This is a genomic window from Amycolatopsis sp. NPDC051045 (assembly GCF_040682955.1).
Taxonomy (GTDB): domain Bacteria; phylum Actinomycetota; class Actinomycetes; order Mycobacteriales; family Pseudonocardiaceae; genus Amycolatopsis.
In genome coordinates this window covers 179,719-234,844 of sequence record NZ_JBFBCC010000010.1, presented here as the reverse complement: position 1 = coordinate 234,844, position 55,126 = coordinate 179,719, and the positions used below count along the sequence as shown (strand labels likewise).

Sequence of the window (55,126 nt, the reverse complement as noted above, 5' to 3'; positions counted from 1 at the left end):
CCCGGGCCGCGGTCGAACGGCGGCGGGAGGACGCCGGGGGCGAACTCGAACCGCAGGGACTCCGCTTGGCTCGGGGCGGTTTCGCGGTACCGGCGCGAGTGCGCGGCCTGCCGGATGGTGGTGGGGTCCAGGCCCCACTGCGCGGGCGCCACCTCCACCACCGGTGCGCCGCCGAACGCGCGGTATCTCAGCTCGCCGAAGCGGACGAGCCACGCCTGATGGTCACCCAGCATGATCGATCCCTCCCTCAGCGTGACATCGTAGCCTGGCGGGATGGAGCAGCTGGACGCATTGCGGAAGTTGTGCCTGGCCTTGCCGGAGACGAGCGAGCGGCTCAGCCACGGCGAGCCGACGTGGTTCGTCCGCGGCAAGAAGACGTTCGTCATGTTCGCCGACCACCACCACGACGACGTGCTCGCCTTCTGGTGCCCGGCACCGCCCGGGGTGCAGGAGGAGCTGGCGCGCACCGAGCCCGGGCGGTTCTTCCGGCCGCCGTACGTCGGGCACCGCGGCTGGCTGGGCGTGCGGCTGGACGTCGACGTGGACTGGGCGGAGGTCGACCGCATCGTGCGCGAGGCCTACCGGCTGGTGGCGCCGAAGACGCTCGCCGCGCTGGTGGACTAGCGCCCCAAGGTGACCTTGAGGCGGTCGGGACTAGCCGCGCTGGGAGCGGACCCCGAGCAGCACGTCCTCCCAGGACGGCACGATCGGGTGGTTCTTCTTCGCCTTCGGCCGTGGTTCGGGCACCGCGGCGTCCTCTTCCGGGTCCGCCGGGACGCGGGGGATCTCGCGGGTGTCGTCGTCCGGGTCCGGCTCGGCCGACGGCAGCTCGGCGCGCTCCGGCGACACCGAGTCCAGCGTCGGCTGGAACTCCGCATCGCGGGCCGGGTCGAGGGCGCGGACCGTGCGCGGCGCGCGGTAGGCGCTCGGGTCCAGCAGGACTTCGGCGTTCTCGTCCAGCGCCGTGACCGTGCCGCCGTGCGCACCCGGCGCGAACGCCCAGTGCGCGCGGTTGTCCGACCGCCCGGCCTTCCACTGGAGCACGACGACCCAGCGGCCGTCGTCGCCCTTCCACGAGTCCCAGGTGGCCCGCGAGTAGTCGTGGCCGCGGACGCCGAAGCCGTGCGCGACGACCTCGCCGAGCGTCTGCACGTCGGGGCCGTCCTCCCGGACCGGGTGGGCGCTCTGCGCCAGCTCGGCCGTGCGGGACCGCTCGAGCAGGACGGGGTAGGCGTAGCGCTCGACGCGCTGCGCCGAGACACCGGCGCTCGCGGCGACCTGCTCGACGGACTCGCCGGCCCGGATGCGCTGCTGGATCTCGCGTGGCCGCATCTGGCTCTCCAACTCGATTTCGATCTGGCCGAGGCGGGTGATGTCACCCCGCGCCGCCGCGCGCAGTCGCTCATCAGCCGGGAGCAGGAAACGAGTACGGCTCGCCGGGTCTTCGAGCACGATGGACTTCCCGTCCTCGTGCAGTCCGACCACTCGCAGCGCCCGCATTGTTCTCGCCTCCCCGATCTTCTTCACCGTTGTGGGTGCCCACGTTAGAACGGCGCGTCGGCTTGACGTGCGAGGCGCGCCGAGTCCGCAATGAACTGCCCACTGTTCATTTTGCGTTCCGGCATCATCACCCGCCCAGGTCGGCGGCAAAGGGGTGACACGCCGACCACGCAAAGTCACGATCGAGTGGATCAGGAAGCCGGGAGGCGGACCGTCACGGTCAGGCCGCCACGCCGGCCGGGCTGGGCTTCGGCACTTCCGCCGTGGGCCTGCGCCACCGAGCGGACGATCGACAACCCCAGCCCCGCGTTGCGCGTGTCGCCGGTCCGCTCGGCCCCGCCGACCCGGCGGAACGGCTCGAACAGCGTCGGGACCGCTTCCGGCGGCACCACCGGCCCCGAGTTCCGCACCTCCAGCGCCGGATCCCCGCGCACCTCGACGTAGACCCAGCCACCCGAGGCGTTGTACGTGATCGCGTTGACCACCAGGTTCGTCACCAGCCGTTCGACCAGCACCGGGTCGCCCGCCACCACCCGCGGCCGCAGCCGCGTCTCGACCCTCACCCCGGCCGCGGCCGCCGAAGCCGCCGTCGCGCGGACCACCGACGCGGCCACCTCGTCGAGCCGCACCGGGGCCCGCGCGTGCAGGCCCCGGTCGCTGCGGGCGAGGATCAGCAGGCCTTCGATCATCCGTTCGCTGCGCTCGTTGGTGTGCAGCAGGTGCGTGCCGAGTTTCCGCACCTCGGGCGCCACTTCGGGGTCGGCCATCGCGACCTCGATCAGCGTCCGCTGCACCGCGAGCGGCGTCCGCAGCTCGTGGGACGCGTTCGCGACGAACCGCTTCTGGCTGTCGAACGACTCCGCCAGCCGGTCGAGCATGCCGTCGAAGGTGTCCGCCAGCTCCTTCAGCTCGTCGGGCGGGCCTTCGAGGTTGATCCGCCGGTCGAGCTTGCCCGCTTCCAGCCGCCGCGCGGCCGAGGTGATGTCGTGCAGCGGCCGCAGCGCCCGGCCCGCCATCAGCCAGCCGAACAGCACGGCCAGCGCCGCCGTCGCCACCAGCGCGATCGCCGAGCCGACGACCAGGGTGGACAGCGTCGAGGAGCGGTACTCGTCCAGCGACCCGCTGACCAGTTGCACCGCCGGAGCGGGGGAGAAGGTGTCCAGCCGCTGCGCGGCCCCGTACTCCGCGTCGCCGGCGACCGCCGTCGAGGCGAACCGGACCGGGTCCGGCAGCGTGCTCTGCACCAGCAGGTAGTTGATGACGACCAGGATCAGCCCGGCGAGCAGGAACAGCGCGCCGTACCAGGCGGTGAGCTTCGTCCGGACGGAGAAGCCGTTCACGGGGTGCCGAACCGGTAGCCGGTGCCCGGAACGGTCTGGATCACCGGCGGGTCGCCGAGTTTGCGCCGGAGTGTCATCACCGCGACGCGCACCGCGTTCGTGAACGGGTCGGCGTGCTCGTCCCACGCCTTTTCCAGCAGGTCCTCCGCGCTGACCACGGTGCCTTCCGCCCGCATCAGCACCTCCAGCACGGCGAACTCCTTCGGCGAGAGCAGCAGGAACCGGCCGTCACGCGCGGCCTGGTGCCGCGGCAGGTCGAGCACGACACCGTCACGTTCCAGCACCGGCGGCAGCGCGGGCCGCGCGCGCCGCGACAGCGCCTGGACCCGGGCGACCAGCTCGGCGAACGCGAACGGCTTCGTCAGGTAGTCGTCGGCGCCGATGCCGAGGCCGGCGACCCGGTCGGTGACGTCGGCGGCCGCGGTCAGCATCAGCACCCGCGCTTCGCCGCCGGAGCGGACCACGGCGGCGCAGACGTCGTCGCCGTGCACCTTCGGCAGGTCGCGGTCGAGGACCACGACGTCGTAGCCGTGCACGCCGACGCGTTCGAGGGCCTGCTCGCCGTCGTAGCAGACGTCGACGGCCATCGAGAACCGCCGCAGCCCCTCCGCGACCGAGTCGGCCAGCAGCCGTTCGTCCTCCACCACCAGCACCCGCACCCGCACAGTCTGCGCAGGCGGGCCATAAGGACCGCATAAGCGACGTCGCTTAACGCGCCCGAATTCCCCCGCCCGTAGACCTGGCACCCATCCGGACGAAAGGAATCGAGCCATGCGGACACGGATCGCCGTCGCGGCACTCGGGGCGGCCCTGCTGCTCGGGGGCTGCGGCGCGAAGACCGACGACGGGTCGAAGGTCGCCTCGCTCTCGACGCCGTCGAAGACGGGCGGCCCCGCCGCCGCCGACAACAGCGGCAAGAGCGACGAGGACAAGATGCGGGACTTCGCCAAGTGCATGCGCGAGCACGGCGTCGACATGCCCGACCCGAAACCCGCGGGTGACGGAAAGGGCATGTCGATCGCGATTCAGGGCGCCGACGGCGCCGATCACGGGAAGCTCGACGCCGCGCAGAACGCGTGCAAGCACCTGATGCCCAACGGCGGCGAGATGAAGCCGCCGAGCGCCGAGGAACTCGACAAGATGCGCAAGGAAGCCAAGTGCATGCGGGAGCACGGCGTCGACATGCCGGATCCCGATCCGAGCGGCAAGGGCGCCACGCGGATCGGCGGGCCGGGCGACGACCCGAAGAAGTTCGAAGACGCCGCGAAGGCGTGCGGGCTCGGCATGAGCGTCCACTCCGAGGCCGCCAAGTGAACGACGTGACCGAACTCAGGCCACCCCGCCGTCGCGGCCGCGCCCGCTGGCTGATCGCCGCCGCGGTCGTCGTCGTGGTGCTGGGCACCGGCTCCGTCGTGGTCCTGACCCGGGTGTCGAGCGCGACGCCCGTCAAGGAAGCGGCGCCGCCCGCGGTCGAGACGGCCGAGGTGGTCAAGACCGACCTGAGCGAAGAAGAAGAGGCCGACGGCACCCTCGGCTACGGCGACGAGTCGGTCGTCCAGGGCCGCAAGCCCGGCACGATCACGTCGCTGCCTGCCGCCGGTGCCACCCTGACCCGCTGCAAGCCGGTGTACGGAGTGGACGCGAAGCCGGTGCCGCTGTTCTACGGCACGTTGCCGTTCTACCGCGACCTCGCCACGGGTGCGGACGACGGCGCGGACGTCAAGCAGCTGGAGGAGAACCTCAAGGCGTGCGGCTTCGGCGGGTTCGGCACGCCGGACAAGAAGTTCACCGCGGCGACGGCGGCCGCGCTCAAGAAGTGGCAGAAGGCCATGGGGCTGGACCAGACCGGCGCGTTCGGCCAGGGCGACGTCGTGCTGGCCGCGGGTGAACTCCGGATCTCGGCGGTGACGGCCAAGCCCGGTTCGCCCGCGCAGGGCGAGGTGCTCAAGACGACCGGCACCGTCCGGTCGGTGCAGGTGAAGCTCGACGCGGCCAAGCAAGGCCTCGCCCAGCAGGGCGCGAAGGCGTCCGTGACGATCAACGGGAAGACGACGCGGGGCACGATCACCGACGTCGGACGGACCGCTGTCGAAGGCAAGGACCCGGCGGGCCAGGACGACGGCAAGCCCAAGATCACCGTGACCGTCGGGCTCGACGACCCGGCCGCAGGCGGCAGCCTCGACTCGGCTCCGGCCACCGTCCGGTTCACGAAGGACGTCCACCAGGGCGTGCTCGCGGTCCCGGTCGGCGCACTGCTCGCCCTCGCCGAAGGCGGGTACGCGGTGGAGATCGACGAGAACGGCCAACGCCGGCTCATCGCGGTGAAAACGGGACTGTTCAGCGGCGGCAAGGTCGAGGTCACCGGCACCGGCCTGGCCGCGGGCATGCGGGTGGTGACGACGTCGTGACGCCCGTGCTGCGCGTGCACGAGGTCACGCGCACCTACCCCGGCGGGGTCGCCGCGCTCGACGGCGTCTCGCTTTCGCTGGAGGACGGCGAGATGGTGGCGATCGTCGGGCCGTCCGGGTCCGGCAAGTCCACCTTGCTGCACCTGATGGGCACGCTCGACCGGCCGTCGTCGGGCCGGGTGGAGCTGCGCGGCCACGACGTCGCCGCGCTGCCCGACCGCAAGGTCTCGGCGCTGCGCTCGCGCTGGATCGGGTTCGTGTTCCAGCAGTTCTTCCTCGACGAAGGGATGAGTGCGGTGGACAACGTGTGCACCGGCCTGCTCTACGCCGGGGTGCCGCGGCGACGGCGGCGCGCGCGGGCCTTGGCGGCGCTCGACCGGGTCAAGCTCGGGCACCGGGCGTGGCACCGTCCCGGCGAGCTCTCCGGCGGCGAACGCCAGCGCGTCGCGATCGCCAGGGCGGTGGTCAACGACCCGGCGATCCTGCTCGCCGACGAGCCGACCGGCAACCTCGACACCGGCACCGGCGCCTCCGTGCTCGCGCTGCTCGGCGAGCTGTCCACCGGTGGCACCACGATCGTCGTGATCACCCACGACCGGGAGATCGCGGCGGGCATGCCCCGCCGGATCGAACTGCTCGACGGGCGCCTGCGGCTGGACACCGGCCTGGTGGGTGCGTGGTGACCGCGCCGGTGAAGGTCGCGCTGCCGGAACCCGCCCGGCTCGCGCCGCCGGACGTCGTCGCGCTCGGCGCCCACGGCATGCGCACCCGGCCGGTGCGCGCGGTGCTTTCCGCGCTGGGCATCGCGATCGGTGTCGCCGCGATGGTGGCGGTGCTGGCGATCCCGGCGTCCGGCGCGCAGGCCCTGCACGACCGGCTGGCCGCGCTGGGCCCCAACCTGCTCACCGCCGGGCCGGGGCAGACGCTGTTCGGCGACGACGCGACGCTGCCGGACGACGCGGTCGCGATGGCGCGGCGGATCGGTCCGGTGCGGGCGGCCGCCGGCACCGGGACGACGTCGGCGAGCGTCCGCCGCAGCGACAAGATCGCACCGGACGACACGTCCGGGCTCACCGTGTACGCGGCGCGGCCGGATCTGCTCGGCGTGCTGGGCGGCAAGGTGCGGACCGGCAGTTTCCTCGCACGGGGCAACCAGGACTACCCGGTGACGGTGCTCGGTTCCCAGGCCGCGGCCCGGCTCGGCATCGACCACTGTGACATCCGGGGCTTCGCCCCGGGCCCGGGGCTCGGCCACCCGGACCCCCCGAAGAGCAACTGTGACCCGGCCCGCCCGCCGCAGGTGCTGATCGGGACGCAGTGGTTCACCGTGGTGGGCATCCTCGCGCCGATGCCGCTCGCCCCGGAGGTCGAGCGCTCGGCGCTGGTCGGGTGGGACGTCGCGAAGCGGTTGCTCGGCTTCGACGGCCATCCGTCCACTGTGTACGTCCGCGCCGAAGAGTCCCAAGTGGACGGAGTGCGGTCGGTGCTGGCCGGGACGCTGAACCCGCAGGCGCCGAACGAGGTCCAGGTGCGCCGCCCGTCGGACGCCCTCGCGGCGCAGAAGCTGACGGACACCACCTACAGCGCGCTGTTCCTCGGCCTCGGTGGCGTCGCGCTGCTCGTCGGCGGCGTCGGGGTGGCGAACACGATGGTGATCTCGGTACTGGAGCGGCGGCGCGAGATCGGCCTGCGCCGTGCGCTCGGGGCGACGAAGCGGCAGATCCGCGGCCAGTTCCTGGCCGAGTCGGTGCTGCTGTCCGGGCTCGGCGGGCTGGCGGGGGTGCTGGCCGGGGTGCTGGTGACGGCGGGGTACGCGCTGAGCCAGGGGTGGCCCGCGGTGCTGCCGACGGCGGCGCTCGCCGGCGGGGTGGGCGTCGCGGCGCTGGTCGGGGCGGTGGCGGGGGCCTACCCGGCGGTGCGGGCGGCTCGGCTGGCGCCCACGCAGGCGCTGGCCTGAAAGTGCACGGGATGCCGGGTGGCGAATTACTCGTCACCCGGCATTCAGCACATTGGAAGATTTCTCACTCGCTCGGTGGGGTGTTGGATTGACCGGAGGGAGCCGATCGAAAGGCGGGCCGCGGTGCTGCGAGTCGAGGCGAACCGGCGCGAGTTCCTGCGGTGGCTGACGACGGCGGGAGCGGGCCTGGCCGCCGCCGGGATCGCTCCCGCGGTCTTCGCGCAGGAGGCCGCGGCCGCCGGCACCGACGTGGTGGTGGTGACCGGGGCGACCGTCGTCGACGGCACCGACGGCCCGGCCCGCCCGCACTCCGCCGTCGTGCTGGTCGGGGACCGGATCGCCTGGGTCGGCCCGGCCGCCGAGGTGCCGCGCTGCGGGAGCGCCCGGGTCGTCGACGGGCGCGGCCGCTACCTCGTCCCGGGCCTGTGGGACATGCACGCCCACGGCATCGACTACGAACAGCTGTGGCCGCCGCTGTTCCTGGCCAACGGCGTCACCGGCATCCGCGAGATGCAGGGGTACGACGAGAACCGCGTCACCCGCGACAAGATCGCCCGCGGTGAGCTGCTGGGCCCGCGGGTCGTGCTGGCCAGCGCGATCATCGACGGCCCGGTGTCCCTGCTCGGCCCGCCGGTCACCAAGGTCGCGAACGCCGCGGAGGCACGGGCCGCGGTCCGGACCGCCATCGCTCAGCGCTCGGACTTCGTCAAGGTGTACTTCTACCTGCCGAAGGACGCGTTCGCCGCGATCGCCGACGAATGCCACCGCCACGGCCTGCCCTTCGCCGGGCACTGGCCCTACCGGCTCCGCCAGCTCGACGCCGCCCGGGCCGGGCAGCGCAGCTTCGAACACCTCTTCGGGCTGCCGATCGCGACGTCGAGCCGCCGGGACGAGTTCCTCGCCCGCCTCGACGCGACGCCGTTCGACCCGAACGCCCCGCGCGGCTTCTTCAACCTGGCCCGCGAACTCGACCGGCAGGCCGCGCAGGCCTACGACCCCGCCACGGCCGCCCGCCACTTCGCGGGCCTCGACGCCTACGACAGCTGGCTGAGCCCGACCTTCACGGTCAACCGGGTCATTTCGCGGCCGGCCGACGCGTTCGCGCACGACCCCCGGCTCAAGTACGTCTCGCAGGACATCCGCGACCTCTGGGCCGACCGGCTGCCGTTGTTCACCCCGGTCACCCCCGAGCAGATCGCCCAGCAGGAGGCCTACTTCCAGGCGCAGCTGCGGCTCGTCGGGGAGGCGCACCGCGCCGGCGTCGGGATTCTCGGCGGGACCGACTGCCAGAACCCGTACGTCTTCCCTGGGTTCAGCCTGCACGACGAGCTCGACTTCCTGGTCGAGGCCGGGCTCGGCCCGCGGCGGGCGCTGCAGGCGGTGACCCGCGACGCGGCCGCGTTCCTCGGCCGGGCGGACAGCGCCGGCACGATCGCCCCGGGCAAGGTCGCCGACCTGGTGCTGCTCGACGCCGACCCGCTCGCCGACATCCGCGCGGTCCGGCGGATCAACACCGTCGTCACCGCGGGCCGCGTCCTCGACCGCGCCGCGCTCGACCGGATGCTGGCCGACGCCGAGGCCGCCGCGAACCGGCCGATGGATGCGGCGAACGCCAGGTCAGTGCGGTTGCCGGTGCACGGCTGCTGCTGACGGCCCGGTAATCTCGGCCGGTCTGAGACCTGGTTCGAGGGGGATGCGTGCTCACTGGGCTTTTCCGGGGGCTTGGGGCGAAGCCTTGGTCACAGTCAGCGCGGAAGCTGGCGTGGTCGCTCGCCGTGCTCGAGGTCGCCGCCGTCGCCCTGGTTCTCGTGCTGAAGCGGTTCGACGGCCTCGACCTGGAGGTCTACCTGGGCGGCGCGAAGGCGCTGGCCGAGCACGGCTCGCCGTACGACGCCTGGGTGCCGACCACGCACCGGATTCTGCTGCCGTTCACGTACACGCCGTTCGCCGCGGCGGTGTTCCTGCCCGGCACGCTGCTGCCGTTCGCCGTGACGATGAAGCTGGTCAGCGTCGCGTCGATCCTCGCGACCGGCGTCGTCGCCTACCTCTACGTCGCGACGCTCAACGGTTCTCTCACCGACGCTTCGAAGGTCCACGGCCGCGCCGTGGCCGCGTTGGTCGCCATCGGCGCGCAGCTCGCCGGCGCTCTGCTCGAGCCGGTGCGCTCGACGCTGGGTTTCGGGCAGATCAACGCGCTGCTCATGGTGCTGGTGGTGCTCGACGTCCTGCTGCCCGGCGAGCGCAAGCGGACGAAGGGGCTGCTGATCGGCGTGGCCGCGGCGATCAAGCTGACCCCGGCCGTCTTCGTCGTGTACTTCCTGTTCCGCCGCGACTTCCGCTCGGCCGCACGCGTGGTGGGCGGGTTCGTGGCGGCCGGGGCGTTGCTGTGGCTGATCCGGCCGTCGGCGTCGGTCACGTACTGGACCAAGCTCGTCTTCGACGCGGGCCGCATCGGCGGCGTCGACTACGTCGGCAACCAGTCGCTGAAGGGGCTGGTGACGCGGACCGGGCTGGCGGAGACCGCGGGCAACATCGGGTGGCTGCTGGCCGCCGTCGCCGTGATGGCCGTGGTGGCGGTGGTCATCGTGCGGGCCGCGGAACCCGTGCTCGCGCTCACCGCGTGCGCGCTCGGCGGGCTGCTGGTGTCGCCGATCTCGTGGACCCACCACTGGACGTGGTGCGTGCCGTTCCTGGTGCTGGCCGGGTACTACGGCTTCCGAGCCTGGCGAAGCGACCGCCTCGTGGCCTGGTGGTCCGGGGCCGTCGTGGTGACGGGCCTGGTGCTGTTCATCGTCGGCCCGATGTGGTTCGCCCCGCGTCCGGCGCCGTCCGTGGGCTGGTGGCTGGCGACGGAGTCCTACGAGCTGTACGGCTTCGCGCTGCTGCTCCTCGCCGCCTTCGCCGCCCCTCGCCTGAAAGCCGTGAATGCCACCTTGAGGGACGTAAAGACCCTCAAGGTGGCATTCACGGACTTGTGATCAGGACAGGCGGTCGACGACGTACTCGATGGCCTGGGTGAGCTTCGAGACGTCGTCCGGGTCGATCGCCGGGAACAGGCCGACGCGCAGCTGGTTGCGGCCCAGCTTGCGGTACGGCTCGGTGTCGACGATCCCGTTGGCGCGCAGCACCTTCGCGACCGCGGCGGCGTCGACCTCGTCGCTGAAGTCGACCGTGCCGACGACCTGCGAGCGCAGGTCCGGGTCCTTCACGAACGGCGTCGTGTAGCTCGTCTTCTCGGCCCATTCGTACAGCCGCGACGAGGAGTCCTTCGTCCGCGCGGTCGTCCACTCGAGGCCGCCCTGGCCGTTCATCCACTCGATCTGCTCGGCGAGCAGGAACAGCGTGGCGACGGCCGGGGTGTTGTACGTCTGGTCCTTGCGGGAGTTGTCCAGCGCGGTGGTCAGCGACAGGAACTCGGGGATCCAGCGGTCGCCGCCGCCGATCTCGCCGATCCGCTCGACCGCGGCGGGCGAGGCGAGGGCGATCCACAGCCCGCCGTCCGCGGCGAAGGACTTCTGCGGCGCGAAGTAGTAGACGTCGAAGTCCTCGGCCTTGACCGGGAGGCCGCCGGCGCCGGAGGTGGCGTCGATCGCGACCAGAGCGCCTTCGCTGCCTTCGGGGCGGCGGACCGGCACGGCGACCCCGGTGGACGTCTCGTTGTGCGCCCAGCCGACCAGGTCGGCGCCGGCTTCGTAGGCGATGTCCGGCGCGCTGCCCGGCTCGGCCTTGACGACGATCGGGTCGGCCAGGAACGGCGCACCCTTGGTCACGGTGGCGAACTTCGAGGAGAACTCGCCGTAGGTGAAGTGCTGCGCGCGCTCGCGGACCAGGCCGAACGCGGCCGCGTCCCAGAACGCCGTGGTGCCGCCGTTGCCGAGGATCACCTCGTAGCCCTCGGGCAGGGAGAACAGCTCGGACAGGCCCGCACGGACGCGCCCGACGAGGGACTTGACCGGCTTCTGCCGGTGCGACGTGCCGAGGTAGGTGGAGCCGGACTCCGCCAGCGCACTCAGCTGCTCGGCGCGGACCTTCGACGGGCCGCAGCCGAAGCGGCCGTCGGCCGGCTTGAGGTCGGCGGGGATGGTCAACTCAGCGTCGGTCATGTGGCCAGTCTCTCAGGTCGGGATGTGGCTGGTAACAGAGGTGGGGCGGTGTCCGACATGTGGAACCGATGACCGATCGACCTCGCTGGCGCTTCTTCGCGTGGTTCGCCGTGGTGGCCGCGGCGCACCTCGCGATCGAAGGCTGGACGGGTACGACCGCGATCGGGCTGCCAGTCGGGTTCGCGGTGACGCTGGCGCTGGTCTTCGTCCGCCGCGTGCCGTGGTGGGCGACCGGCGAGGCGGGCCCGGGCGGCCGTCGCGGCGTGAAGGTGGTCGCCTTCGTGGTGCTGTGGCTCCTGGTGGCCGCCGCGATCGTGGCCGGGCTCGTCGAACACCCGCCCCACGGCCGTGACGTCTGGTACGCCGCGCTGTTCGTCGCGATCTTCCTCGGCGCGACGCTGTTCGGGCTGGTCCGGCTCCGGCCGAAGCGGCCGGCGACGCGGCGAGCGGCCCTGTGGCGACGGCTCGCGTTCGCCACCGCGACGGTGTGGGTGGCCGGCGTGCTCTTCCTCGGCATCGAGGTCGCGACCATCCTCGTCACCGGCGGCTGGCTGCCCTGGGTCTTGCCGATCCCGGCGGTGCTGGTCGTGCTCGGCCTGGCCGGGTGGCGGTCCGACCTGGCCGGCCCGGCGCGGTGCCTGGCGAGCGGTGCCTGGACGCCGGTCGCGGCCGCGGCGCTCGACGTGCGGCCGGGCGAGCCGGTCGACGGCTGGGCGGTGCTGCCGGGGGACGTGCGGATCAAGTTCCACCTGCCCGCGGCGCCTGCCGACGTCGCCGCCGAGCTGGTGGACCGGCGCCGGCTGTGGCTCGCCGGGTGGCCTTCGGACGAGCTGGTCGTCGGCCTCCCGGACGGCGACAGCTACGCCGTCGGGCTCATCGGCGTCCACCGCGGTGGGGGTAAAACACGGTTACCGGCACGTCGGGCCGCCGGTAGTGTCCCGGCCGTGACAACTGTGCAACAGACCTTCCCGGTGCCGCCCCAAGTGCTCTGGAACGCGCTCCCGGCCGGGGTCGCGGCGATCCGCGGGAAGCAGCCGGTCTACGACGGGCCCCGCGGGTTCGCCACCTGCCGCACCGGGATTTCCCTCCTGAGCTGGGGGCAGCACGTCAACGTGACGGTGTCGCCGGTCAACGGAGGCTCGACGCTGACGATCATGACGGTGCTCAAGCTCGGCGTCTTCGACTGGGGCGAGGGCAAGCGCCTCGCCCGCCGCTACGCCGCCGCCGTCGCGCACGCGGTGGGCACCGCCGCTCTGACCTGAGGGGTCCCGCTCACCACCCTGGGGGTGTGAGCGGGGCCCGTCATCTCACCGCCAGTTCTCCACACCGCCCGGCACCGGCGCGGCCGGGTCGTACGGCGTGCGGGTGAAGATGAACGTCGCCAGGTCGAGGTGGGTGGCGACGCCTTCGGCGTTGCGGCCCACGCGGAGCGTCTCGCCGGCGTAGTAGCCGTCGAGACCGAGGTAGGTGTCCTTGTCGGCCGGGCGGAAGCGCGAGCTGCGGCCGGCGCCCTCGACCGGCGCGAGCAGCAGCAGCCCGTCGCCCTGGATGCGCAGGTGGTACGGCGTCGGGCCCCAGTGCCAGAGGCCGGTCAGCGCGAGCAGGGCGGGGTCGACGGCGGACGGCAGCCACTCGGTGGGCAGCCGCGGCTCGAGCTCGTCGGTCATGGTGATGAGGTCGAGGCAGAGCTGGGTGATGCCGACGCCGGACGTCGAGTTGGTGAGCACCAGCGCGCCGGTCTGCGCGGCCGGGTCGACCAGCGTCACGGCGAGGAACCCCGGCATCGAGCCGGTGTGCCCGGCGAACCGGCGGCCCCGGTAGCGCACCAGCATCAGGCCGAGCCCGAACCCGGTCGTCCAGACGTCGGTGTCGTCGACGGTGACCATGGTCCGCATTTCGCCGACCGTTTCCGGGGCGAGCACGCCGCCGGTTTCGCCCCCGAGGAACGCGGTCCAGCGGCCGAGGTCCTGCGCTGTGGACCACAGCTGCCCGGCCGGAGCCATCGCCCCCGCGTCCGGGCTCGGCTCCGGCAGCAGGACGTCGGCGAACGGGTGCACGGCGAAGCCCTCGGCGTGCGCGCCGGCCGGGTGCGGCGTGGTCCGGGTCATCCCGAGCGGGCCGAGGATCTCCTCGTCGAGCACGGAGAGCCAGCCCTTGCCGCGGTGCCGCGCGATGAGTTCGCCGAGAACGCCGTAGCCGACGTTCGAATAGTGGAACCGCGCGCCCGGCCGGTGCTTGGTCGCGCCCTCGGCGAGGCTGCCGACCAGCGCGTCCCAGTCGGCGCCGGGGGTCCGCTCCCACCAGAGGCCGGGCGATTCGGACGTCAGGCCGGCGGTGTGGGACAGCAGCTGGGCGACGGTGGCGGTGCCGAACGGCGTGCCGGGGACGTGCTTTTCGAGCGGGTCGTTGAGGTCGAGGAGGCCTTCGTCGCGCAGCCGCATGACGGCGGTGGCGACGAGGGTCTTGGTGATCGAGCCCAGCCGGTACTGGGTGTCGGTGCCGGGCGTGTCGCCGCCGACGCGTCCCCGGCCACCGGACCAGACGATCTCCCCGTCCCGCACGACGGCGGCCACCAGCGACGGAGCCCGGCAGGCGGCCTGCTCGTGGGCGATCCGGCGGAGCAGCGCGTGTTCGGTCGACTCAAGCATGGAGGCATTCTGCCGCGCGGCGGCGGGCGAAGCAGGTCCTGGGGCTCAGGTGAGCAGGTTGCGGGCCATGGCCGTGGTCACCGCGGCCGTGCGGTCCGAGACGCCGAGTTTGCCGAAGACCCGCAGCAGGTGGGTTTTCACCGTCGCTTCGCTGATGTGCAGGGCGCGGCCGATGTCGGCGTTGGTGCCGCCCGTGGCGACCAGCCGGAGCACCTCCACTTCGCGGGCCGACAGCGGCTGCGGTTCGGGGTTGCGGACCCGGTTGACCAGCTTCCCCGCCACCGACGGCGCGAGCACCGTCTCCCCGCGCGCCGCCGCGCGGATCGCGTTCGCGAGCTCCGCGCGGGACGCGTCCTTCAGCAGGTAGCCCGACGCGCCGGCTTCCACCGCGCGCAGGATGTCGGCGTCCGTTTCGTACGTCGTGAGCACGACGATCCGCCGTCCGGGCTGTTCGCGCAGGATCCGCTTGGTGGCGCCGACGCCGTCGAGGCCGGGCATCCGCAGGTCCATCAGCACGACGTCCGGTCCGGCGACCCGGTCGAGCGCGACGGCTTCGTCGCCGGAGCCCGCTTCGCCGACGACCGTGAGGTCCGGTTCCGCTTCGAGCATGCCGCGGAGGCCTTCACGGACGACGGGGTGGTCGTCGACGAGCATGACGCGGATCACGCCGGCACCTCCAGGGTGAGTTCGGTGCCGTGGGGGCCACTCCGGACGCTCAGTGTGCCACCGACCTGCTCGGCCCGTGACCGCATCCCGCGCAGCCCGAAACCCGGGGCGTGGTCCGGGTCGAAGCCGGCGCCGTCGTCCCGCACCGCCAGCCGCACCGAACTGTCCACAGCGGACAAGCGCACCGACACCGCCGACGCGCCCGCGTGCCGCCGGACGTTGTTCAGCGCTTCCTGCGCTCCCCGTAGCAGAACCACTTCACCCGCCATGCCGATCGCCGGGAGTGCACCGTCCACTTCGTACTGAACGGGCACACCGGTCTCGTCGGCGAGCCGATCGGCCAGCCGCCGGACGGCGTCGACCAGCGAGCCGGCCGCGAGGTCCGCCGGGGCCAGCGCGGCGACCATTGCGCGGGCCTCCGCGAGGTTGTCCCGCGCGGTGCGGGCGGCCAGCTCCGCGTGCCGCCGCGCCGCGGCCGGGTCGCTGTCCAATTCGGACTCGATGGCCTGGGCGAGCGTGACGATGCTGGTGAACCCCTGCGCGAGGGTGTCGTGGATTTCCCGCGCGAGCCGTTCGCGCTCGGCCGCGGTGCCCGCCTCCCGGGAGAGCCGGGCGACTTCCGCCTGGCTCTCCTCGAGCCGGGCGATCAGGTCCGCCCGGCCCCGGCTCTCGTCAATGACGTGCATGATGAACTTCCCCGACAGGATGCCGAACACGACGAGGATCGCGGTCATCGGCAGCAGGATGTGCAGCGACGGCCCGCGCAGCCCCTCGTTCACGATCGACGACACCGGGCTGAGCAGGATCGCCGCCGTGGTGAGCACCGCGGCGGGGCGGAAGTCGAGCGTCGAGAACAGCAACGGGCACACCATGAACAGGATGAAGCTGGCCGTGGTGTTGGCGAACATCGCCACCGCGACCATGCCCAGGACGAGCAGGGCCAAGGTCCACCGCTGGGGCAGGTGCCCGTCGTCGCGCACCACCCGGCGGCCCCACACCAGGTAGGTCAGCGCCAGCGCGGTCAGCGCCCCGACCGCGACCGCGGTGCGCACCGGATCGGCCTCGTCCAGCACCACCAGCACGGTCGTGGCCAGGTAAGCCACCGCGAAGAGGATCTCCCAGAGCCAGTTGAACCGGTCCCAGGCGTCGGTCACTTCGCGTCGGTCCACCGGAAGGTCAGCCGCGCCAGCACCGCCCCCGCCACGCACCAGACCCCCAGCACCAGCGCCACCCGCGGCAGCTCCCATGTCCCGGCCATCTCCATCCTCACGGCGCCGTCCGGCAGGAAGACCGACCGGAACCCCTGGCAGATCCACTTCAGCGGGAAGAACGACGCGATGTCCACCATAACTTTCGGCAGGTTCGTGATGGGCGAGACGAACACGCCGGAGATGAACTGCAGCACCAGGTACAGCATCTGGACGATGGCAACCGCGCCGTTGGTGGACTTCGCGAGCGAGCTGACCGCGATCCCGAGGAGGGTGCACGACACGATGCCGAGCGCGAACACCCACAGCAGCGTCAGCCACTTCGCCGGGTCGGACGGCAGTTCCAGCCCGAACAGCAGCACGGCGACCCCGGCCATCAGCACCGTCTGGGCGAGGCTCGACACCGCGACCAGCACCATCTTGCCGATGAAGTACGACGCCGGCGGCATCGGCGTGCCGCGCAGGCGCTTGAGTGCCCCGGTTTCGCGGTCTCCCGAAACGCCGGTCGCGATGCTGTTGAACGACGTCGACACGATGCCGGAGCCGATCATCCCGGCCGCCAGCAGCTGGCCGGAGGTGACGCCGCCGAGCGCGGTCGGTCCGTCCAGGATGGACCCGAGCAGGACCATCAGCACCGCGGGCAGGGAAAAGGTGAAGACCACCTGTTCCCAGTGCCGGAAGAACTGCCGCAGCTCGGTGCCGCCGCGGGCCAGCCCGAGGGACAGCGGGCCGGGCAGGGGCACAGTTGGCTTTTGGGGGTTCAGGGTGGGCGAAGCCCCGGATGCCGCGGTGGTCATGCCTTGTCTCCGATCAGGTCGAGGTAGATGTCCTCCAGGCTCGGCCTGGTCACGGTCAGCCCGGCGAGCTCCCTACCCCCAGTAGAGAGCTCGGTGACGAGCTTGGTCGGGTACGCGGTGCGCTCGACGTGCTCACCGCGTTCGTCGACCCAGCGCACGGTGGCCTCGGCGGCGGCCCGGCCGCCCAGGTTCCGCGGGGTGTCCTGGGCGACGATCTCGCCGCGCGCGATGACCGCGACGCGGTCGGCGAGCGCTTCGGCCTCGTCCAGGTAGTGCGTGGTCAGCAGGATGGTGGTGCCCTCGGCGGCGAGGTCGCTGATCAGCGTCCAGAACTGCCGCCGCGCCTCGGGGTCGAAGCCGGTGGTCGGCTCGTCGAGGAAGAGCAGTTCGGGGCGGCCGATGATGCCGAGCGCGACGTCGACGCGGCGGCGCTGCCCGCCGGAGAGCGACTTCACCCGGGCGTCGGCCTTCTCGGTGAGCCCGACCTTGTCGATCACCTCGTCGGGATCGCGCGGGTCGGGGTAGTACTTCGCGAAGTGCCGGACGGTCTCGGCGACGCTCAGTTCGGCGGCGTCGTTCGCCGTCTGCAGGACGATGCCGAGGCGGCCCCGCCAGGCGCGGCCGGCCTTGGCCGGGTCCTCGCCGAGCACCGTGACCTCGCCGGCCGTCCGCTGCCGGTGGCCCTCGAGGATCTCGACCGTCGTGGTCTTGCCGGCGCCGTTCGGGCCGAGCAGCGAGAAGACCTCGCCCTGCGCGATCTCCAGGTCCAGCCCGGCCACCGCGAGGTGGCCGGGGTACTGCTTGCGCAGGCCGCGCACGCTCACTGCTGTGGTCATGGGTTCAGCCTGGTCGCTCGCGGCGGCGAAGCCGACCAACGGCCAGCTGAATCGGCTGTCCACCGTTCGGTGGACACCGGGCGCGTGGTTTCCCGTGGAACCACGAAAACGCTGTCATACAAGCAAAAATCTGAACATTCCCGCCACGGGAACCGCCGCGCGGGTGAATGCGACTGTTGACAAGTTGTCTAACATGACAGAATGTCTCACAAGTGGGTGACCGCCAGCGACGGTGTCCGTCTTTCCGTCACCATCGGCGGCCGGAGCGACGGACCCACGGTCGTGCTCGTGCACGGCTACCCGGACAACAGCTCGATGTGGGGTGGGGTAGCCGCCGAGCTGGGCGCGAAACACCGGGTCGTCACCTACGACGTCCGCGGCGCCGGACAGTCGGGCAAGCCGCCGGGACGCGCGTCCTACCGGCTGGACCAGCTGGCCGACGACCTGCGCGCCGTCGTCGACGAGGTGCAGCCGACCGGCCGGGTGCACCTGGTCGCCCACGATTGGGGCTCGATCCAGACCTGGCACGCCGTCACCGGGGACGCCCTGCGCGGACGGATCGCCTCCTACACGTCCCTCTCGGGCCCGAGCCTCGACCACGCCGGCGCGTGGTTCCGCGCCCAGCTGAGCCGTCCGACGCCGAAACGGCTCAAGAACGCGCTGAGCCAGTTCCTGCACTCGTGGTACATCCTCGCGTTCCAGGTGCCGTTCGTCCCGGACCTGCTGTGGCGCACCGGTCTGCTGGGCCGGCAGATCCGGCGCATGGAACCGGATGCGGCGCTCCCGGAGAAGGCCGACGGACTGCACGGCCTCGAGCTGTACCGCGCCAACATGTTCACCCGGCTGTCGCGGCCCGCACCCCGCCCCGCCGACATCCCGGTGCAGGTGCTGGCCCCCACCGGCGACGCCTACGTCACCACGCCGCTGCAGACCGAGGTCGTCCGCTGGGTGCCCGACCTGCGCATCCGCCGGATCGTCGGAACGCATTGGGTGACCAGGGCCAAGCCGGCGGTGGTGGCCGCCGCGGCCGCCGAGCTGATCGAATACGCCGAAACCGGCACCGAAAGCCGCGCGCTGCGCCGGGCCCGGCCCGGTATGGGGCCGTTCGCGCACAAACTCGTCGTCGTCACCGGGGCGGGCAGCGGCATCGGCCGCGCCACCGCACTGGCTTTCGCCGGCCGGGGCGCCGACGTCATCATCACCGACGTCGACCGAGCGAGTGCCGCCGAAACCCTGAAGCAGCTGGGAGAACGCGGGGTCGCCGAGTACACAGTGGACTCTTCGGACGGCGAAGCTGTGCACCGCTTCGCCGAGCGGGTCCGCGCCGAGCACGGTGTCCCGGACATCGTGGTCAACAACGCCGGTGTCGAGCTGTCCGGCTCGTTCCTCGGCACGTCCGCCGAAGACTGGGAACGCGTCGTCGACGTCGGCTTCCGGGGCGTGATCCACGGTTGCCGCGCGTTCGCGCCGATGCTCGTCGAGCGCGCCGAAGGCGGCCACATCGTCAACCTCGCTCCGGCGGCCGCGCTGTCGCTGAGCGCACGCCTGCGCGCCGAGCTGACGGCGGACCACATCGGCGTCACGGCGGTGGGCCCGGACCGGCGCGGGCTCGGTCCCGAGGGCGTCGCCCGGGAGGTTCTCCGTGCCGTGGAACCGACGCCTTGACCGACCGCCGGCCGCGGCGGATGTCGCCGCAGGCCCGCCGCGACGACCTGATCCGCGCCGCGCTCGACCTGTTCGGCTCGCGGGCGCCGGAACTGGTCACCGTGGACGACATCGTCGCGCGCGCCGAGGTGTCGCGGCCGTTGTTCTACCGGTACTTCTCGAGCCTGCGCGACCTGCAGGTGGAGGCCCTGCGCACGGTCACCGACGGGCTGATCGACGGCTTGGCCGGGCTCGACGAGGGCCCGCCGGAGGTGCGGCTGCGCGCGGCCGTCCGCGGCCTGATCGACGTCGCCGGCCACTACCGGGCGGGGTACATCGCCCTGCTGCGCAGCGGTTCGGTGATCGCGACGTCCGAAACCGACGCGGCGATCGACGAGGTCCGCAACCGGGCGGTGGCGCTGATCCTGGACGCCCTCGGCGTCGAGAACCCTTCGCCACTGCTTTCGCTGACCCTGCGCTGCTGGACCGCGGTGGTCGAGGGCGCCCTTCTCAGCTGGCTCCAGGAAGGCACGGTTCCCCGCGAATCGCTGGACACCTGGCTGGTCGACCAGCTCACAGCGATGCTTGACACCACGGCCGCCCACGACCGAAGCGGCACTTTCACGTGAAAGTGCCGCCTCCGGCGTGCGTCAGTGCTTGGTGACCAGTTCCCAGCCCTCGACGTCCTCGGGGCTGCGCGGCGCCGGGCCGACGTACTTGGCCGACGGCCGCACCAGGCGTCCGGTCCGCTTCTGCTCCAGGATGTGCGCGGCCCAGCCGGCGGTGCGGGCCGAACTGAACATCGCGGGCATCATGTGCGGCGGGACCTGCGCGAAGTCCAGGATGACCGCGGCCCAGAACTCGACGTTGGTCTCGATCGGGTGATCCGGACGCCGCTCCCGGAGCTCCTTCAGCGCCGCCTGCTCCAGCGCGGCGGCCGCCTCGAAGCGGGTCGCGCCGAGCTCCTGGCAGGTCCGGCGCAGCACGCGCGCCCGCGGGTCCTCGGCGCGGTAGACGCGGTGGCCGAAGCCCATCAGGCGTTCCTTGCGGTCGAGGATCCCCTTGACCAGGGCCTCGGGGTCGCCGGTGCGTTCGACCTCTTCGATCATCGGGAGCACGCGGGCCGGCGCGCCGCCGTGCAGCGGGCCCGACATCGCGCCGATGGCGCCCGACATGGCCGCCGCGACGTCGGCGCCGGTGGACGCGATGACCCGGGCGGTGAAGGTCGACGCGTTGAGGCCGTGCTCGGCGGCCGACACCCAGTACGCGTCCAGGGCCCTGACGTGCGTCGGGTCCGGCTCGCCGCGCCAGCGGACGAGGAACCGCTCGGTGATCGAGTGGGCTTCGTCGACGCGGGTCTGCGGCACCGCGGGCTGGCCGATGCCCCGGGCCGACTGGGCGACGTAGGACAGCGCCATCACCGAGGCGCGGGCCAGCTGCTCGCGGGCCTCTTCGTCGGTGATGTCGAGCAGCGGGCGGTACCCCCAGATCGGGGCGAGCATGGCCAGCGCGGCCTGGACGTCCACCCGGACGTCGCCGGTGTGCACCGGCAGCGGGAACGGCTCGGCGGGCGGGAGGCCGTGACCGAAGCGGCCGTCCACGAGAAGGCCCCATACGTCGCCGAAGGTCACCTTGCCGGCGAGGTCCTCGATGTCGACGCCGCGGTAGCGCAGGGCACCGCCGTCCCGGTCGGGTTCGGCGATTTCGGTGTGGAAGGCGACGACGCCCTCCAGACCCGGTCGGAAGCCGTCGTCGGGTTGGCCGGACGGCTGTGGCTTGCTGATCGTGGAGGTAGTCACTGTTTCGCGGAACCTTTCGGTGCGCTTTTTTCCCCGTCTTGGTGGTGGTGCTCGCGCGGACGGAATAGCGCACGGAAAGCGCGCACCATCGCACGGATGGATAGACCTTGCTCCCTCGATGGCCGGGGGGCAATCGAAAGATGCGGTGGTTTCGGTCACGATTACGAGAACGATTCAGTCACCGAGGCCGACAAGCAGGAGAATTTTCACCACTCAGTGTCACGAAGCCCAGGTTAAAGGTATGTTTCCGAACCAGGCGGAGCCGTGGCCCGGGTGATAGACCTGAGCGATGCACCTCAGCCCGCAGGAGCGCGACAAGCTGCTCATCCACGTGGCGGCGGACGTCGCGCGGAAGCGGCTGGACCGCGGCGTCCGGCTCAACTACCCGGAAGCGGTCGCGCTGATCACCGACCACGTCCTCGAAGGGGCCCGCGACGGGCGCACGGTCAGCGAGCTGGTGGCCAGCGGGCGGAGCGTGCTCTCCCGCGCGCAGGTCCTCGACGGCGTGCCCGAAATGGTCGACTCCGTGCAGGTCGAGGCCACGTTTCCGGACGGCACCAAGCTCGTCACCGTGCACGACCCGATCGTGTGAGAGGTAGCGGTATGCACCCTGGCGAGATCATTCCCGGCGACGAGCCGGTCGAGCTGAACCCCGGCCGCGCGCGCGTCCGGCTCCTGGTCCGCAACCTCGGCGACCGGCCGGTGCAGGTCGGCTCGCACTACCACTTCGCGGCCGTGAACCCCGGCCTCGAGTTCGACCGCGACGCCGCTCGCGGCCACCGGCTGGACGTCCCGGCCGGCACGTCGGTGCGGTTCGAGCCGGGCGTCGAACGCGAAGTCGATCTCGTGCCGCTCGCCGGAGCGCGCCGCGTGCCGGGGCTGCGGTCCGGGTTCGCCGGGTCCTTCGAGGTCCTCCCGCCCGCCGAGAAGGCATAGGAGCCGTCCGAGATGCCGCAGATCGACCGCGAGCGCTACGCCGAGCTGTTCGGCCCCACCACCGGCGACCGGATCCGGCTCGCCGACACCGACCTGCTGATCGAGGTCACCGAGGACCGCTCGATGGGCCCCGGCGGCTCCGGCGACGAGGTGCTCTTCGGCGGCGGCAAGGTCATCCGCGAGTCCATGGGCCAGGGCATGGCGACCCGGGCCGAGGGCGCCCCCGACCTGGTCATCACCGGCGCGGTGATCCTCGACCACTGGGGCGTCGTCAAGGCCGACGTCGGCGTGCGCGACGGCCGGATCGTCGGCATCGGCAAGGCGGGCAACCCGGACACGATGGACGGCGTCGATCCGGCGCTGGTCATCGGGCCGTCCACCGAGGTGCTGTCCGGCAACGGCAAGATCCTCACCGCGGGCGGCATCGACTGCCACGTCCACTTCATCTGCCCGCAGCTCGTGGACACGGCGCTGGCCGCCGGGCTGACCACTCTGGTCGGCGGCGGCACCGGCCCCAACGAGGGCACGAAGGCGACCACGGTCACGCCCGGCGCGTGGAACCTCGGCCGGATGCTGTCCGCCATGGACGGTTACCCGGTCAACGTCCTGTTTCTGGGCAAGGGGAACACCGTCCGGCACGAGGCGCTGCGCGAGCAGCTCGCGGCCGGCGCGGGCGGCTTCAAGCTCCACGAGGACTGGGGCACCACACCGGCCGCCATCGACGCGTGCCTGACCGTGGCCGACGAAGCCGGCGTCCAGGTGGCCATCCACACGGACACCCTGAACGAAGCGGGCTTTCTGGAGTCCACTGTGGACGCGATCGGCGGGCGCTCGATCAACGCGTACCACACCGAAGGCGCCGGTGGCGGGCACGCGCCGGACATCATCCAGGTCGTCTCGCTGCCGAACGTGCTGCCGTCGTCGACCAACCCGACCCGCCCGCACACCGTCAACACCCTCGACGAGCACCTCGACATGCTGGTGGTCTGCCACCACCTCAACCCGTCGGTGCCCGAGGACCTCGCCTTCGCCGAGAGCCGGATCCGGCCGACCACGATCGCCGCCGAGGACGTCCTGCACGACATGGGCGCGATCTCGATGATGAGCTCCGACTCGCAGGCGATGGGCCGGATCGGCGAGGTGATCATCCGGACCTGGCAGACCGCGCACGTGATGAAACGCCGCCGCGGCGCGCTGCCCGGCGACGGCGCGGCCGACAACCTGCGCGCGCGTCGCTATGTCGCCAAATACACGATCAACCCGGCCATCGCGCACGGCATGGAGACCGAAATCGGTTCGGTGGAGGTCGGCAAGCTCGCCGACCTGGTGCTGTGGGAGCCGAAGTTCTTCGGCGTCCGCCCGCACGTGGTGCTGAAGGGCGGCTTCCCGGCGTGGGCCGCGATGGGCGACGCGAACGCGTCCATCCCGACACCGCAGCCGGTCATGGCCCGGCCGATGTTCGGCGCTTCGATCGGGGCCGCGCTGAGCCTGCACTTCGTCGCCCCTTCGGCGTTGGACAGCGGTCTGCGCGAGACGTTCGGCATCACCCGGCCGCTGGTCGCGGTGTCGGACATGCGCGCGCGGACCAAGGCGGACATGGTGCTCAACGACGCCACGCCGGACGTCCGCGTCGAGCCGGACAGCTTCGCGGTGCACGTCGACGGCGAGCTCATCGAACCGCAGCCGGTGACGGAACTGCCGATGGCGCAACGGTACTTTCTCTTCTGATGGACCTTTCGGCGCTGATCCTCGCGGACTCCCGCTTCCCCGGCGGCGGTCACGTCCACAGTGGCGGGTTGGAGGAAGTCGTCTCGCGGAAGCTGGTGACGTCCGTGCGCGATCTGCCGGGATTCCTTTCCGGACGGTTGCGGACCGCGGGCTTCCTGGCCGCCGTTTTCGCTGCTGCTTCGGCGCACGCGGCGGCTCGGTCGGTCTCCGGTGGACACTGGACCCGCTTGGACCTCGAACTCGATGCGCGCACCCCGTCGCTCGCTCAGCGTGCGGCTTCACGGGCCCAGGGCCGTGGGACCGCGCGGGCCGGGCGGATCGCGTGGCCTTCTCCCGTCTTGGACTCGTTGCTGGCCGAGACTCCGCGGCCCCACCACCCGATCGTCCTGGGCGCGTTGGCCGGCGTCGCGGGTGGTTCGCCGTACGACGCGGCGATGGCGGCCGCGTACCTGTCGGTCAGCGGCCCGGCGAGTGCCGCGGTACGGCTGCTCGGCCTGGACCCCTTTGCCGTGAACGCCGTGGTCGCACGGCTTGACCTGCGTTCGGTGTGCACGGACGCGGCCGCGGTGGCGGGCGACGACCCGGCGGCACTGCCGTCACCGGGGTCGCCCGCGTTGGATCTGTTCGCCGAGGCCCACGCCCGGCACCATCAGGAAGAGGTGCGTCTCTTTGCCAGCTGAGCACGGTCATGGTCATTTCCACGAGGTCAGCTTCGACCCGACGGCCAGTGAACCCGACCACTACGACGCCGCGCCGACGGCCGGGCGCGCGTACCGGATCGGCATCGGCGGTCCGGTCGGCTCGGGCAAGACGGCGCTGACCGCGGCGCTGTGCCGCGCGCTCGGCGACGAGATCCGGCTGGCCGTGGTCACGAACGACATCTACACAACGGAAGACGCGGACTTCTTGCGGCGCGCGGGCGTGCTCGACCCGGAACGGATCGAGGCGGTGCAGACCGGCGCCTGCCCGCACACGGCTATCCGCGACGACATCACCGCGAACCTGGACGCCGTCGAACGGCTGGAGGAGAAGTTCCCCGGCCTGGACCTGGTGATCATCGAGAGCGGCGGCGACAACCTGACGGCGGTGTTCAGCCGCGGCCTGGCGGACAGCCAAATCTTCGTGGTGGACGTCGCGGGCGGCGACAAGGTCCCGCGCAAGGGCGGCCCCGGCGTCACGACGGCGGACCTGCTGGTGATCAACAAGATCGACCTCGCCCACCTGGTCGGCGCGGACATGGACGTGATGACGTCGGACGCGCACCGGATGCGGGGCTCGCTGCCGGTGATCACGCAGTCCCTGGTGGACACCCCCGACGCGCCGGCGGTCGCCGACTGGGTCCGTTCCCTGCTGTGAAGGCCCACGCGCGCCTGACCGCGTGCTTCGACGGTTCGCGCACGGTGCTGCGGGAGCTGAGCTCGATGGCACCGCTGACGTTGTTCCCGCGACGGCGTTCCGGTGCGACGGCGGTGGTGCACCTGGTCAACTCGGCGACGTCCCCGTTGGGCGGGGACGACCTGACGCTGTCGATCCACGTCGGACCGGGGGCGTCCCTCCGGCTCTCCGGCGTGGCGGCGACCCTGGCGCTGCCCGGGCTGCACGGCGAGTCTTCCTTGTCTACTGTGGATATCGAGGTTTCGGAAGGCGGCTCGCTGGAGTACCTGCCGGAGCCGACGGTGATCACCGCACGGGCGCGGCACACCGCGGTTCTCCGGGCTTCGCTGGCGCCGGACGCGTACTTGCACACGCGGGAGGTGCTGGTGCTGGGCCGGGCCGGGGAAAGCCCGGGGTCGATGACGACTTCGCTGTCGGTCACCCGCGGTGCGGTACCGGTGCTGCGTCAGACGCTGTCAGTCGGGGATTCCACTTTGGACGGGAGTCTGGCGGTGCTGGCCGGCCGCCGGGTGCTGGCCACGGACCTGGAGGTCGGCGGCCCGGAACTTCCGGCGGCCTCGGGCGAGTGGTGGTCCCGCAGCCCCCTCGCTGCGGGCGGCACCCTCACGACCTCCCTGGCCCCCGACGCCGTCACGGCCCTGCGTCCCTTTGGCGAAGGGGGAGGGGGCAGCCCGCAGCGGGGTTAGAAGTGGGTGCCCAGCCAGGTCATCGCCGCCGGGCCGCCGATCGAGACCCCGCCGATGTGTTCCAGCAGCGGGAACTCCTGCCACGTCACCGCCGCGCCGAGGGACTTCCAGCGGTCACGCAGCGCCGTGCCGACGCTGAACGGGATCAGTTCGTCGAGCGTCCCGTGGTACAGGTAGACGGGTGCCTTCGGTGCCGTCGTGCCCAGGTAGTTCGAAGCCAGCCGGGCCTGCCAGCTCGGCTCGTGGATCGGGTCCGGCACCGTCACGAAGTCCTGCAGGTGCGCGAACGGCGCCGCCGCGCCCAGTTCGACCGTGCACGCCTTCGACACGCGCGCCACCGCCTCGCGGCCGCGGTCGTTCAAGATGGACGCGAACGGCACGTCGGGGTACGCCGCCGCGAACCCCGTGGCCGCGCCGAGGACCAGGCCGAACGCCGCGCCGCCGTCGTTGGACGCGAACACCGCGTTCAGGTCCGCCGGCACCCCGCCGGCCGCTACGCCGACGACGTTCAGCGAAGGCGCGTACGTGGCCTGCAGCTCGGCCGCCCACGCTGCGGCCTGGCCGCCCTGCGAGTAGCCGAACACGCCCACCGGGCCGGACGGGGACAGCCCGGCGCCGGTCACCCCGGAAGCGGCGCGGGCCGCGTCGAGCACCGCCCGGCCTTCGGACTGCCCGACCGCGTACGTGTGCGTCCCCGGGGTGCCCAGCCCTTCGTAGTCGGTGACGACGACGGCCCAGCCCTGCGACAAGGCCTGCGCCAGCAGCGCGCTTTCGTTCTCGATGCCGTGGGCCAGCAGGTTCGAGGGCGCGCACTGGTCGCCGAGGCCGTGCGTACCCACCGCGTACGTGATCAGCGGGCGCGCGCCGCCGCGCAGCCACGGCGTCGGCGGCACCAGCAGCGTGCCGGAGACCGCGTTCGGTGCCCCGGTCGCCGACGTCGAGCGGTACCGGAGGTGCCAGGCCTTGACGGGGGCCGGGAACGGACCGACGAACACCGTCGTCGGGCGCTGTTCCAGCAGGACCCCCGGGTCGGCGTGCGCAGTGGGGGCGGCTGTCGCGAACAGGAGCGCGACGGCGACCAGTAACCGACGAAGCATCGTTGCCTCCGGCTGTTTGGTAATCGAGGTTTTCACAATTTACCAGCCCGGTAGGATCCGGCAATCCCTCAGAAGGAGGAGACACACCGGTGGCTCGCACGTACGGCGGCGTCGCACCCGAGCAGCGCCGCGCCGACCGCCGTGAGCGGCTGCTCGCGGCCGGGCTCGAGCTGTTCACCTCCACCGGCTTCCGGCTCACGAAGATCACCGAGATGTGCGCACGGGCCGGGGTGTCGACGCGGAACTTCTACGAGGAGTTCACCGGCAAGGAGGACGTGCTGCGCACGCTCCACGACCGGATCAACAGCCTGGCGCTGGAGCACGTCACCGCCGCGCTCGACCAGGTCGCCGACGCCGACGCCGTGACCCGCATCGTCACGCTGCTCGACGTCTTCATCGACACGGTCACCGTGGATCCCCGGCTGCCGCGGCTCAACTACGTCGAAGCGGTCGGCGTCAGCGCGGAGCTGGAGGAGCAGCACCAGGTGTGGGTCGACCGCTGGGCGAGCTTCATCGAGACGGAGGCGCGGCGCGCGGCCGCACACGGCGCGGCCCCCGATCGCGACTACCGCCTGACAGCGATCGCCCTGGTCGGCGCGGCCACCGGGCTGCTGCGCGAGTGGCAGGCGCACGAGCCGCCGCTGCCGGTGGAAGACGTCGGCGCGGAGCTGCGCGCGCTGATGCTGGCGGCCATCATGCGGCCCGGAAAAATCTTGGAAATCCCGGGCAACCCCGGCGCGCCCTCCGGCGTGGAACAGTCAAGCCGGGCGGGGGAGCAGGGGGGAGCCCGGCGAACGTGAAGGCCCCTTTCCCGGCTGCGGACGCCGGGAAAGGGGCCTTCGCGGACTCTACGGGGTGCGCACGGCCGGGAGGCCGAGCGCGACCGGGCCGGTCGTCTGGCACACGTCGTGGCAGGTGTTGTCGAGCGTGCAGCACAGCGAGCAGATCGGGCCGCCCTGTTTCGCGCAGTCCGCGACGTCCGGCAGCTCGTACGGGTCGCCGCAGACCGAGCAGTCGTGCGTGGCGCGCAGATCGACGTCGGTGTCCGGGCCGGCGACCGTGTTCGGCCGCGCCAGGTAGTACTTCCCGCGCGTCGCCACCGCCAGCGCCGGCACCAGCACGACCGCGATCACCAGCGCGAGCAGCGGGCTGAACGCGGCCAGGAACGGCCCGAACGCGCCGAAGTACGCCACGATCGACACCGTCGACGCGGCGACCATCGAGCCGAACCCGACCGGGTTGATCTTGTGCAGGTAGGCCCGCTTGAACTCGATGTAGCGCGGCGAGAGGCCCAGCGGCTTGGCGATCACCAGGTCGGCGCAGACGGCGCCGATCCACGCGATCGCCACGTTCGAGTAGAAGCCGAGGATCTTGTTCAGGAAGCCGAACGCGCCGAACTCCATCAGGGCGAGCGCGATCCCGCAGTTCACCAGCACGTACCAGACGCGGCCGGGGTGCTTGTGCAGCACGCGGGAGAAGAAGTTCGCGAACGACAGCGAGCCGGAGTACGCGTTCGTCGTGTTGATCTTGATCTGCGAGACGACGACGAACAGCGCGGCGAACGTCAGCGCCACCGGCCCCAGGGCCGGTTTCACCGCTTCGAGGTACGGCGCGATCGGCTCCAGCGCGTGCGTCTTCCCGACGACGCCGAGCGCGAGGAACGCCAGCAGTGCGCCACCGATCTGCTTCGCGGCCCCGAGGATCACCCAACCGGGTCCGGCGGCGAGCACCGCGGCCCACCACGACCGCTTGTTCTCCGCGGTCTTTTCCGGCATGAACCGCAGGTAGTCGGCCTGCTCGCCGATCTGCCCGATCAGCGACAGCGCCACGCCCATCCCGAGGCCGAACCCGATCGCGGAGAACCCGGAGCCGGTGCCCTCGGTGCCCCCGAAGTGCGCGAACTCGGCGAACTTGCCCGGCTCGCGGACCAGGACGACGACGAACGGCAGCACCAGCCCGGCGATCCACAGCGGCTGCGTCCAGGTCTGCATCTTCGCCACCGCGCCCATGCCGTAGAGCGCGAACGGCAGCACGATCAGCGTGGCGAGGAGGTAGCCGATCGGCAGCGGGATACCGAGGGCCAGCTGGAAAGCCTGGCCCATGATCGAGCCTTCGAGCGAGAAGAAGATGACCGTGAAGCTCGCGTACACGAGCGACGTCAGCGTCGACCCGAAGTAGCCGAAGCCGGCTCCGCGGGTCAGCAGGTCCATGTCCACGCCGGACTTCGCGCAGGCGGCCGCGATGGGCACGCCGGTCACGAAGATGACGACGGCCGCGGCGAGGATCGCGAGCACGCCGGAGGTGAAGCCGTAGGACAGGACGATGCTGGCGCCGATCGCGAAGTCGGCGAGGTAGGCGATGCCGCCCAGCGCCGTCGTCGCGACGACGAACGGGGACCATTTCCGGAACGAATGGGCGGCGAAGCGCAGTGAGTAGTCCTCGCGGTTCTCGTTCGCCGCGAGCGGGGCGTACCGGCGTTTCGGCGGGGCGCTTTCTTCGGCTTCTTCGGCGTTGGACAGGGTCTCGGTCATGCCTGCCTCCGGGGGTGGTGGGGAACGGGCCGAAGGTAGGTGGGTCCTGTATCGATCCTGGTCCGGCGGGTAACGCGGGAGTTACGGCTTGTTGTCCTGCGGTTACGGGCTGGTGGCCGCGAAGGGGTGGCGGGTGTCACCGTTCAGTGGGTTCCGCTGCCGCCCGCGAGGCCCTAACGTGCGCAGGAGCCGAAGTGACAGCTGCCCCGACCGGGTACGGAGGTTTGGCGATGATGCCGGAGATCGATGACCAGGTGGAAGACGCCGTAGTGCGCTTGCCCGGAATGCGCGTCGCCTACGACGGCGCGGCGTTCGACGAATCCGCGCTGGCGGCCACCTGGACCGACCAGCTGCAGGGCTGGCTGAACCAGGCCGTCGCCGCCGGCATCGCCGAACCGAACGCGATGGTGCTCGCGACGGCCGACGCCGAAGGCCGCCCGTCGTCCCGGACGGTGCTGTGCAAGGGCCTCGACGACCGCGGCGTCGTGTTCTACACGAACTACACGTCGACGAAGAGCCACGACCTGACGGCGACCCGCTACGCGTCGGTGACGTTCCCCTGGTACCCGCTCCACCGCCAGGTCAACGTCCGCGGCGAGGTGGAGAAGGTCGGCGTCAAGGAGACGGCGGAGTACTGGGCCCAGCGCCCGCGCGGCTCCCAGCTGGGGGCGTGGGCGTCCCCGCAGTCCCGTGTGGTCGACGGCCGCCGCGCGCTGGAAAACGCCCTCCACGGCATCGAGCGGCGCTTCGCGGACGTCGAGCACATCCCGGCGCCACCGCATTGGGGCGGCTGGCGCATCCGGCCGGACCTGGTGGAGTTCTGGCAGGGCCGCGAGGACCGCATGCACGACCGGCTCCGTTACGTCCGCACCGACGACGGGTGGAACATCGAGCGTGTCGCGCCATAGCTCCGGCCGGCTGTCCACAGGCCGGTCGTGATGTGGACAGCCGCGCTGCGGCGGCGGCTTTTCGGGCTGCTTGTCGGGCCGTCCCGATACGCTGGACCTGGGGACGCCCCCGGGGAGGGCGGGGGCTGGCTTTCGGGCGACTTAAATCACGCGACCCGAGATAGTTAGCCCCGCTAAGCTGATGTGTCGTGACTGGTGATCCGGGGACCATGCCGCCCCGTTCGGGCGTTCGCGGGCTTCTCGGCCGCATCATCGTCGACACCCGGCCGCTGAAGATCCCGGCCTTCCGGCGGCTCTGGCTGTCCACTGTGGTCACCGCCGTCGGGACGCAGCTGACCGCCGTCGCCGTGCCCAAGCAGGTCTTCGACCTCACCGGGTCCTCCGCCTACGTCGGCCTCACCGGGCTCGTCGCGCTCGTGCCGTTGCTGATCTTCGGGCTCTGGGGCGGCGCCGTCGCCGATGCCGTCGATCGGCGGAAGCTGCTCTTCGTCACCAACGTCGGTGTCGCCATCACCTCCGCGCTGCTCTGGCTGCAGGCGTTCCTGAACTTCGGGTCCGTCTGGCTGGTCCTCGGCCTGCTGGCGATCAACCAGGCCTTCTTCGCGATCAACATGCCCACGCGCGGCGCCGTCGTCGCGCGGCTCGTGCCCGCGGAACTGCTGCCGTCGGCGAACGCCCTCAACACCACCATGTCGACCTTCGGCGCGGTCTTCGGCCCGCTGCTCGCCGGCGCGCTGATCCCGGTCCTCGGCCTCTCCACCCTCTACCTGATCGACGTCGTCGCCCTGACGATCACGCTCTTCGCCGTCTGGCGGCTGCCGTCGATCCCGCCGCTCAACGGCCCGTCACGCCGGGCCGGCCTCGGTGATGTCCTCGACGGCTTCAAGTACCTCGCCAAGCAGAAGATCCTGCTGGCCTCCTTCGTCGCCGACATCATCGCGATGGTCTTCGGGATGCCGCGGGCGCTGATCCCGGAGATGGCCGAGCGCACGTTCGGCGACCCGCCCGGCGGTGGCCCCGCGCTCGGCTGGCTCTACGCCGCCCTGCCCGCGGGAGCGATGCTGATCGGGCTCTTCTCCGGCTGGCTGACGCGCATCCACCGCCAAGGCGTCGCGGTCGTCGTGGCGATCTGCGCGTGGGGCGCGGCGGTGGCCGCGTTCGGGCTCGCGCACTCGCTGTGGCTCGCCGTCGTCTTCATGGCGCTGGCCGGCGCCGCGGACATGGTCAGCGCCGTCTACCGGATGGCGATCCTGCAGGTCGCGACCACCGACGAGATGCGCGGCCGGCTCCAGGGCGTCTTCACCGTGGTGGTCGCCGGCGGTCCCCGGATCGCCGACGTCACCCACGGCTGGGGCGCGGCCGCCTTCGGCACGGCAGCCGCAGCGAGCGTCGGCGGCCTGCTGGTGATCGTGCTGGTGTGCGCGTCGATGTTCCTGCTCCCGGCGTTCTGGCGGTACCGGGCTCCGACGGAGGAAGCCGTTCCGGGTTAGGGTGCGGGCATGCGTACGCTCGCCGTCGTTTTTGTCGCCTTTGCCGCGTTGACCGCCTGCTCCTCGGGGGACGAACCGTCGAAGGCACCTTCGACGTCCAAGTCCGCCCCCAAGCCCGCGCCCAGCTCGAACGCCGCCGCCGCGTCGCTGGACCCGTGCGTGCTGCTCCCCGCGGCGGCCGTCTCGAAGGCGCTGTTCCTGGACAACCTCAAGGCGGTGCCGGGGCCGGTCCAGGACACCACGGCCAACGGCGGCAAGGCGCGCAGCTGCGAGTACCAGGTGGACGGCAAGGCCGCCGGCGCGCTCGCGGTGACCCGCTTCGAGGGCCGCCAGGGAAAGCCCGCCGAGATGCTGGCGGCGATCAAGAAGGCGAAGCCGGGCGCGCAGGACGTCCCGGGCTTCGCGGACGGCGCCGTCTACTACGTCGACAACCAGAAGACGGCGACGCTCGCCTCGGCCGAGCTGGTGTCGGGCACTCCGGTGCTGATCAACTACACCGGTCCGGCGAAGATGACGCCGGAGCAGCTCGCCCCGCTCGTCAAGCAGGCCATCGACGCCGGCTGATCAAGCCCAGCCGACGAGCCGGCGCTCCGACAGCGTTCCGGCGGGCGGCAGCTGCGGGAACGCGGGTCGCGCGATCGCGCCCGGCGTGACCGGCGAGGCGAACCACTCGCCCTCGTCGGTCTGGTAGAGCACCGTCGTCTTGTCCGGCGCGGCGGCCGCTTTGACGATCATCGGCTCGGACTTCTCGACGAGCTTGGTCAACCGAGGCGTTCCGCCGTCGAGCGTCAGGCGCATCAGCACGCCGTGCTCGTCCGAGCCGATGACGGCGGACATCAGCGTGGTCGTGGCGTCGAGCGCGGCGACGAATTGGTAGGTGGCTCCGGGCTCGTCGTAGACCGCATAGGCGATCGCGCCCGACGAATCGGTCAGGTAGGACAGCTCGTCTCCCGCGCGCCGGGCGTCCCGCCAGGTCAGCACCTCGTTCTTCGGGCCGAGCCACCAGTCCCGGATGTGCTGGTCGGAGTGACCGTTGGGCACGATGTCGGCTTCCTTCACCGGGGCCCCGAGCTGCGAGTAGTCGACGGAGTACACCGCCTTGTCGTCGTCGAAGTACAGCTTCGACCCGGCCGGGCCGAACCGCGGGTTCCGGAACCGCGACGCCTTCTCGCTCATCGTCCGCTCCGGGGCGGGTACCGAGCCGGTGCGCTCGTACCGCCGGTCGGTGGCGTTGAGCCGGAACACGTCGACGCCCTCGTCGGTCTCGAGCGTGGCGTACTGCCCGTCCGGGGAGATGAGGTCGAGTTTCGAGGTGGGTTTGCCGAAGCGGAACAGCGAAGTGTCCCGGCCGGGCAGCGGCAGGACCGTCTTGACGGCGCCGGTCGCCGGGTCGGCGAAGGCGACTTCGTCGAGGCCGGTCTCGCCTTGGTGCTGCAGCAGCACGACGCCCGAGAGATCGAGCGACGCCACTTCCGATACCGCGGCCCCGGCCGGGCGCGGGGCCGGGTCGCTCCCGCACGCCGTCGTCAGCGCGGCCACCACACCGACCACGGCCACGCACCAGCGCATCTTCGCCACCATCGAACCTCCTGTCGTCGGCGGTTCAGACGGGGCGGAAGATCATTCGGTTCCCGGAGATCGGCGGCGCAGCGCGGCCAGCTCGACCGGGCTGTGCGCCGAGAACACCGTCACCTCGTCCTGGTGGTCCCGCGCCAGTTCGTGCAGGCGCGCCAGGTTCTCCAGCCTCGGCCGACGCAGTGTCTGGACGATGTTCTGGAACGCCGTCAGGCCCGGCGGGCAGTGCGGGGCCACCGGATCCAGCTGGCCGTGGAAGAAGTACGCGTCGCCGGCGTGCAGCAGCCAGCCGTCGCCGGTGTCGATCGCCACGCCCGTGTGGCCGAGGGTGTGGCCGCTGAGCGGGACCAGCAGGATCTCCTCCGGCAGGCCCTTCAGCGAGCGGACCGCCTCGAAGCCGAACCACGGCTCGCCCGCCCCGTCGTACGTGCTCCACAGCGGGCGGTGCGCGAACTGCGCCCTGCGGTAGCGGTACTTTTCCCCGGCGTTCGCGGGCGACGACGCGGCCCGGTGCTCCTCGGCCCGGACGTGCACGACGGCGTTCGGGAAGTCCGCCAGCCCGCCCGCGTGGTCGACGTCGAGGTGCGTCATCACGATGTGCCGGACGTCGGCCGGGTCGAGGCCCAGGGCCTCGATCTGCGCGACGGCCGTCTCGGCGGCCTCGACCCGCGCGCCGACCAGCGCCATGAACGGCCGGCCCAGCCACTCGCCGGGCCGCGCCACGGCCTGGCTGCCGAACCCGGTGTCGACCAGCACCAGGCTGTCGCCGGTCTCGATCAGCAGGCAGTGGGCGACCAGCTCCGCCCGCCGCAGCAGGCCGGGCTCGCCGTCGAGCAGCTTGCCGGCGGGCGGCCGCATCGTCCCGCAGTTCAGGTGGTGCACCTTCATACGCTGCTCCTGGTGCTCAGCCGGAGGAACTCGGTCTCGTCGTGCGCGGCGAAGACGGTGACCTCGTCGCCGTGCTCCTGCACAAGCTGGCGCAGGCGGCGGTGATTGTCCAGCCGGGCGCCACCGACCGTTTCCATTCGGCCCTCGAACCACTTCAGGCCCGGCGGGCAGTGCGGCGCGGCGGGGGCGACCTGGCCGTGGAAGAAGTACGAGTCACCGGCGTTGAGCAGCCAGCCGTGCCCGGTGTCGACGGCGACCCCGGCGTGCCCGCGAGTGTGCCCGGAGAGCGGGATCAGCAGGATCTCCGGCGGCAGGCCGTCGAGCGGCCGGACGGCGTCGAAGCCGAACCACGGCTCGCCGGTGTCCGCATAGGACGTCCATTGCGGACCGTGGGCGAACTGGATCCTGCGGTACCGGCCGCGTTCGGCGGCGTCGCGCGGTTCCTGGAATGCCCGCAGCTCTTCGGCGTAGACGTGCACACGCGCCCACGGGAAATCGATCAGCCCGCCGGCGTGGTCGAGGTCGAGGTGGGTCAGCACGATGTCGCGGACGTCCGCCGGGTCGAAGCCGAGCGCGCGGATCTGGGCGATCGCGGTCTGCGCCGGATCGGCGATCGGATTGGACTGGCGGACGAACCCGGCGCCCAGCCAGGCGTTCCGGTCGACAGCGGCCGGTGTGCCCATCCCGGTCTCGACGAGCACCAGACCGGTGTCGGTTTCGAGGAGCAGGCAGTGGCAGACCATGGTGGCGCGCCGGAACAGGCCCGGCCTGCCGTCGACGAGCTTGCCGCCGAGCGGCCGCAGGGTGCCGCAGTTCAGGTGGTGGACGCGCATCAGGAGAACTCCCGGTCGAGGGTGGCGTGCAGGTGGGTGGCGACGGCGCGCAGCGGCGCGAGGTCACGGCGGGTGCGGGCCAGCAGCAGCCCGCCTTCGATCGCGGCGAGCGCGACGGTGGCGAGTTCGTCGGCGCGCTCGGCGGAAAGACCTTGTGCGGCGAGGTATCCGCCCAGGACGCTGTGCCAGGACGCATAGCCGTCGGCGCAGGCCTCCCGGATGGGTTCGCTCGCCGCGGCGGCGTCCAGTGCCACCGTCGCGAGTGGACAACCACGCTGGAAGTCCGACTCGGTGAGGAAGCTCGCGAGTGCGTCGACGGCGCGGTCGATCCCGGTCGCGGGGTCGGGTGCGTCGTTCAGGATGGCCTCGAGGAGGGCGCCGGTGCGCTCGCTCGACAGCCGGACGGCCTCGGCGGCGAGTTGCTCCTTGCCGCCGGGGAAATGGAAGTAGAGCGACCCCTTCGGTGCGCCGCCGGCCGTCGTCAGCTGCGTGAGGCCGGTGGCGTGGTAGCCCTGCGTTTGGAACAGGTCGGCGGCGGTGTCGAGCATCCGCTGCCGCGTGTCGGTGCGGCGAACCATGCCCCGACCTTAGCCCAAACTATGACGACCGGTCTAGTGATTTCGGGAATCGGTAAAGTCGTGCGCATGGGCAACCCGACCGGTCAGCAGTTCGAGATCACCCGCGGCAACGCGCGCGCCGTCGTCACCGAAATCGGTGCCGGGCTGCGCGCGTTCGAAGTCGGCGGCGTGCCGTACGTCGAGGAGTTCCCCGAAGACGCGAACCCGCCGAAGGGCGCCGGGCAGGTGCTGCTGCCCTGGCCGAACCGGACCAAGGGCGGCCAGTGGACGTTCCAGGGTGAGCAGCAGCAACTGGAGATCACCGAGGAGGCGCGCGGCAACGCCATCCACGGCCTGACCCGCCACCTCGAGTGGGAGCTGCTGGAGCACGCGGAGTCGTCGATCACCCTCGCCGTCGACGTCGAGGCGCAGCCGGGCTGGCCGGTGCCCCTGCGCGCGACCGTGACCTACGAGCTCGCGCCGCGCGAACTGACCGTCACCCACGAGATCCGCAACGAAGGCGAGCAGCCGATCGGCGTCGGCGTCGGCACGCACCCGTACTTCCGGATCGGCGACGTCCCGACCGACGAGCTGACCCTCACCCTGCCGGCGAGCCGCGTCCGGCCGTCCCTCCCCGACGAGCAGATGCCGTACGCGCCGGAACAGGACGTCGAGGGCACGGAGTACGACTTCCGCGCCGGCCGGGTGCTGGAAGGCGTCAACCTGGACACGGCGTTCGGCGGTCTGACCGCCGCCGGGGACGGCCTGCACCACGTCGTTCTCGCCCACGGCGACCAGGAGCTGCTGGTCTGGACGGGCCCCGACTTCCGCTGGGCGCAGGTGTTCACCCCGGACGACCTCGTCGGCCGCGGCCGGGCCGTCGCGATCGAGCCGATGACCTGCCCGGCCGACGCGCTCAACACCGGCACCGACCTGATCGAGCTCGAGCTGGCGACGTCGTGGTCGGGCAGCTGGGGCATCCGAGTCCGGTGAAGCCGCTTCGCCTGGGCGTCGCCGACGCGGGCGAAGTGCTGACGCTGCAACGCGCCGCGTACGTCACCGAGGCTCGTGCGCACGCCGACTTCGACCTGCCGCCGCTGCTGGAAACCCTCGAAGAGACCCGGGCGGCGCTCGAGAGTCTTTCGTGGGGAATCCGCGAGTCGGGGCGGCTGGTCGCGTCGGTGCGGCTGACGGTCACCGGGAAGGTCGGCGTCATCGGCCGGTTGGTGGTGGCGCCGGACCGGCAGGGCGACGGCCTGGGCGGGGCGTTGCTGCGCGCGGTGGAGGAGCTGGCGCCTGCGCCGGTGACGGTGTTCCGGCTGTTCACGGGCTCGAAGAGCGTCGGACCGCTGCACCTGTACGCCAAGCACGGCTACCGGGAGACGCACCGGACGCCGGAGCACAATCACGAACTGGTGCACTTGGAGAAGGCCCGCGTGCACGCCCCTGGGTGAGTTCGTTAGCGTGGCGAACTATGGCGAAGGCAATTGTCGGGGGCTACGTCGTCCCCATCGACGGTGATCCCATCGACGGCGGCACGGTACTCATCGACGGCGGCCGGATCGTCGCGGTCGGTACCCAGGCCGACGTCGACATCCCGGAGGACGCCGAGCTGGTCGACGCGGCGGGCACCTGGGTGCTGCCCGGCTTCTTCGACGCCCACGCCCACCTCGGCGTGCACGAGGACGGCGAGGGCTGGGCCGGCAACGACACCAACGAGATGACCGACCCGAACGGCGCCCGCTTCCGCGCCGTCGACGGCATCGACCCGTACGAGCCCGGCTTCGACGACGCGCTGGCGGGCGGCGTGACGAGCGTCGTCATCAAGCCCGGCTCGGGCAACCCGATCGGCGGCCAGACGATCGGCGTCAAGACCTGGGGCCGCAGCATCCTGGACATGACGTTCGCGGAGCACGTCAGCGTGAAGAGTGCGCTCGGCGAGAACCCGAAGCGCGTGTACGGGGACAAGAAGCAGACGCCGTCGACGCGGCTGGGGGTCGCGGCGATCCTGCGCGAGGCGTTCACCAAGGCCCGCAACTACCAGGCGAAGCGGGCGCACGCGGAGGCCGAGGGCAAGCCGCACGAGGTGGACCTGACGCTGGAGACGCTGTCGAAGGTCCTCGACGGCGAGCTGTACTGGGACCAGCACGTCCACCGCGCGGACGACATCGTGACGGCGATCCGGCTGGCCGACGAGTTCGGCTACAAGCTGGTGATCAACCACGGCACCGAGGGCCACCTGATCGCTGACCTGCTGGCCGAGCGCGAGGTGCCGGTGATCCTGGGCCCGCTGTTCACCACGAAGTCGAAGGTCGAGCTGCGCAACCGCACGCTGCGGTCGGCGGGCATCCTGGCCCGCGCCGGCGTGCAGATCGCGATCACGACGGACCACCCGGTGATCCCGATCAACTTCCTGGTCTACCAGGCGGCCCTGGCGGTGAAGGACGGCCTCGACCCGGTGACGGCGTTGCGTTCGCTGACCATCAACCCGGCGTCGATGCTGGGCCTGGACGACCGGATCGGCTCCCTGAAGCCGGGCCTGGACGCCGACGTGGTGCTGTGGTCGGGTGACCCGCTGGACGTGATGAACCGCGCGCTGCGGGTGTTCGTCCGGGGCGACGAGGTGTACCACTTCGACGAGTCGCTGGGCGAAGGCGTGTCGAAGGACCGTCGGTACCGCGAGGCCCGCTGAGTTTCGGGCGGCACGCCGGTAACCGGGCGGTTCCGGCGTGCTGCCCGATCAGTCGAGGAGCGCGTTCAGGTCGATTTTGACCGGGAACGGGACGTCGGTGGCGAAGGTGCCGGTGACCGCGGACGCGTCCAGGTAGCCGAACTCGCCGGCTTGGTGGCAGGCGACCAAAGAGACCGGCTCGGTTATGTCCACGATCCAGTAGTGCGGGATGCCTGCGTCGGCGTACTCGTCGTGCTTCACGTGGTAGTCGGTGCGCTTCGACCCGGGTGAAACGATTTCGATGACAACGGCTATTTCTTCCGCTCGCAGCATGGCACCGTCTCGTCGAGTCCGGGCAATCCCCGCTCTTTCGACGATGAGCAGGTCCGGGCGTCGGGAAAAACCGGGTTTGCCCGCGGGTGCCAAGCCGAGGTTCACATCGGTTTCGGGCAGAACGCGGAGGTGGCTTGGCATCTGCCCGGCAAGTTGCTGTCCGAGTTCGAACACCACGATGTTGTGATCGGCGATGGGGCTGGGGGACATTACGACGCGGCCTTCCACGAGTTCGGTGAAACCTGTGTCGGTTTCACCGAGCGCCGCGTACTCCTCGATCGTCAGCAGGTGATCCGGGATCTCCCACCGTCGAGTAGCGCCCGGCTTGGGAAGTGCAATCACAGCGGCTCCTCACGTCGCCCGGCATTGTCTCACGGCTCAGGTGCAACCAAGAGTAACCGTATCTGTACCAAGCGTGTGACACCTTTCCCTCGGCGGGATGAATCGCATGCTGCCCGTCTGTTTCAGGAGACCAGGGCGTCGAGGTCGATCTCGACCGGGAACGGGACGTCGGTGGTGAAGGTGCCGGTGACCGCTGGGGCGTCCTGGTAGCCGGGTTCCCCGGCTCGGTGGCAGGCGACGAGGGAGACCGGCTCACTGGTGTCGACGATCCAGTAGTGCGGGATCCCCGCGTCGGCGTATTCGTCGTGCTTCACCTGGTAGTCGGTGCGTTTCGAGTCCGGTGCCACGATTTCGGCGACGATCAGCACCTCGTCGGCCCGGAACAGACCGTCCCCGCGGGCGAGCGCGGCCCGGCCGACGACGAGCAAGTCCGGCCGCCGGGCGAAGCCGGGTTCGCCGTCCGGCGCCAGGCACAGGTCCAGGTCGTTGCGGACGACGAACGCGAGCCCGCGCGGCAGCTGCCGTTCGAGCTGGCCGGCCAGCAGGCACACGGCCACGTCGTGTCTCCGGCCGGAGCCGGGCGAGGTCACCACGCGGCCTTCCACCAGCTCGGTGAAGCCGGTGCCGTCGAGCGCCGCGTATTCCTCGATGGTCAGCAGATGACCGGGCATATCGCCACGGTAGCTGTCCCCGTCGCGTGACACCGTTCCCTCGACCGGCTACGCGTTCTTCAGCTCCCGGGCGATGACGACCCGCTGGATCTGGTTCGTCCCTTCGAAGATCTGCGGCACCTTCGCCTCCCGCATGTACCGCTCCACCGGGAAGTCCCGCGTGTACCCGGCCCCGCCGAGCACCTGGACCGCGTCCGTCGTCACCTTCATCGCGCCGTCGGTGGCCACCAGCTTCGCGATCGACGCCTGCCGCTTGAACGGCATCCCCCGGTCACGCCGGCGGGCCGCGTCCAGGTACAGCGCCCGGGACGCCTCCACCGTCGCCGCCATGTCGGCCAGGAGGAACTCGATCCCCTGGAATTCGATGATCGGGCGGCCGAACTGCGAGCGCTCTTTCGCGTACGCCACCGCTTCGTCCAGGGCCGCCTGCGCCAGGCCCACCGCGCACGCCGCGATTCCCAGCCGGCCCGAGCTCAGCGACGACAGCGCGATCCGCAGCCCGTCGCCCGCCGAGCCCAGCAGGCGCGAAGAGGGAACACGGGCGTTCTCGAAGATCATCTGGGCGGTCGGCGACCCGGTGAGGCCCATCTTCCGTTCGCGTGGGGCCGCGGACAAACCTTCAGTGGCCCCATCGACCAGCAGGCAGGAGATCTCGTCCGGTCCCGTGCGGACCATCGTCGTGTAGAAGTCCGCGACGCCCGCGTGCGTGATCCACGCCTTGGTGCCGTTGACGACGTAGTCCGAGCCGTCGAGACGCGCGCGCGTCGAAAGCGCTGCCGCGTCCGAGCCCGCCTGCGTCTCCGACAGCGCGTACGCGCCCAGGAGCGAGCCTTCGAGCATGTCCGGCAGCCACTGGTCGCGCTGCTCGTCGGTGCCGTACTCCGCCAGCGCGTAGCAGGACATCGTGTGCACCGACAGCCCGACGCCGACCGTCATCCACGCCGCCGCGATCTCCTCCAGGACCTGCAGGTACACCTCGTACGGCAGGTCGCCGCCGCCCCAGCGCTCCGCGTACGGCAGGCCCAGCAGCCCGGACTTGCCCAGCAGGCGGAACTGCTCGCGGGGGAACTGCTCGGCCTCCTCGGCCGCCGCCGCGCGGGGCGCGAGTTCGTCGCGCGCGATCTCCGTGGCCAGAGCGACCAGGTCCTCGGCTTCCGCGTCGGGGAGCAGGCGTTCGGCGGGCATCGTTGTCCTCCAACCGTGTCTTTTGGGGGTTCCGGGTGGCGGAGCCCCGGCCCGGGGCGAAGCTCCGGACTGACACCGTACTGAAAACAGTACTGTGGGTCCGCTTAGAGTACAGTACGACAGGCCTGGGGTGGCCGGAAAACGTAGGAGATAGTGAGCCGATGCGCCCCGAACCCCGCCGCCGGCCGACCGCCCGTCAGCGCGCCCTGCTCGGCGACCTCGAGGCGCTCTTCCTGGCCGAGGGCTTCGCCGCCTTCACGCTGGACGACCTCGCCGGGCGCCTGCGCTGCTCGAAATCGACGCTCTACGCCCTCGCGCCCAGCAAGGAGCAGCTCGCCGTCAGGGTCGTCACCCAGTTCTTCCGGGGCGCCGCGGAGCGGATCGAGGAGCGCATCGCCGGGATCGACGACGCCCGCAAGCTCATCGGGGAGTACCTGGCCGGCGTCGCCGAGCACCTCAACCGGGCGTCCGCGACCTTCATGCGCGACCTCGCCGAATTCGGCCCGGCCCGCGAGGCCTACCAGCTCAACAGCCGGTTCGCCGCGAAGCGGCTCCGGCAGTTCATCGACCGGGGTGTCGCCGACGGGGTGTTCCGCGACGTCCACGCCCGGCTGGTGGCCGAGATGACCGGGCTGATCATCGAAGGCATCCAGACCGGCGTGCTCGCCCAGCGGACCGAGGTGTCCGACGCCGAGGCGTTCACCGCTTTGGGGGAACTGCTGCTCGGGGGCCTGAACAAATAGCGGACAGGAATTGTCAGCCCGGAGTTGATTAAACTCCCCACGTGATCGTCGTAGGCGGAGAAGCTCTGGTCGACCTGGTTCCCGGCGACCCCCTGGATTCCACTGTGGACGGTGGGTTGCGCGCGCTGCTGCCCCGGCTGGGCGGCGGCCCGTACAACGTCGCGCTGGCCGCCGGCCGTCTCGGCGTGCCGGCGGCCTTCCTGTCGCGCGTGTCCACCGACCGCTTCGGCGAAGCGATGATCGAGCGGCTGCACGCCTCCGCCGTCGACACCTCGCTGCTGCAGCGCGGCGACGAACCGACGACGCTGGCCGTCGTGGCGCTCGACGCGAAGGGTGCCGCGCGCTACACGTTCTACGTCGAGGGGACCGCCGATCGGCTGGTCGCGGACCCGGGTCCGCTGCCGGAAAATGTGACAGCGCTCTCATTGGGCACGCTGGGCATGGTCCTCGAGCCCGGTGCCTCGGCGTACGAGGCGATGCTGCGCCGCGAGGCGGCCCGCGGCGTGCTGACCGTGCTCGACCCCAACATCCGCGAGGCGCTCATCACCGACCCCGCCGCCTACCGGGCCCGGTTCGCGTCCTGGCTGCCGGACGTCCGGCTGCTGAAGATCTCCGACGACGATGCCGCGTGGCTCACCGAAGGCGCCGATCCGGTCGCCGCGGCGAAGACCTGGATCGAGTCCGGTGTGGACGCCGTGGTGCTCACCCGGGGCGCCGACGGGGTCTCGGTGATCACCGCCGCAGGTGAGCTGGCCCACGTGCCGTCGCGAAAAGTCTCCGTCGTCGACACCATCGGCGCGGGCGACACCGTCCACGGCGCGCTGCTGGCCTGGCTGCACACCCACGAGGCCGCCGACCTGGCCTCCCTCGACGCCGGCGCGTGGCGCGAGGCTCTCACCTTCGCCGCGAAAGCGGCGTCGATCACGGTGTCCCGCAGCGGCGCCGAGCCGCCCACGTCCGCCGACATGGCGGCCACCGTGTGAACCTGGTCCCAAAGGGGGCCCCAGGAGCAACGTCACCGCTGCGCGAAGGCAGGTTTCTCGACTAGCGTAGAGGGGCATTCTTCATACCCCAGCGGGGCGGTGTGCAGCGAGGCGCCAGTGTTTCCTCGCGTCAACACGTGGCTACCTGTGAAACGTACAGGCGCCGCCGACCCGTGCCAACGTGAGAGGGACTTGCATGTCCGACGCGACGACTGCGGGGCAGGCGTACGGCGAAACCGCGAAGCTGACCCTGCCGAGTGGCGAGCACGAGTTCAAGATCGTCCACCCGGTCGAGGGCGCGCCCGGGATCGAACTGGGGAAGCTGCTGGCGCAGACGGGGTACATCACCTACGACCCCGGTTTCGTCAACACCGGTGCCGCGTCGTCCGCCATCGCCTACATCGACGGTGACGCCGGGATCCTCCGGTACCGCGGGTACCCGATCGAGCAGCTGGCCGAGAAGTCGACCTTCGTCGAGGTCTCCTACCTGCTGATCTACGGCGAACTGCCGACCGAGGCCCAGCTGGCCGACTTCACCGGGAAGATCCAGCGCCACACGCTGCTGCACGAGGATCTGAAGGCGTTCTTCAGCGGCTTCCCGCGCGACGCGCACCCGATGCCGGTGCTGTCCAGTGCGGTGTCGGCGCTGTCGACCTTCTACCAGGACTCGCTCGACCCGTTCGACGAGCCCAACGTGGAGCTGTCCACCATCCGGCTGCTCGCCAAGGTCCCGACCCTGGCCGCGTACGCGTACAAGAAGTCCGTGGGCCAGCCGCTGCTGTACCCGGACAACTCGCTCGGCCTGGTCGAGAACTTCCTGCGCATGACGTTCGGCTTCCCGGCCGAGCCGTACGAGGTGGATCCGGACATCGCGAAGGCGCTCGACCTGCTGTTCATCCTGCACGCCGACCACGAGCAGAACTGCTCGACCTCGACCGTGCGCCTGGTCGGCTCGTCCGAGGCGAACCTGTTCGCTTCGATTTCGGCCGGCATCAACGCCCTGTTCGGCCCCCTGCACGGCGGCGCGAACGCGGCGGTGCTCGACATGCTCGAGGGCATCAAGAACGACGGCGGCGACGTCGCCAAGTTCGTCGAGCGGGTGAAGAACAAGGAAAAGGGCGTGAAGCTGATGGGCTTCGGGCACCGGGTCTACAAGAACTACGACCCGCGCGCAAAGATCATCAAGAACACGGCCGACGAGATCCTCGGCAAGCTCAAGGGCGGCGACCAGCTGCTCGAGATCGCCAAGAAGCTCGAAGAGACGGCGCTTTCCGACGATTACTTCATCGAGCGGAAGCTGTACCCGAACGTGGACTTCTACACCGGCCTGATCTACCGGGCACTGGGCTTCCCGACGAAGTTCTTCACGGTGCTGTTCGCGCTGGGCCGGCTCCCGGGCTGGATCGCGCACTGGCGCGAGATGATCAACGACCCGGCCACCAAGATCGGCCGCCCGCGGCAGATCTACACCGGCCACGCCTCGCGGGACTACACCCCGATGTCGGAGCGCTGAGCTCCCTTCGGCTGACGTCGAGGTTTTCGGGGGCTCCGAGTGGCGGAGCCCCGGCTGACACAGCGCCCTGTCGTGCATCCGCACGGCGGGGCGCTTATCGTTGGGCGGCGTGACCAGAGAAGCGCCGGTTGTCCTGTGGTTCCGCCGTGACCTGCGGCTGGGCGACCACGCCGCGCTGCTGGAGGCGTCCCGCCACAGCAAGCACGTCCTCGCGCTGTACGTCCTCGACGAAGCCCTGCTGAAGCCCTCCGGCGCGGCCCGGGAAGCGTTCATGTACGGCTGCCTGCGGAAGCTGGACGAGCAGCTCGGCGGCCGGCTGATGCTGGTGCGCGGCGAACCGGCGGCCGAAGTCGTGAAGGCCGCGAAGAAGATCGGCGCGAGCGCGGTGCACGTCAGCGCCGACGCCGGTCCTTACGGCCGCCGCCGGGACGCCGAGGTCGCGAAGGCGTTGGCGGGCAACAACATCGAGTGGGTCGAGACCGGTTCGCCCTACGCCGTGACACCGGGCCGCGTCACCAAGCCGGACGGCGAACCGTACCGCGTCTTCACCCCGTTCTACCGGGCCTGGACCGCACGCGGATGGCACTCTCCCGCCGACACCGGACCGTCCGTTGTGGACTGGATGGAACCGCTGCGCTCGCTGGAGATCCCGAAGCCGCCCCAGGTTTCCGCGACGCTGCCCGAGCCGGGTGAACGAGCCGCGCTGGACGTCTGGCACGACTTCCTCGACGGCCCGATCGAGACCTACGACGCCGACCGCGACCGGCCGGACCGGGAAGGGACCACCCGGCTTTCGCCGTACCTGCGCTGGGGCTGCATTCATCCGCGGACCATCCTGGCGGATCTGGAAGGTGACGACCGCGTCGGCGCGAAGTCGTTGCGCAGCGAGATCTGCTGGCGCGAGTTCCACGCCGACGTCCTCTGGCACCGCCCCGAAACGGCGCGCGAGAACTACGACCGGCGCTTCGACGGGATGGCGTACGACGACGACCGCGAGGCGTTCGAGCGGTGGTGCGCGGGCAGGACGGGCTACCCGATCGTGGACGCCGGCCTGCGGCAGCTGCTCGCCGAGGGCTGGATGCACAACCGAGTGCGGATGGTCGTCGCCAGCTTCCTGGTGAAGGACCTGCACCTGCCCTGGTGGCTGGGCGCCCGCCACTTCATGAAGCACCTCGTGGACGGCGACCTGGCGTCGAACCAGCTGAACTGGCAGTGGGTCGCGGGCTGCGGCACCGACGCGGCACCGTACTTCCGCATCTTCAACCCGACGACCCAGGGGGAGAAGTTCGACCCGGAAGGCGCCTACGTGCGCAAGTACGTGCCCGAGCTGCGGGGGGTGCCGGGAAAGGCGGTCCACCAGCTGAAGGACCGCCCCGCGGACTACCCGGCACCCATGGTCGACCACGCCCACGAGCGCCGGGTGTCCTTGGCGCGGTACGGCAAGATCACGTCGTGATCAGCCGCGCAAGGCCTCCGACAGCTTGATGCGGCTGCCGATCCGCAGCACGCTGTTGCCGTAGATCTTGCCGCCCAGCCAGGTGAGCAGGGCGATGAACGCGACGGTCAGCGCGAGTGACAACCCGATCTCCCAGCCCGCCGCCGCGCCGGTCGCGATGCGGGCCGGCATGATGATCGGGGACAGGAGCGGGATCAGCGAGACGATCTTCGTCGCCGAGCCCGCGGGGTCCTGCGCGAGCAGGTTGAACCCGGCGATGAACCCGACGACCAGGACGATGTTGAGCGGCCCGACCACCGACTGGGTGTCCTCCTGCCGGGAGACCAGCGACCCCAGCGCGCCGTAGATGCTGGCGTACAGCAGGAATCCGAGCAGGTACCAGAGCAGACCCCACAGCACCGCGCCGGTGGCGAAGCCGGACAGGGTGAACACGCCCGTCACCGCCGCGGCGCCCAGCCCCACCGCCGCGAGGATGACCAGCTGGGTCAGCCCGACCAGGCCGAGCCCGATCACCTTGCCCAGCAGCAGCTGCCACGGCCGCACGGTGGCGAGCAGGATCTCCACCACCCGGCTCGACTTCTCCTCGACGACGCCCTGGGCGACCATCATCCCGTAGGTGATGATGCTCATGTACAGCAGGAACGCCACGACCAGCCCGACGATCAGCCGCTGCGTGTGGTCGGCGGGCTCCGGTGCGAGGGCGTCGTCCTGCACGTGGGTGCCGTCGACCCGGGCCATCACCTCGGCGGGTTCCAGCTGCGCCGACGACAGCACGCCGTCGAGCACCTGCTGCTGGGCGACCTGGTCGAGCACCCTGCGCAGCTGGTCGTCCAAAGAGGACTTGTAGGTGGCGGTCAGCTGCGCCGCGCTGCCCGAGACGAGCGCGTCGAAGTCGCCGTTTTCGACCTTCGCCCGGCCCTCAGCGGGGTCGGTGACGACGACCGTGCTGATCTCGCGGCCCGACAGTGCCGCTTCGGTCTGCAGCTGCCGGGCGATCCCGATCGCCTGGCCGGTCAGCCCGACCGTGTTCTTGCCCGACGAACCGGCCAGCGAGGTCTGGAAGAACACGTATCCCAGCAGCAGTACCAGCAGCACTCCGGTGCCGACCACGAACGACCTCGTGCGCAGCCGCGTGTTCAGCTCGCGCTTCATCACGAGCCAGACGGCCCGGTGGCCACTCGGCTTCCTCATCGCGGTTCCCCCTCGTCTGCTGCGGCACCATCGGACACGGCGTCGCGGAAGAGCTCGGTGAGCGAGCGGCGACGGCGGCTGAACTCGGTGACCGGCCCGGTCGCCAGCGCGGCGGCGAGCACGGCTTGGTCGTCCGCGCTCGGTTCGAGGTCGAGCACGGTGGTGGTGCCGTGCTGCTCGAGCACGCGCACGCCGGGCAGGTCCGCGGCCCAGCCGGGGTGCGCGGCCGGAGCTGTCACGACGAGCTTGCTGCGAGCGCCCGCGGTCAGTTCGGCGACCGTGCCCACCGCGACCATGCGGCCGCCGCGGATGATCCCGACCCGGTCGCACAGCCGCTCGACGAGGTCGAGCTGGTGGCTGGAGAACACCACCGGCACCCCCGCCGCGGCCTTCTCCCGCAGGACCCCGCTCATCACGTCGACGGCGACCGGGTCGAGGCCGGAGAACGGCTCGTCGAGCACCAGCACCGCGGGGTCGTGCACCAGCGCCGCGGCCAGCTGGACGCGCTGCTGGTTGCCGAGGCTGAGCTTCTGCACCTCGTCCTTGCGGCGGTCGGCCAGCCCGAGCCGGGTGATCCAGTTCTCCGCGTTGCGGTGGGCCTCGTTCGCGCTCAGCCCGTGCAGCTCGGCCAGGTAGACCAGCTGGTCGAGCACCTTCATCTTCGGGTACAGCCCGCGTTCCTCCGGCATGTAGCCGATGTGCGTGCGGGTTTCGTGCGTGACCTTCGCGCCGTCGAAGCGGACTTCGCCGCCGTCGGCGGCCAGCACCCCCAGTGCGATCCGCATGGTGGTCGTCTTGCCGGCCCCGTTGCTGCCGACGAAGCCGAACAGCTCGCCGGCGCGGACGTCGAACGAGACGCCGTCCAGCGCGACCTTGGCGCCGTAGCGCTTGGAGATCCGGTCGATCTCCAGGTTCCCCTCAGGCATTCCCCATCCCCTCCTCGAAATCCTCGGGGTCGTCGTCCGGGAGCGCCCAGCCCAGCACGATGGACGGGATGGTCGTGCCGGTGACCAGCAGCGCGGACAGCATCATCGCGCCGCGGACGCCACCTTCTTCGGTGTCGGCGATGATCAGGCCGTACAGGAACGCGATCACCATCAGGTAGCTGAGCACCTGGTAACCGATGTAGGTGACGCGGTGCCGCCATTCGCGCTCGCGCTCGTCCAGCAGGCGGGAGAAGCTGCCGCACATCCGCCCGGTCAGGATGCGCAGGGTCATGAACGCGAATCCGCCGACGACCAGTCCGCTCAGCCAGAAGGCCGGGAAGACCCAGCCGGGTGCGGCCGTGAAATTCGCCGCGCCGGCGATCAGGGCGAGATCGGCGAGCACCAGTACCGCGACGAGGGCCCGGCGGTGCTTCCGGGTGCGCCAGCTCGGCAGCTGCTGAGCCCGCTTTCGTTCGTTCTCGTCCAGCTTGTCCAGCTGGCGTTCCCAGTAGGCCGCGAGCCGGCCCGGCTGTTCGGTCATGTTCCCCCCTCGCGGTAGACCTGAGTGGACAGTGGCGTGAACGGCTCGCGGCTGAACACCGCTTCGACCGGCAGGTCGAACACCGCGCAGAGCCGGAACGCCAGGTCCAGGCTCGGATAGTGGTCGCCCCGCTCGAGCGCGCCGATGGTCTGTGGGTTGACTTCGACGGCACTGGCGAGCGCGGCTCTGGTCATCCCGCGCTCGGCGCGGAGCACGGGAAGCCGGTTGTAGATCGGCAGCTCTTTGCCGCGTCTGACCGGACTCATGGACGTACTGTTGCAAAAACCCAACAGCTCGTCAACTCAAGAGAACATCAAGTCCGGTTGAGTCGTGGTCGGGGTCAGCCGAGGCCGGCCAGCGACTTGTCGACAAGCTCGGCCACGCGCGGCGCCGCTGCCTCGGCGTCCGACGGGATCAGCGCCAGCCGCGTCCGGCGTTCCAGCACGTCCCCCACGTCCAGCGCGCCTTCGTTCCGGACCGCCCAGACGATCTCCGCCGCCGTGATCTCGGTCCCCGGTGCCACCGGGGCCGCGAACTCCGCGTCCACCTCGCCCAGCGCCGCCACACGCGGCGCCTCCGTGCCGTACCGGGCCACCAGCCGGGGCGGGGCGTCCACAAGAGACAGGTACGGCCTCGGCGCCGCGCCCAGCAGCGGCAACCGCGTCGTGCGGCAGGGCGACGCCGGCAGCTCCGCCAGCCGCACCGCCGCGTCGACCGCGTCCTCGGCCATCCGGCGGTACGTCGTCAGCTTGCCGCCCACCACCGTCAGCAGCCCGTCCGAACCCGCCAGGACCGCGTGCTTGCGGGACAGGTCCGCCGACCGGCCGCTCGTGCCCTCGATCAGGGGCCGCAGCCCCGCGTACGACCCGGCGATGTCGGCGCGCGTCAGCGGCCGCGACAGCACCGACGACGCCAGCGACAGCAGGAAGTCCACATCGGACTCGGGCACCACCGGCACGTCGGGGATCGGGCCGGAGATCGGCTCGTCCGTCAGTCCCAAGTAGACCCGGCCGTCCGGCTGGGGGAGCAGGAAGACGAACCGGTTCGTCTCCCCGGGCACGCCGATGTTGACCGACGTCGTCCCCAGCGGCACCGTGCCCGGCGCGAGCACCAGGTGCGAACCGAGCGACGGCCGCAGCCGCACCGCGCCGGTCAGCGTGCCCGCCCACACGCCCGTCGCGTTGATCACCTGGCGCGCGTGGATGTCCAGCGATTCGCCCGAAACGCCGTCGCGGACCCGGACCCGGTCCGCGGACAGCGAGACAGCCGACAGCCGCGTCAGGATCCGCGCGCCGAACGACGCCGCCGTGCGGGCCAGCGAAACCACCAGCCGGGCGTCGTCGACCAAAGCGCCGTCGTAAGCCAGTAAGGCGCCGCGCAGACCATGCGTGGCAAGCCCCGGTGCCAGTGCCAGAGCTTCGGCGGAAGGGATCGAGCGCGGCCGCGGCAGCACCGACGACGGCGTGCGCGCCGCCCGGCGGAGCACGTCGCCGGCTCGCAGGCCGGCCGCGACCACACTCTCCTGGAAACGGGAAGTGCTGGGGTACAACGGGAACAGCTGCGGCATCGCGCGCGTGAGGTGCGGCGCCGTGCGCGTCATCAGGATCCCGCGCTCCACGGCGCTCTCGTGCGCCAAGCCGAGTTCACCGTGCGCCAGGTACCGCAGGCCGCCGTGCACCAGCTTCGACGACCAGCGCGACGTCCCGAACGCGAGGTCGTGCGCTTCGACCAGCGCCACCGACAGGCCCCGCGAGGCCGCGTCCAAAGCGATGCCCGTGCCGGTGACGCCGCCGCCGACCACGACGATGTCGACGCGCTCGCCCGACGCCAGCTCCGCGAGCTCGCGTTCGCGGCGCCGCGCGTTGAGCGAGCCGGACGTCACGGCTTCAGAGCCGCGTCGAGCACGTGGGTGAACTCCGCCATCAGCGCGGCCTCGTCGACGTCCGCGGTGGCCGGCCGCAGCGAGAACGCGAACGACTGCACCACCAGCAGCACCGATCGGGACTGCACGGCGACCGGCGCCCGCCGGATCGAGCCGTCCTGGTGGCCGGCCTCCAGGAGCTGGTGCAGCGCCTGTTCGGCGAACTTCTGCGTCGCGCCGAGCCGCTCCACGATGTACGGGAGGACGAGCTCCGGGTCGACGTCGAGCAGGGTGCGGAACAGCGGGTCGCTCGAGAGCGCGCGGACCCCGGCCGACGCGATGAGCACGAGCCGGTCGCGGCTGTGCGCCGCATCGGCACCGCCTTCGCTCGCCGTGCGCAGCAACCCGCTGAACTCGCGGGTCATCAGGGCGGCGAGCACGCTGCGGACGTCGGGGAAGCGGCGGTAGACCGTCATCCGGCTGACGCGGGCGGTGCGGGCGATTTCGGCGAGTGTGGTGCGGCGCACACCGACGGCCAGCACGCACGAGCGCGCGGCGTCGAGCAGCACGTCATCGGCCACACGCGTCGCCGTCTGGCGGTTGCGGGTGTCCGCGAGCGCGGAAGAACCCGCGGTCTCTGTAGTGTGACGTTTTACGTCCATATGTCACACTGTAGTCGTGAACGCTCTCATTGACCACCGCCTCCGCCGGTCCTGGACCGCGGAAGCCGCCGGCGCCGCCCCGCTGCCCGCGCGGGCGGCCAAGTGGCTTGAACAGCGTATAGGCCCGACGGTGTCCGGTGCTGTCCCGGCACGCGATTTGCCGGTGGAAATACCGTCACCGAAACTGGACGAATCTGCAGTCGCCGCGTTGTCGAAAGTGGTCGGTGCGGAGAACGTGCTGGTCGACGCCTCGGCCCGGTTGGCGCGGGCGACCGGGCTGTCCTACCTGGACCTGCTGCGGCGCCGTTCGCCCTCGGCGGACTTCCCGGTGCCCGACGCGGTCGTGCTCCCCGCCGGCCCGGACGAGGTCCAGGCCGTTCTCGACGTCTGCGTCCGGCACGACGTCGGGGTCGTGCCGTTCGGCGGTGGCACGTCGGTGGTCGGCGGCGTCGCGGCGCTGCGTGGCGAGAAGACGTCGGTGATCGCGCTGGACCTCGTGCGGCTCGACGCGCTGGTGTCGGTGGACGCCGAGTCGCGCATCGCCGTGCTGCAGGCGGGCGTTCGCGGGCCCGAGGCCGAGCGGCTGCTCGCCGGGCACGGCTTGACGCTCGGGCACGTCCCGCAGTCGTTCGAGCGCGCCACGATCGGCGGCTTCGCGGCGACGCGCTCGGCGGGCCAGGCGTCGTCGGGCTACGGGCGGTTCGAGGACATGGTGACCGGCGTGCGGCTGGCCACCCCGCGTGGGGCGTGGAAGCTCGGCGTCGCCCCGGCGTCCGCGGCCGGGCCGGACCTGCGCCAGCTCGCGATCGGGAGCGAGGGAACGCTCGGCGTGATCACCGAAGTCGCGCTGCGGGTGCGGCCGGTGCCGCCGGTCCGCCGCTACGAGGGCTACGCGCTGCCCGGCTGGGCGGGCGGCGTCGGAGCGGTCCGTGACCTGGCGCAGCACCACGCGCTCGCCGACGTCACCCGGCTGTCCGACGGGGACGAAACCGAGGTCTCGCTGGCGCTGAACGCGGGCGTGAAGACGGCGGCGCTACGCCGCTACCTGGCTGCACGCGGGGTGCGGCGGCCGTGTTTCCTCATCGTCGGCTGGGAAGGCACCGCGCACGACGTGGCGCTGCGCCGCCGTGAGACGACGCGGCGGCTCAAGGCCTCGGGTGCCGTGCGCGTCGGCAAGGCGCTCGGCGAGTCGTGGCGGCACGGCCGGTTCGCCGGGCCCCGGCAGCGGGACGCCCTGCTGGACATGGGCATCTGCGTCGAGACGCTCGAGACGGCGGCCTACTGGTCCAATGTGGACGAGCTGCGCGACGACGTCCGCGCGGCGTTGACGGCCGCGCTGGGCCGGTCGATCATCATGTGCCACGTTTCGCACGCGTACGAAACGGGCGCGTCGCTGTACTTCACGGTGCTGACGGCGCGCGACGAGGCCGATCCGGTCGGCCAGTGGCAGCGGGCGAAGGCGGCGGCCTGCGAGGCGATCACCGGGCTGGGCACGATCTCGCACCACCACGCCGTCGGCGTCGACCACGCGCCCTACCTGAGTGCGGAGATCGGCTCCCTGGGGGTCGAGGTGTTGCGCGCGGCCAAGTCCGCCGTGGACCCGACGGGGATCCTCAACCCCGGAAAGCTGGTGTGACCACTTCGCAGGGCACGCCGTGGCCGTCGGCGGCGACGCCTTCAAGCCCGGCCGCTGCGGTCTGCGAGACGTCGGCGGTGCGCACCGGAGCGCCGTCGACCAGCAGGGGGTAGCGGATCGGTGCGGCGCCGACGTACGCGTGGACCTCGGTCAGCCGCGTGCCGTCTTCGAGGGTGATGTCGGGTTCGGTCAACCGCGCCAGGTGGTAGCGCGTGCCGCGGCCCTCGCAGCGGTCCAGGACCGCCAGCTGGTCCGGCGTCACGAACCAGATGGCGTGGTCCTCGGCGCCCGGCAGCGCGGTGAGGGTGGCCGGGCGCTGGTCGTCGACGACCCGGAAGCCCGCGGCCCACACTGCGGCGAGCCCGGCGCAGCGCGCGTGCGCCACCACGACCGGGCCTTCGAGGCCGAGCCGTGCGCGCAGCCAGGTGATCTTCGACGGGTTCGCGTTCGAGCCGTAGGCCAGCACGGCCAGCCGGTCGCGCCAGCCCTCGGGAGCGGCGTCGAGCGGGTGCCCGACGCCGTCGACGTGCACGAACGAGTAGCCCGGCCGCGTTCCCGGGTAAGGCTCGGCCGGGTACTCGTCGTCGGTGAACAGCCGGCTTTCGGGGGGTCCAGGGGGGCTTGCCCCCCGGCCGGGGTCCGGGGCTCGGCCCCGGATGACACTGGTCAGAACGTCACCACGCTGCGCAGGACGTCACCGTGGTGCATGCGCTCGAAGGCCTGCTCGACGCCGTCGACGCCGATCCGCTCGGTGACGAACTTGTCGAGCGGCAACCGGCCCTGCAGGTAAAGGTCCACGAGCATCGGGAAGTCGCGGCTCGGCAGGCAGTCGCCGTACCACGACGACTTCAGCGAGCCGCCGCGCGAGAAGAAGTCGATCAGCGGCAGGTCGTTCAGCCGCATGTCCGGCGTCGGGACGCCGACCAGCACCACCGTGCCGGCCAGGTCGCGCCCGTAGAACGCCTGCCGCCACGTCTCCGGGCGCCCGACGGCGTCGATCACGACGTCGGGGCCGAAGGAGTTCGTCGCGTCCTGCATGGCCTCGACGACCTGCTGCTCGGTGAGGTTCTTGCTGTTCACCGTGTGCGTGGCGCCGAAGTCCCTGGCCCAGTCGAGCTTCCGGTCGTCCATGTCGATCGCGACGATCGTGGTGGCGCCGGCCAGCTTCGCGCCCGCGATGGCGGCGTCGCCGACACCGCCGCAGCCGATGACGGCGACCGAGTCGCCCCGGGTGACGGCGCCGGTGTTGATGGCCGCGCCGAGCCCGGCCATGACGCCGCAGCCGAGCAGCCCGGCGACGGCGGGCTCGGCCTCGCGGTTCACCTTGGTGCACTGTCCGCTGTGGACCAGCGTCTTTTCGAGGAAGGCGCCGACGCCGAGGGCGGGCGACAGCTTGGTGCCGTCCTGGAGGGTCATCGGCCGGGTGGCGTTGAAGGTCGAGAAGCAGTACCACGGCTTGCCGCGCTTGCAGGCCCGGCAGGTCCCGCAGACGGCGCGCCAGTTGAGGATGACGTAGTCACCCGGCGCGAGGTCGGTGACGCCTTCGCCGACCGCCTCGACGACGCCGGCGGCCTCGTGGCCGAGCAGGAACGGGAACTCGTCGTTGATCCCGCCCTCGCGGTAGTGCAGGTCGGTGTGGCAGACCCCGCAGGCCTGCACGTTCACCACGGCTTCGCCGGGGCCGGGGTCGGGTACGAGGACGGTCTCCAGCGAGACCGGCTCGCCCTTCGCCCGCGAAACGACCCCCTGGACCTCGTACGGCATTCGAACCACCTTCCGGCTGCACTGCTGGTCGACCGCAGCTAATCACGGATCACGCGGGAATGGCGACATCCGCATGAGTGAGGTTCGGTGGTGAAGGCGCAACGAGTTGCGCTTTCCACAACTCGGATGGTGGGCGGGTCGTGCCTCCGGCTCCCGTCTTCCAGCTTACCGAGCGGCACCGACAGGCCCGGGCGGCTCCGGCAGGTCCATCGACGCGAGCTTGACCGGATCCGCCACCGCCGCGATTCCCGTGATCCGGCCGTCCGTCACCGTGAACGCCACCACCGACAGCGGTGTGCCGTCTCCGCGCCAGGCCACCACGCCGGGCAGGCCACCCACCAGCACCCTCCGGCCGTCGTTGGCCGCGCCGAACCGGGCGCCCGCCGCGACGTTGGTGGCGCCCAGGACCACCACCACTCCGTCCGGGGTGTCGACCGTCAGGCGCACCTCGGGATCCAGCACCCGCAGCAGCCCTTCGAAGTCGCCGTCGCGGGCCGCCGTCAAGAACGCCTGGACCACCTCTCGCTGCTCGCGCCCGGCGATCGCCGGTGGCCCCGGTGAACGGACCTTGCGGCGGGCGCGGCTGGCCAGCATCTTGGTGGCGCCCACGGACTTGCCGAGGATGCGGCCGATCTCTTCGAAGGGCACCGCGAACAGGTCGTGCAGCACGAACGCCAGCCGCTCGCTCGGCCCCAGCGTCTCCAGGACCACCAGCAGCGCGAGCCCGACCGAGTCGGCCAGCGCGGCGTCCTCCTCCGGGGCCGGGCCGTCGTCGGCCTCGACCAGGATTTCGTCGTACGGCGCCTCGGGCCGGGCGCGGCGGGAGCGCAGGACGTCCAGGCTGATCCGGCCGACCACCGTGGTCAGCCAGCCGTCGAGGTTCTCGATCCCCGCCGCGTCCTGGCGGGAGAGCCGCAGCCAGGCCTCCTGGACCACGTCCTCGGCGTCGGCGTGCGAGCCGAGTACGCGGTGGGCCACCGCGCGCAGCCGGTCGCGTTGCGCTTCGAACGCCTCGGCCAACGTTTCGGGCATGTCGTTACCTTCCTCGGTTCTGCTCCGTCGTGGTCATGACGAGCCCGGAGGGGCACAGGTAACCGATGGAGGAACGATGGAACCAC

At 71.4% G+C, this 55,126-nt stretch carries 58 protein-coding genes (2 of these 58 running past the window's edge); 29 read left to right on the top strand and 29 right to left on the bottom strand.

Annotation, left to right across the window (positions count from 1 at the left end):
• Positions 1 to 233, bottom strand: partial view of a hypothetical protein gene (locus AB0M80_RS24795; RefSeq protein WP_364569179.1) — the start only. It extends 1,201 nt beyond the left edge of the window; 233 of the gene's 1,434 nt are visible here — the first part of the coding sequence; its start codon is at positions 231 to 233; its stop codon lies beyond the left edge, outside the window.
• 40 nt (positions 234 to 273) lie between these two features.
• On the opposite strand from AB0M80_RS24795, the gene AB0M80_RS24790 reads away from it, so the two are divergent.
• Positions 274 to 624, top strand: a complete 351-nt coding sequence (locus AB0M80_RS24790; RefSeq protein WP_364569177.1) for an MmcQ/YjbR family DNA-binding protein — start codon at positions 274 to 276, stop codon at positions 622 to 624.
• A gap of 30 nt (positions 625 to 654) precedes the next feature.
• Here the strand turns inward: AB0M80_RS24790 and sepH are convergent, their stop codons facing one another.
• The 3 genes from sepH to AB0M80_RS24775 all read right to left on the bottom strand — a co-directional run bounded on the left by sepH (position 655) and on the right by AB0M80_RS24775 (position 3,499).
• A complete protein-coding gene (gene sepH, locus AB0M80_RS24785) occupies positions 655 to 1,500 on the bottom strand; it encodes a septation protein SepH (RefSeq protein ID WP_364569174.1) in 846 nt (281 codons plus the stop codon).
• A 191-nt stretch (positions 1,501 to 1,691) separates the two neighbouring features.
• Complete coding sequence (locus AB0M80_RS24780) at positions 1,692 to 2,840, bottom strand: ATP-binding protein (protein ID WP_364569171.1); 1,149 nt, start codon at positions 2,838 to 2,840, stop codon at positions 1,692 to 1,694.
• Positions 2,837 to 3,499 (bottom strand): response regulator transcription factor, encoded by a 663-nt coding sequence (locus AB0M80_RS24775; RefSeq protein WP_364569168.1) that lies wholly within the window; start codon positions 3,497 to 3,499, stop codon positions 2,837 to 2,839. The genes AB0M80_RS24780 and AB0M80_RS24775 overlap by 4 nt, the downstream gene beginning before the upstream one ends.
• A 112-nt stretch (positions 3,500 to 3,611) precedes the next feature.
• Between AB0M80_RS24775 and AB0M80_RS24770 the strand changes: the two genes are divergently transcribed.
• From AB0M80_RS24770 to AB0M80_RS24745, 6 genes are all read left to right on the top strand, one after another.
• Complete coding sequence (locus AB0M80_RS24770; protein ID WP_364569166.1) at positions 3,612 to 4,154, top strand: hypothetical protein; 543 nt, start codon at positions 3,612 to 3,614, stop codon at positions 4,152 to 4,154.
• Entirely contained in the window at positions 4,151 to 5,248 is a 1,098-nt protein-coding gene (locus AB0M80_RS24765; protein ID WP_364569163.1) for a peptidoglycan-binding protein, read from the top strand. Before AB0M80_RS24770 ends, AB0M80_RS24765 begins: the two co-directional genes overlap by 4 nt.
• Positions 5,245 to 5,931: an ABC transporter ATP-binding protein gene (locus AB0M80_RS24760; RefSeq protein ID WP_364569160.1), complete on the top strand. Its 687-nt coding sequence runs from the start codon at positions 5,245 to 5,247 to the stop codon at positions 5,929 to 5,931. Before AB0M80_RS24765 ends, AB0M80_RS24760 begins: the two co-directional genes overlap by 4 nt.
• Positions 5,928 to 7,205, top strand: coding sequence for an ABC transporter permease (locus tag AB0M80_RS24755; protein WP_364569157.1), 1,278 nt, complete (start codon positions 5,928 to 5,930; stop codon positions 7,203 to 7,205). The genes AB0M80_RS24760 and AB0M80_RS24755 overlap by 4 nt, the downstream gene beginning before the upstream one ends.
• Positions 7,206 to 7,328: 123 nt before the next feature.
• Complete coding sequence (locus AB0M80_RS24750) at positions 7,329 to 8,855, top strand: amidohydrolase family protein (protein WP_364569154.1); 1,527 nt, start codon at positions 7,329 to 7,331, stop codon at positions 8,853 to 8,855.
• Between the two features lie 125 nt (positions 8,856 to 8,980).
• Positions 8,981 to 10,183: a glycosyltransferase 87 family protein gene (locus AB0M80_RS24745; protein WP_364569152.1), complete on the top strand. Its 1,203-nt coding sequence runs from the start codon at positions 8,981 to 8,983 to the stop codon at positions 10,181 to 10,183.
• On the opposite strand, the gene serC is transcribed toward AB0M80_RS24745, so the two are convergent.
• Positions 10,184 to 11,308 (bottom strand): phosphoserine transaminase, encoded by a 1,125-nt coding sequence (gene serC, locus AB0M80_RS24740; protein WP_364569149.1) that lies wholly within the window; start codon positions 11,306 to 11,308, stop codon positions 10,184 to 10,186.
• A gap of 68 nt (positions 11,309 to 11,376) precedes the next feature.
• Here serC and AB0M80_RS24735 point away from each other — a divergent pair, with 68 nt between their 5' ends.
• The gene (locus AB0M80_RS24735) at positions 11,377 to 12,570 is read left to right on the top strand and encodes a hypothetical protein (RefSeq protein WP_364569146.1); all 1,194 of its coding nucleotides are present in this window, start codon (positions 11,377 to 11,379) and stop codon (positions 12,568 to 12,570) included.
• 45 nt (positions 12,571 to 12,615) lie between these two features.
• Here AB0M80_RS24735 and AB0M80_RS24730 read toward each other — a convergent pair whose 3' ends face one another.
• Genes AB0M80_RS24730 through AB0M80_RS24710 form a run of 5 tightly spaced genes read right to left on the bottom strand, consistent with a single transcriptional unit; the run spans position 12,616 to position 17,463 of the window.
• Positions 12,616 to 13,956 carry a serine hydrolase domain-containing protein gene (locus AB0M80_RS24730; RefSeq protein ID WP_364569143.1) on the bottom strand — a complete coding sequence of 447 codons (1,341 nt, stop codon included), beginning with the start codon at positions 13,954 to 13,956 and terminating at the stop codon, positions 12,616 to 12,618.
• Between the two features lie 45 nt (positions 13,957 to 14,001).
• The gene (locus AB0M80_RS24725; RefSeq protein WP_364569140.1) at positions 14,002 to 14,622 is read right to left on the bottom strand and encodes a response regulator transcription factor; all 621 of its coding nucleotides are present in this window, start codon (positions 14,620 to 14,622) and stop codon (positions 14,002 to 14,004) included.
• On the bottom strand, positions 14,619 to 15,776 hold the full coding sequence (locus tag AB0M80_RS24720) for a sensor histidine kinase (RefSeq protein WP_364569137.1): 1,158 nt from the start codon (positions 15,774 to 15,776) through the stop codon (positions 14,619 to 14,621). Before AB0M80_RS24720 ends, AB0M80_RS24725 begins: the two co-directional genes overlap by 4 nt.
• Complete coding sequence (locus AB0M80_RS24715) at positions 15,773 to 16,627, bottom strand: ABC transporter permease (protein WP_364569134.1); 855 nt, start codon at positions 16,625 to 16,627, stop codon at positions 15,773 to 15,775. Before AB0M80_RS24715 ends, AB0M80_RS24720 begins: the two co-directional genes overlap by 4 nt.
• Positions 16,624 to 17,463, bottom strand: coding sequence for an ABC transporter ATP-binding protein (locus tag AB0M80_RS24710; RefSeq protein WP_364569132.1), 840 nt, complete (start codon positions 17,461 to 17,463; stop codon positions 16,624 to 16,626). The genes AB0M80_RS24715 and AB0M80_RS24710 overlap by 4 nt, the downstream gene beginning before the upstream one ends.
• Positions 17,464 to 17,679: 216 nt before the next feature.
• On the opposite strand from AB0M80_RS24710, the gene AB0M80_RS24705 reads away from it, so the two are divergent.
• Positions 17,680 to 19,128, top strand: coding sequence for an SDR family oxidoreductase (locus AB0M80_RS24705; RefSeq protein ID WP_364569440.1), 1,449 nt, complete (start codon positions 17,680 to 17,682; stop codon positions 19,126 to 19,128).
• A 20-nt stretch (positions 19,129 to 19,148) separates the two neighbouring features.
• Complete coding sequence (locus AB0M80_RS24700) at positions 19,149 to 19,736, top strand: TetR/AcrR family transcriptional regulator (RefSeq protein WP_364569437.1); 588 nt, start codon at positions 19,149 to 19,151, stop codon at positions 19,734 to 19,736.
• Between the two features lie 21 nt (positions 19,737 to 19,757).
• Here the strand turns inward: AB0M80_RS24700 and AB0M80_RS24695 are convergent, their stop codons facing one another.
• Positions 19,758 to 20,906 carry a citrate synthase 2 gene (locus tag AB0M80_RS24695; protein WP_364569129.1) on the bottom strand — a complete coding sequence of 383 codons (1,149 nt, stop codon included), beginning with the start codon at positions 20,904 to 20,906 and terminating at the stop codon, positions 19,758 to 19,760.
• 289 nt (positions 20,907 to 21,195) lie between these two features.
• On the opposite strand from AB0M80_RS24695, the gene AB0M80_RS24690 reads away from it, so the two are divergent.
• From AB0M80_RS24690 to AB0M80_RS24665, 6 genes are read left to right on the top strand one after another with little or no spacing between them, the layout of a single operon-like run.
• The gene (locus AB0M80_RS24690) at positions 21,196 to 21,498 is read left to right on the top strand and encodes an urease subunit gamma (RefSeq protein ID WP_125307962.1); all 303 of its coding nucleotides are present in this window, start codon (positions 21,196 to 21,198) and stop codon (positions 21,496 to 21,498) included.
• 11 nt (positions 21,499 to 21,509) lie between these two features.
• Positions 21,510 to 21,842 (top strand): urease subunit beta, encoded by a 333-nt coding sequence (locus AB0M80_RS24685; RefSeq protein ID WP_364569126.1) that lies wholly within the window; start codon positions 21,510 to 21,512, stop codon positions 21,840 to 21,842.
• A 12-nt stretch (positions 21,843 to 21,854) separates the two neighbouring features.
• Entirely contained in the window at positions 21,855 to 23,570 is a 1,716-nt protein-coding gene (locus tag AB0M80_RS24680; protein ID WP_364569123.1) for an urease subunit alpha, read from the top strand.
• A complete protein-coding gene (locus AB0M80_RS24675; RefSeq protein ID WP_364569120.1) occupies positions 23,570 to 24,250 on the top strand; it encodes an urease accessory UreF family protein in 681 nt (226 codons plus the stop codon). The genes AB0M80_RS24680 and AB0M80_RS24675 overlap by 1 nt, the downstream gene beginning before the upstream one ends.
• The gene (gene ureG, locus AB0M80_RS24670; RefSeq protein WP_364569118.1) at positions 24,240 to 24,926 is read left to right on the top strand and encodes an urease accessory protein UreG; all 687 of its coding nucleotides are present in this window, start codon (positions 24,240 to 24,242) and stop codon (positions 24,924 to 24,926) included. The genes AB0M80_RS24675 and ureG overlap by 11 nt, the downstream gene beginning before the upstream one ends.
• Entirely contained in the window at positions 24,923 to 25,651 is a 729-nt protein-coding gene (locus AB0M80_RS24665; RefSeq protein WP_364569115.1) for an urease accessory protein UreD, read from the top strand. Before ureG ends, AB0M80_RS24665 begins: the two co-directional genes overlap by 4 nt.
• Here the strand turns inward: AB0M80_RS24665 and AB0M80_RS24660 are convergent.
• Entirely contained in the window at positions 25,648 to 26,748 is a 1,101-nt protein-coding gene (locus AB0M80_RS24660; RefSeq protein WP_364569112.1) for a lipase family protein, read from the bottom strand. The genes AB0M80_RS24665 and AB0M80_RS24660 overlap by 4 nt on opposite strands.
• An 89-nt stretch (positions 26,749 to 26,837) precedes the next feature.
• On the opposite strand from AB0M80_RS24660, the gene AB0M80_RS24655 reads away from it, so the two are divergent.
• Entirely contained in the window at positions 26,838 to 27,548 is a 711-nt protein-coding gene (locus AB0M80_RS24655) for a TetR/AcrR family transcriptional regulator (protein WP_364569109.1), read from the top strand.
• Positions 27,549 to 27,596: 48 nt separating this feature from the next.
• Here AB0M80_RS24655 and AB0M80_RS24650 read toward each other — a convergent pair whose 3' ends face one another.
• Positions 27,597 to 29,279, bottom strand: a complete 1,683-nt coding sequence (locus AB0M80_RS24650) for a hypothetical protein (RefSeq protein ID WP_364569106.1) — start codon at positions 29,277 to 29,279, stop codon at positions 27,597 to 27,599.
• A gap of 230 nt (positions 29,280 to 29,509) precedes the next feature.
• Between AB0M80_RS24650 and pdxH the strand changes: the two genes are divergently transcribed.
• The 3 genes from pdxH (at position 29,510) to AB0M80_RS24635 (ending at position 32,241) form a co-directional block, all read left to right on the top strand.
• Positions 29,510 to 30,187 (top strand): pyridoxamine 5'-phosphate oxidase, encoded by a 678-nt coding sequence (gene pdxH, locus AB0M80_RS24645; RefSeq protein WP_364569434.1) that lies wholly within the window; start codon positions 29,510 to 29,512, stop codon positions 30,185 to 30,187.
• A 209-nt stretch (positions 30,188 to 30,396) separates the two neighbouring features.
• Positions 30,397 to 31,677 (top strand): MFS transporter, encoded by a 1,281-nt coding sequence (locus AB0M80_RS24640; RefSeq protein ID WP_364569431.1) that lies wholly within the window; start codon positions 30,397 to 30,399, stop codon positions 31,675 to 31,677.
• A gap of 9 nt (positions 31,678 to 31,686) precedes the next feature.
• Positions 31,687 to 32,241 carry a DUF3558 family protein gene (locus AB0M80_RS24635; protein WP_364569103.1) on the top strand — a complete coding sequence of 185 codons (555 nt, stop codon included), beginning with the start codon at positions 31,687 to 31,689 and terminating at the stop codon, positions 32,239 to 32,241.
• Here the strand turns inward: AB0M80_RS24635 and AB0M80_RS24630 are convergent, their stop codons facing one another.
• The 4 genes from AB0M80_RS24630 to AB0M80_RS24615 are packed head-to-tail and all read right to left on the bottom strand — an operon-like array spanning position 32,242 to position 35,551.
• Positions 32,242 to 33,258 carry a hypothetical protein gene (locus AB0M80_RS24630; RefSeq protein WP_364569100.1) on the bottom strand — a complete coding sequence of 339 codons (1,017 nt, stop codon included), beginning with the start codon at positions 33,256 to 33,258 and terminating at the stop codon, positions 32,242 to 32,244.
• Between the two features lie 39 nt (positions 33,259 to 33,297).
• Positions 33,298 to 34,140, bottom strand: coding sequence for an MBL fold metallo-hydrolase (locus tag AB0M80_RS24625; RefSeq protein WP_364569097.1), 843 nt, complete (start codon positions 34,138 to 34,140; stop codon positions 33,298 to 33,300).
• A complete protein-coding gene (locus AB0M80_RS24620; protein ID WP_364569094.1) occupies positions 34,137 to 34,973 on the bottom strand; it encodes an MBL fold metallo-hydrolase in 837 nt (278 codons plus the stop codon). The genes AB0M80_RS24625 and AB0M80_RS24620 overlap by 4 nt, the downstream gene beginning before the upstream one ends.
• Positions 34,973 to 35,551: a TetR/AcrR family transcriptional regulator gene (locus tag AB0M80_RS24615; RefSeq protein WP_364569091.1), complete on the bottom strand. Its 579-nt coding sequence runs from the start codon at positions 35,549 to 35,551 to the stop codon at positions 34,973 to 34,975. Before AB0M80_RS24615 ends, AB0M80_RS24620 begins: the two co-directional genes overlap by 1 nt.
• A gap of 66 nt (positions 35,552 to 35,617) precedes the next feature.
• On the opposite strand from AB0M80_RS24615, the gene AB0M80_RS24610 reads away from it, so the two are divergent.
• Genes AB0M80_RS24610 through AB0M80_RS24600 form a run of 3 tightly spaced genes read left to right on the top strand, consistent with a single transcriptional unit; the run spans position 35,618 to position 38,222 of the window.
• Positions 35,618 to 36,523, top strand: a complete 906-nt coding sequence (locus tag AB0M80_RS24610) for an aldose 1-epimerase family protein (RefSeq protein WP_364569089.1) — start codon at positions 35,618 to 35,620, stop codon at positions 36,521 to 36,523.
• The gene (locus AB0M80_RS24605) at positions 36,490 to 36,984 is read left to right on the top strand and encodes a GNAT family N-acetyltransferase (protein WP_364569086.1); all 495 of its coding nucleotides are present in this window, start codon (positions 36,490 to 36,492) and stop codon (positions 36,982 to 36,984) included. Before AB0M80_RS24610 ends, AB0M80_RS24605 begins: the two co-directional genes overlap by 34 nt.
• Before the next feature lie 20 nt (positions 36,985 to 37,004).
• Positions 37,005 to 38,222, top strand: coding sequence for an amidohydrolase (locus AB0M80_RS24600; RefSeq protein ID WP_364569083.1), 1,218 nt, complete (start codon positions 37,005 to 37,007; stop codon positions 38,220 to 38,222).
• 48 nt (positions 38,223 to 38,270) lie between these two features.
• On the opposite strand, the gene AB0M80_RS24595 is transcribed toward AB0M80_RS24600, so the two are convergent.
• From AB0M80_RS24595 to AB0M80_RS24585, 3 genes are all read right to left on the bottom strand, one after another.
• On the bottom strand, positions 38,271 to 38,876 hold the full coding sequence (locus tag AB0M80_RS24595; RefSeq protein WP_364569080.1) for a Uma2 family endonuclease: 606 nt from the start codon (positions 38,874 to 38,876) through the stop codon (positions 38,271 to 38,273).
• Positions 38,877 to 38,998: 122 nt separating this feature from the next.
• Positions 38,999 to 39,547, bottom strand: coding sequence for a Uma2 family endonuclease (locus AB0M80_RS24590; protein WP_364569077.1), 549 nt, complete (start codon positions 39,545 to 39,547; stop codon positions 38,999 to 39,001).
• Between the two features lie 48 nt (positions 39,548 to 39,595).
• The gene (locus tag AB0M80_RS24585; protein ID WP_364569075.1) at positions 39,596 to 40,732 is read right to left on the bottom strand and encodes an acyl-CoA dehydrogenase family protein; all 1,137 of its coding nucleotides are present in this window, start codon (positions 40,730 to 40,732) and stop codon (positions 39,596 to 39,598) included.
• A gap of 161 nt (positions 40,733 to 40,893) precedes the next feature.
• Between AB0M80_RS24585 and AB0M80_RS24580 the strand changes: the two genes are divergently transcribed.
• The 4 genes from AB0M80_RS24580 to AB0M80_RS24565 all read left to right on the top strand — a co-directional run bounded on the left by AB0M80_RS24580 (position 40,894) and on the right by AB0M80_RS24565 (position 45,427).
• Entirely contained in the window at positions 40,894 to 41,475 is a 582-nt protein-coding gene (locus AB0M80_RS24580) for a TetR/AcrR family transcriptional regulator (protein WP_364569073.1), read from the top strand.
• A 41-nt stretch (positions 41,476 to 41,516) separates the two neighbouring features.
• Positions 41,517 to 42,458, top strand: a complete 942-nt coding sequence (locus AB0M80_RS24575; protein ID WP_364569072.1) for a carbohydrate kinase — start codon at positions 41,517 to 41,519, stop codon at positions 42,456 to 42,458.
• A 196-nt stretch (positions 42,459 to 42,654) separates the two neighbouring features.
• Positions 42,655 to 43,971, top strand: coding sequence for a citrate synthase (locus AB0M80_RS24570; protein ID WP_364569071.1), 1,317 nt, complete (start codon positions 42,655 to 42,657; stop codon positions 43,969 to 43,971).
• Positions 43,972 to 44,080: 109 nt separating this feature from the next.
• Positions 44,081 to 45,427, top strand: a complete 1,347-nt coding sequence (locus tag AB0M80_RS24565; RefSeq protein WP_364569069.1) for a deoxyribodipyrimidine photo-lyase — start codon at positions 44,081 to 44,083, stop codon at positions 45,425 to 45,427.
• Here AB0M80_RS24565 and AB0M80_RS24560 read toward each other — a convergent pair whose 3' ends face one another.
• From AB0M80_RS24560 to AB0M80_RS24535, 6 genes are all read right to left on the bottom strand, one after another.
• On the bottom strand, positions 45,428 to 46,618 hold the full coding sequence (locus AB0M80_RS24560; RefSeq protein WP_364569067.1) for an ABC transporter permease: 1,191 nt from the start codon (positions 46,616 to 46,618) through the stop codon (positions 45,428 to 45,430).
• Positions 46,615 to 47,544: an ATP-binding cassette domain-containing protein gene (locus AB0M80_RS24555; RefSeq protein WP_364569064.1), complete on the bottom strand. Its 930-nt coding sequence runs from the start codon at positions 47,542 to 47,544 to the stop codon at positions 46,615 to 46,617. The genes AB0M80_RS24560 and AB0M80_RS24555 overlap by 4 nt, the downstream gene beginning before the upstream one ends.
• Positions 47,537 to 48,085 carry a DUF6498-containing protein gene (locus AB0M80_RS24550; RefSeq protein WP_364569062.1) on the bottom strand — a complete coding sequence of 183 codons (549 nt, stop codon included), beginning with the start codon at positions 48,083 to 48,085 and terminating at the stop codon, positions 47,537 to 47,539. The genes AB0M80_RS24555 and AB0M80_RS24550 overlap by 8 nt, the downstream gene beginning before the upstream one ends.
• Positions 48,082 to 48,351, bottom strand: coding sequence for a helix-turn-helix transcriptional regulator (locus AB0M80_RS24545; RefSeq protein ID WP_364569059.1), 270 nt, complete (start codon positions 48,349 to 48,351; stop codon positions 48,082 to 48,084). The genes AB0M80_RS24550 and AB0M80_RS24545 overlap by 4 nt, the downstream gene beginning before the upstream one ends.
• A gap of 74 nt (positions 48,352 to 48,425) precedes the next feature.
• Positions 48,426 to 49,967 (bottom strand): glycerol-3-phosphate dehydrogenase/oxidase, encoded by a 1,542-nt coding sequence (locus AB0M80_RS24540; protein ID WP_364569056.1) that lies wholly within the window; start codon positions 49,965 to 49,967, stop codon positions 48,426 to 48,428.
• On the bottom strand, positions 49,964 to 50,527 hold the full coding sequence (locus AB0M80_RS24535) for a helix-turn-helix domain-containing protein (RefSeq protein WP_364569428.1): 564 nt from the start codon (positions 50,525 to 50,527) through the stop codon (positions 49,964 to 49,966). Before AB0M80_RS24535 ends, AB0M80_RS24540 begins: the two co-directional genes overlap by 4 nt.
• Before the next feature lie 298 nt (positions 50,528 to 50,825).
• Between AB0M80_RS24535 and AB0M80_RS24530 the strand changes: the two genes are divergently transcribed.
• Positions 50,826 to 52,244, top strand: a complete 1,419-nt coding sequence (locus AB0M80_RS24530) for an FAD-binding oxidoreductase (protein ID WP_364569425.1) — start codon at positions 50,826 to 50,828, stop codon at positions 52,242 to 52,244.
• Here the strand turns inward: AB0M80_RS24530 and AB0M80_RS24525 are convergent.
• The 3 genes from AB0M80_RS24525 to AB0M80_RS24515 form a co-directional block, all read right to left on the bottom strand.
• Positions 52,222 to 52,776: a gamma-glutamylcyclotransferase family protein gene (locus AB0M80_RS24525; protein WP_364569053.1), complete on the bottom strand. Its 555-nt coding sequence runs from the start codon at positions 52,774 to 52,776 to the stop codon at positions 52,222 to 52,224. The two genes, AB0M80_RS24530 and AB0M80_RS24525, sit on opposite strands and share 23 nt — an antisense overlap.
• A 134-nt stretch (positions 52,777 to 52,910) precedes the next feature.
• Entirely contained in the window at positions 52,911 to 54,008 is a 1,098-nt protein-coding gene (locus AB0M80_RS24520) for an S-(hydroxymethyl)mycothiol dehydrogenase (protein WP_364569050.1), read from the bottom strand.
• Positions 54,009 to 54,173: 165 nt separating this feature from the next.
• Complete coding sequence (locus AB0M80_RS24515) at positions 54,174 to 55,040, bottom strand: sigma-70 family RNA polymerase sigma factor (protein ID WP_364569048.1); 867 nt, start codon at positions 55,038 to 55,040, stop codon at positions 54,174 to 54,176.
• A gap of 76 nt (positions 55,041 to 55,116) precedes the next feature.
• Between AB0M80_RS24515 and AB0M80_RS24510 the strand changes: the two genes are divergently transcribed.
• Positions 55,117 to 55,126 carry the start of a carboxymuconolactone decarboxylase family protein gene (locus tag AB0M80_RS24510; protein ID WP_364569045.1) on the top strand. It continues 440 nt past the right edge of the window, so 10 of the gene's 450 nt are visible here — the first part of the coding sequence; it begins with the start codon at positions 55,117 to 55,119; its stop codon lies off the right edge, out of view.

Coding starts and splice junctions, on each gene's coding strand:
- AB0M80_RS24635 (WP_364569103.1), top strand. CDS start 31,687: ATGCGTACGCTCGCCGTCGTTTTTGTCGCCTTTGCCGCGTTGACCGCC.
- AB0M80_RS24585 (WP_364569075.1), bottom strand. CDS start 40,732: ATGCCCGCCGAACGCCTGCTCCCCGACGCGGAAGCCGAGGACCTGGTC.
- AB0M80_RS24550 (WP_364569062.1), bottom strand. CDS start 48,085: ATGACCGAACAGCCGGGCCGGCTCGCGGCCTACTGGGAACGCCAGCTG.
- AB0M80_RS24570 (WP_364569071.1), top strand. CDS start 42,655: ATGTCCGACGCGACGACTGCGGGGCAGGCGTACGGCGAAACCGCGAAG.
- AB0M80_RS24555 (WP_364569064.1), bottom strand. CDS start 47,544: ATGCCTGAGGGGAACCTGGAGATCGACCGGATCTCCAAGCGCTACGGC.
- AB0M80_RS24520 (WP_364569050.1), bottom strand. CDS start 54,008: ATGCCGTACGAGGTCCAGGGGGTCGTTTCGCGGGCGAAGGGCGAGCCG.
- AB0M80_RS24545 (WP_364569059.1), bottom strand. CDS start 48,351: ATGAGTCCGGTCAGACGCGGCAAAGAGCTGCCGATCTACAACCGGCTT.
- AB0M80_RS24690 (WP_125307962.1), top strand. CDS start 21,196: ATGCACCTCAGCCCGCAGGAGCGCGACAAGCTGCTCATCCACGTGGCG.
- AB0M80_RS24580 (WP_364569073.1), top strand. CDS start 40,894: ATGCGCCCCGAACCCCGCCGCCGGCCGACCGCCCGTCAGCGCGCCCTG.
- AB0M80_RS24710 (WP_364569132.1), bottom strand. CDS start 17,463: ATGACCACAGCAGTGAGCGTGCGCGGCCTGCGCAAGCAGTACCCCGGC.
- AB0M80_RS24730 (WP_364569143.1), bottom strand. CDS start 13,956: ATGCTTGAGTCGACCGAACACGCGCTGCTCCGCCGGATCGCCCACGAG.
- AB0M80_RS24630 (WP_364569100.1), bottom strand. CDS start 33,258: ATGGTGGCGAAGATGCGCTGGTGCGTGGCCGTGGTCGGTGTGGTGGCC.
- AB0M80_RS24770 (WP_364569166.1), top strand. CDS start 3,612: ATGCGGACACGGATCGCCGTCGCGGCACTCGGGGCGGCCCTGCTGCTC.
- AB0M80_RS24660 (WP_364569112.1), bottom strand. CDS start 26,748: ATGCTTCGTCGGTTACTGGTCGCCGTCGCGCTCCTGTTCGCGACAGCC.
- AB0M80_RS24650 (WP_364569106.1), bottom strand. CDS start 29,279: ATGACCGAGACCCTGTCCAACGCCGAAGAAGCCGAAGAAAGCGCCCCG.
- AB0M80_RS24790 (WP_364569177.1), top strand. CDS start 274: ATGGAGCAGCTGGACGCATTGCGGAAGTTGTGCCTGGCCTTGCCGGAG.
- AB0M80_RS24735 (WP_364569146.1), top strand. CDS start 11,377: ATGACCGATCGACCTCGCTGGCGCTTCTTCGCGTGGTTCGCCGTGGTG.
- AB0M80_RS24590 (WP_364569077.1), bottom strand. CDS start 39,547: ATGCCCGGTCATCTGCTGACCATCGAGGAATACGCGGCGCTCGACGGC.
- sepH (WP_364569174.1), bottom strand. CDS start 1,500: ATGCGGGCGCTGCGAGTGGTCGGACTGCACGAGGACGGGAAGTCCATC.
- AB0M80_RS24675 (WP_364569120.1), top strand. CDS start 23,570: ATGGACCTTTCGGCGCTGATCCTCGCGGACTCCCGCTTCCCCGGCGGC.
- AB0M80_RS24640 (WP_364569431.1), top strand. CDS start 30,397: ATGCCGCCCCGTTCGGGCGTTCGCGGGCTTCTCGGCCGCATCATCGTC.
- AB0M80_RS24600 (WP_364569083.1), top strand. CDS start 37,005: ATGGCGAAGGCAATTGTCGGGGGCTACGTCGTCCCCATCGACGGTGAT.
- AB0M80_RS24515 (WP_364569048.1), bottom strand. CDS start 55,040: ATGCCCGAAACGTTGGCCGAGGCGTTCGAAGCGCAACGCGACCGGCTG.
- AB0M80_RS24685 (WP_364569126.1), top strand. CDS start 21,510: ATGCACCCTGGCGAGATCATTCCCGGCGACGAGCCGGTCGAGCTGAAC.
- AB0M80_RS24700 (WP_364569437.1), top strand. CDS start 19,149: ATGTCGCCGCAGGCCCGCCGCGACGACCTGATCCGCGCCGCGCTCGAC.
- serC (WP_364569149.1), bottom strand. CDS start 11,308: ATGACCGACGCTGAGTTGACCATCCCCGCCGACCTCAAGCCGGCCGAC.
- AB0M80_RS24625 (WP_364569097.1), bottom strand. CDS start 34,140: ATGAAGGTGCACCACCTGAACTGCGGGACGATGCGGCCGCCCGCCGGC.
- pdxH (WP_364569434.1), top strand. CDS start 29,510: ATGATGCCGGAGATCGATGACCAGGTGGAAGACGCCGTAGTGCGCTTG.
- AB0M80_RS24715 (WP_364569134.1), bottom strand. CDS start 16,627: ATGACCACCGCGGCATCCGGGGCTTCGCCCACCCTGAACCCCCAAAAG.
- AB0M80_RS24610 (WP_364569089.1), top strand. CDS start 35,618: ATGGGCAACCCGACCGGTCAGCAGTTCGAGATCACCCGCGGCAACGCG.
- AB0M80_RS24615 (WP_364569091.1), bottom strand. CDS start 35,551: ATGGTTCGCCGCACCGACACGCGGCAGCGGATGCTCGACACCGCCGCC.
- AB0M80_RS24620 (WP_364569094.1), bottom strand. CDS start 34,973: ATGCGCGTCCACCACCTGAACTGCGGCACCCTGCGGCCGCTCGGCGGC.
- AB0M80_RS24680 (WP_364569123.1), top strand. CDS start 21,855: ATGCCGCAGATCGACCGCGAGCGCTACGCCGAGCTGTTCGGCCCCACC.
- AB0M80_RS24560 (WP_364569067.1), bottom strand. CDS start 46,618: ATGAGGAAGCCGAGTGGCCACCGGGCCGTCTGGCTCGTGATGAAGCGC.